This window comes from Streptomyces sp. NPDC086519 (genome assembly GCF_040686075.1).
Taxonomy (GTDB): domain Bacteria; phylum Actinomycetota; class Actinomycetes; order Streptomycetales; family Streptomycetaceae; genus Streptomyces; species Streptomyces shenzhenensis.
The window spans coordinates 1-46,841 of sequence record NZ_JBFBJL010000070.1; the positions used below are offsets into that span (position 1 = coordinate 1).

The window sequence follows — 46,841 nt, forward strand, 5'->3', positions numbered from 1 at the left end:
GCAACGCGGGCAACATCACCGCGTACTGGAAGGGGTACAAGGAGTACGCCGGTGACGGCATCTCCACCCGGACGCCCCGCATGTGGGGTTGCGCGAACGGCCCCCACGCGGCTGCACCCGCCGTACGACGGGACCCCCCCCCGCCCCTGGGGCGAAGCCCCTCGCGCGGCTGTCAGCCGAAGACGACCGTCCGCCGGCCGTTGAGCAGGATGCGGCGCTCCGCATGCCACTTCACCGCCCGCGCCAGCGCCTGGCACTCCACGTCGCGGCCGATCGCGACCAGCTGGTCGGGGGTGACGTCGTGGCCGACCCGTTCGACCTCCTGCTCGATGATCGGGCCCTCGTCCAGGTCGGCCGTGACGTAGTGCGCCGTCGCGCCGATCAGCTTCACGCCCCGCGCGTGCGCCTGGTGGTACGGCTTCGCGCCCTTGAAGCTCGGCAGGAACGAGTGGTGGATGTTGATGATCCGGCCGCTCAGCTGCTTGCACAGGTCGTCCGAGAGGACCTGCATGTAGCGGGCCAGCACCACCAGCTCGACGTTCTCCTCACGGACGAGGTCCAGCAGCCGTGCCTCGGCGTCGGCCTTCGTCTCCTTCGTCACCGGGATGTGGTGGAAGGGGATGTGGTACGAGTCCACCAGCTCCGCGAAGTCGGTGTGGTTGGAGACCACGGCCGCGATGTCCACCGGGAGCGCCCCGATGCGGGCGCGGAAGAGCAGGTCGTTCAGGCAGTGCCCGAACTTGCTGACCATGAGGACGATGCGCATCCTCTCGTCGGCCCGGTTGATCTGCCAGTCCATGTGGAAGGAGTCGCCGATCGCCGCGAAGCTCGCCCGCAGCTTGTCGACCGTCACCGGCGCGTCGGCCGAGAAGTGCACGCGCATGAAGAACAGACCCGTGTCGTGGTCCCCGAACTGCTGGCTGTCCTCGATGTTGCAGCCGGTCATGAACAGGTAGCTCGACACGGCGTGCACGATGCCCTTTTTGTCCGGGCAGGAGAGCGTGAGGACGTACTGGTCGGCCGGGGCGGCCTGGGCTCGGGTGGACTGATCGGTCATGCACCACAGAATCTCATGCCCCGCTCACCCCGGCCGCCGCCGTCCGCGACGCGGACCGGCCGGGCCGGGACCCGCCGGACCAGGACCGACCGGGCTCAGGCCGCCCGCGTCATGATCCGCAGCACCTCGAGGCTGCGCGGCGGGATGTCCGGCTCGTCGCCGTCGCTCACCGCCAGGCGTATGTGCGCGTCGCGGGCCGCCCGGACCGCGTCCGGCCACGCCTGGTGTTCGAGGTACGCGGAGACCGGCGCGTCCGGCCCCACCTGGTGCATGATCCGCAGCACCCGCAGCACGGCGGTGTCGACGAGCGCCGCCTCCTGCGAGTCGCGGAATATCGTCCCGACGTATTTCTCCGCGGACCAGTTGTCCAGCCAGGTGTCCTCGACCAGCCGGTAGACCGCGTCGGTCACGTCGCCGTACCCGTCCTGACCGGCCAGCCAGACGTTCCGCTGGAAGTCCGGGTCGGAGAGCATGTGCAGCGCGGAGCGCACATTGCTGCGCCAGCGCCACCACGGCATGTCATTGAGTGGCATGCCGCCCATGGTGGAGGAGCGACGGCCGCGACGGGAAGAGTTCTCCGAACCTTGCACGGTCATCGATCGTACGTTCCTCGTCACACCCCTTTCACCACACCCCTGTAATTCACCTGTGCGTCACCCGTCGTCGACCGTGGGTCACTTCCTGGTTTGTGGTGTGACGGAATCGTGCGTGTCCATGACCGGCAGGCGCCCCATCTTCAGCACCACCGTCAGCAGCGTCCTCCCCACCACCCACCGGCGTGTCAGAGCCACCGCCCTGTCCGCGGCGGCCATGACGGCCTGCGCGTCACTCGCAGCCGGCTGCGGTGTCGTCCCAGGGATGTCGACCTCGACGGACGACACGATCAAGGTGATGACCTGGGCGCCGCAGGAGACCAGCGCCACCAACAAGCCCGGCATGCCCGCCATGGCCTCCGCCTACGTCAAATGGATCAACTCCGAGGGCGGCGTCAACGGCCGCAAGCTCAAGCTCGTCACCTGCAACGACCACAACAGCAGCGTGGGCGCCGCGGCCTGCGCCCAGCGGGCGGTCGACGAGGACGTCGTCGCCGTGGTCGGCTCCTACAGCCAGTTCGGCGACTCCTACTTCCCCGCGCTGGAGGGCGCGGCCATCCCCTACATAGGCGGCTACGGAGCGTCGAACCAGGAGTTCACCAGCCCAGTCTCCTACCCGGTCAACGGCGGCTCGCTCACCCTGCTCGCCGGACTCGGGGAGGCGCTGGCCGACTCCTGCGGCCCGGTCACCCTGGTCCGCCCGGACAGCATCGCCGGCGACCAGCTGCCCCAGTTGCTCGACTCGGGTCTCACGGCGGGCGGCCACGCCAAGGCGATCGACCAGCTCGCGGCCGAGGACCTCAGCGAGTACGACCAGCAGTCGCAGAAGGCGCTGGAGAGCGCCACCTCGGACGCGCCGAAGACGGGCTGTGTGGTGCCCGAGCTCGGTGACCGCACGGCCACCTTCATGGACAACTTCCAGCGGGCCCGCAAGGGTTATCCGGCGGTGAAGACGGCCGCCGAGGTCGGCAGCGTCGACCAGACGGTGATCAACTCCACCGGCGGCGCGGGCGGCCCCTACGAGGGGTCGTACATCACCGGCTGGTACCCGGTGGCCTCGGACTCACGCTGGGACGAGATGAAGAAGGTCATCAGCGAGGAGGCCTTCGGCGACAACCGGATCGACCCGGCCGACGCCGGGGTGCAGACCACCTGGATCGCCTACAAGGTCCTCACCGCCGCGCTGGAGAAGATCGGCGACGGCGAGATCAGCGCCGACACTGTGCGCCGCACCCTCAACGACGGCCTGAAGGTCTCCACCGGCGGCCTCACCCCGTCCCTGTCCTGGCCCTACCAGGGCGAGCTGGCCGCGGCCGGCTTCGCCCGGCTGGTCAACGCCGACGTGAACGTCCAGACGGTCAGGGGCGGCCTGCTGCGGTCGGCGAACAAGCAGGCCCTGGACATGACCAAGATCCTGGAGAACGCCGACCTCAGCTGACCGGCCGATCGCACGCGACCGGCCGGTGCGTGACCCGCACGTGCGTGACCCGCCCGTGCGGGACCCGCCCGTGCGGGACCCGCCCGTGCGGGACCCGCCCGTGCGGGACCGGCCCGCACGTGACCGGCACGTGCGGGCCGGCTGTCGTCACAGCTGGGTCGGCTGCCGCTGGGTCAGTCCGTACTTGCTCGCGATCGTGTTCCACAGCGCGGCCGCCTTCACCTTCTGGCTGCTGGCGGTGCCGCTCTCGCGGTTGCCGGCGGCGGTCTGGCCGGTGGTGCGGGCCTGGCCCTTGTGGCAGCCGTGCTTGCTCTTGACCTGGTCGGCCCAGGCGGCGTAGTGGTTGTCGGCGTTCGCGGAGGCCTGCCAGGCCCGGGTGAGGGCGGTGCTCAGCTCGGCGTTGTTCGGCAGCTTGTCGACGGACAGCTGCGAGAGCCGGGTGACCAGCTGGGTGCGCTGCTGGGCGGCGTCGCGCAGGTCGGAGGCGGAGCCGTCCAGGTTCTCGCACTGCTTAACCTGGGCGACGGCGCTGATCACCGAGGCCCGGCTGCTGCCGCTGTCGGCGAGCAGCTTGTCCAGGGCGACGGCCTGCGCCTTCGCGGGGTCGGCCGCGGCCGACGAGGACCCGCCGGTGGCCGAGGCGGAGGCGGCGACCGTCTTGTTGCCGTCGTCCGACCCCCCGCCGCCGCTGAGCAGGGCACCGGCGCCGACGCCGAGCACGACGATGCCGATCCCGACGGCCGCGATCAGCGGCACCTTGGACCTGTTGCGGCCGCCCCGGCCGCCGCCGTCACCGTCGTCGGCGTGGCCGAACGACGCGGGGGGCGGGGTGTACGCCGGCGGCTGCTGGTAGCCGCTCTGGGGCTGGGGCTGGAAGCGCGGCATCTGGGCCGTGGACGCGGCCGGGGGCTCGCCGCCCGGCGCGCTGCGGAAGAGGTTGTCGAACTCGGCGGGCGGCTGCCGGTCGCCGCCGTCCTGCGGGCCACCGGAGACCGGGTACGGCGGGATGTACTGCGTGGCCTCGGCGTCGGAGTGCGCCGCGGGGGCGGCCTGGTGGCCGGGGAAGGCGGTCTGCCCGTGGGAGATCTCCGGCGGCAGCGCACCGGGTCCCACCGGCGGGATCAACTGGGTGGCGCCCTCGGAGGCCGCCGGCACCGGCGGTATGTACTGCGTGGCGCCCTCGTCCACCGGCGCGGCCGGCACCGGCGGTATGTACTGGGTGGCCCCCTCGTCGGCGGGCGGCAGCGCACCGCCGTAGCCGCCGTGTCCTCCCTGCGGGACGGCGGGCGGCAGCGCGGCGCCCTGGGCGCCGTAGGGGTCGTGGCCGCCTGCCGGGGGCAGCGGGGCGCCGTACGACTGCTGGGGCTGGGCGGCGCCGTAGCCGTACGACTGCTCGTAGCCGCCGCCGTACGACTGGGCCGGCGCCTCCTCCGGCGGAAGCGGGCCGGCGCCGGGGGACTGGGCCCGGGCCGCGTGGTTCTGGGCCGCGTGGTTCTGGGCCGCGTGCGACTGGGCGTTCCAGGCGGGCGGCAGTGGCTGCGGCGGCTCAGGGTCGGCCCACTCCTGGCCGGCCGCCTGCGGCCAGCCCTGCCCGGGCGGCTGGTCCTGCGGGCTCTGCTGCCGGCCGGGGCCCCACGGCTGGCCCCAGGACTGGCCCTCGGGCGGCGCGGCGGCCGGGGCGGGCGGCTGCGCGACGGGGACGGGGCTGCCCGTCATACCCGGCAGCAGAGGCTCGCCACCGTCCGAGGGCAGCACGATGCCTTCGCGCGCGGGCTCGCCCTGTCCACTCTGCGTCACCGGGACTCCTACTAATGGGGGACCTTGTGAATCAGGCTCACGCTACCGGGTCACCTCAGCAGGGTGCCACGTGGCCAGGGGCGCGATCTTGGTCCCTGTGACAGCAGTAACAAAACCGCCCCGCGGTGCGCTGTACATGCCGCCTTCCGACGGGAGAGCGGGGTTTCCCACCCGTTCACGCGACCGCGGGGCAGGAATTCACGCGGCCGCCCGCAGATCCAGGCGCGCGCCGAACTCCCTGACCACAGGTTCGTCCCGGAACGGCTCCAGCCGCTGCTGGAAGTCCTCCAGGTACTCCGCCCCCCGGTTGGAGCGGACCGTCTCCAGCAGTTCGACCGCCTTCGTCCCGGTGGCACAGGCCTGTTCGATCTCCCGCTGCTGCACCTGCGCTGTGGCGAGGAGCACATAGCCGATCGCCCGGCGCCGGGCCCGGGTCTCCGGGTGTCCGTCCAGCGACTGCTGCGCGCACCTGGCGGCCGCCTCGGCCTGGCCCAGGTCGCGATGGCAGTGCGCCAACTCGTCGGCCAGGTAGGCCTCGTCGAAGTGCCTGATCCACGCCGGGTCGTCCCCGGACGCCGGATCGGCGGCCTCCATCGCCGACACCGCCCGCCCCGACGCCAGCTGCGCCGCCCGCGCATCGCCGAGCAGGGCGTGGCCGCGGGCCTCGGCCGCCAAGAACATGGCCTCCGCGCGCGGCGTCACGCGACCACGTGCCCCTTCCTGCGCCGCCCGCGCCAACTGGGCGATCTCGCGCGGGTTTCCGAGCTGCGCGGCGAGGTGGCTCATGGAGGAGGCGAGCACATAGCCGCCGTAGCCACGGTCGCCGGCCGCCTGCGCGAGACGCAGCGACTGGATGTAGTACCGCTGGGCCAGCCCGGGTTGGCCGGTGTCGACGGCCATGTACCCGGCCAGTTCGGTGAGCCGGGCGACGGCGGCGAACAACTCCCGCCCCACGGACTCCCGGTAGGAGCCGGCCAGCAGTCCGGAGACGACGCTGTTGAGGTAGTGCACGACGACCGGGCGCACATGTCCGCTGCCGAACTGGTGGTCGAGGTCGGTGAGGGCCTGCGTCATCGCCTTCACGGCCGCGACGTCCGACTGCCCGACCCGCGGCCCCGCCTGCCGCGCCACCTGCGCGTCCGGCGCCGAGATCAGCCAGTCCCGGCTCGGCTCCACCAGCGCGGACGCGGCGACCGAGGAACCGGACAGGAAGTCCCGGCGCCCCACGTCACTGCGCCACAGCTCGCAGACCTGCTCGATGGCCCCGAGCACCGTCGGCGAGAACTGGAGACCGACACCGGAGGCGAGGTTCTTGCCGTTGGCCATGCCGATCTCGTCGATCGTGACCGTCCGGCCCAGCTTGCGCCCCAGCGCCTCGGCGATGATCGCGGGCGCCCGGCCCCGCGGCTGCTGGCCGCGCAGCCAGCGCGCCACGGACGTCTTGTCGTACCGCAGGTCGAGACCGTGCTCGGCGCCGCACATGTTGACCCGGCGGGCGAGCCCGGCGTTCGAGCACCCCGCCTCCTGGATGAGCGCCTGCAACCGTTCGTTCGGCTGCCGCGCGACAAGCGGCCTTGCGGCCATGGCGTACCCCCTGCGAACTCCCTGTAGGGAAAAGATCCGGCCTTTACGATCACTGCCCAGCGGACATACCGAAAATGCGGGACATGCGAGGATTGCCGGGTAAACGCGGCGGAACTGCGGCTGCGGCCGCCGCCAACCCCCCATGTCTGACTACCCGCTCACGCCCCGGCTCCTCCCGCGCGCCCCCACACATGCATCCATGCGCCCCAGTTACCGAGAGGATGCTCCTCCCCCGCGCGCGCTACGCCCGTAACTCCAGGTGGGCGCGGGAGTTGTGTTGAGCGTGGAAGAGACGATCGTCGGCACCGAAGCCGCTCAGATTCCGAAGCAGCGCGGGGAATCGCTGCTGGACACCGCCGTACGCTACGCCGAGGAGCGCCACTGGGACGTCTTCCCGGGCACCTGGCTGGAAGCGGTCGAGGGGGTGCAGCGCTGCTCCTGCGGGGAGGTCGCGTGCGCGGCGCCCGGCGCGCACGCGGCGCGCCCGGACTGGGCGACGCAGGCGACCGGTAGTGCGACGGTCGCGCGCCGGATGTGGCAGAAGCAGCCGACGGCGTCGATCCTGCTGCCGACGGGGCGGACCTTCGACGCGCTGTCCGTCCCGGAGACGGCGGGGTTTCTCGCGCTGGCGCGCATGGAGCGGATGGAGCTGACGCTGGGGCCGGTGACGCTGACCCCCGACCGCCGGATGCAGTTCTTCGTACTGCCGGGCGCGTCGGCGAAGGTGCCGGACCTGGTACGGAAGCTGGGCTGGTCACCGGCGTCACTGGACCTCACGGCGCTGGGAGAGGGCGCGTATCTGCCCGCCCCGCCCACCCGGTACGGCTCGCGAGGGGCGGTCCAGTGGGTCTGCCGGCCGACGCCGGCGAACCGGTGGCTGCCGGATGCGGAGGAGCTGATCTCGCCGTTGGCCTATGCGTGTGGCCGGGATCGGTAGCGCGCCTACTGGGCTGCCGGGTGCTGTGTCGTGCGCGGCCGCGGGCCCATCGTGGCTGATCGCGCAGTTCCCCGCGCCCCTTACGGGGCGCTGCACAACCGTCTCTCCTCAGCCGCGGGCAGTCGTGCCGCTGGGGCGGCACGGGTGGGCGCGGGCGGCACCCGGCAAGCGCCGGCAAGCGTCCCCACCCCCACCTCAGCCCCCCACTCGCACCCTCGGAACTCTCCGCCCCCATAGGGTTGGCCCATGACCGATGCCGTGCGTGTTCGTGGGCTGTGGAAGCGGTTTGGGCAACAGGTGGCCGTCGGCGGGATCGACCTGTCGCTGCCCGCCGGGAAGTTCGTCGGACTCGTCGGGCCGAACGGCGCCGGCAAGACCACCACCCTCTCCATGGTGACCGGGCTGCTGCGCCCCGATCAGGGCCTGGTCGAGGTCGTCGGCCACGACGTGTGGCGGGACCCGGTGGCCGTGAAGGCCCGCATCGGTGTCCTCCCCGAAGGCCTCCGTCTCTTCGAACGGCTCTCCGGACGCGAACTGCTCGGCTACTCCGGCCGGCTGCGCGGCCTGCCCGGCGCCGAGGTCGACAAGCGGGCCACCCAGCTCCTGGACGTCCTCGACCTCGCCGGAGCCCAGCACAAACTCGTCGTCGACTACTCGACCGGCATGCGCAAGAAGATCGGGCTCGCCGCCGCTCTCCTCCACAACCCCGAAGTCCTCTTCCTGGACGAGCCGTTCGAGGGCGTCGACCCGGTGTCCGCGCAGATCATCCGGGGTGTGCTGGAGCGGTACACCGCCTCCGGCGCGACCGTCGTCTTCTCCTCCCACGTGATGGAGCTCGTCGAGTCGCTGTGCGACTGGGTCGCGGTGCTGGCGGCCGGCCGGATCCGCGCGACGGGGACCCTGGACGAGGTGCGCGGGGCGCATCCCCACCTCCAGGCGGCGTTCCTCGAACTCGTCGGGGCGAGCGGCCGGGACACCGCCTCCGACCTTGACTGGCTGGGCGGCGGGGCGGCCCGATGACCGACGTGACCGCCACCGTCGTACGGCTGAAGCTGTCGCTGCTGCGCAACGGGCTGCGGCAGTCCGGCGGCCGGCGGGCCGCGTTCGTCGTGTCGGCGGTCCTCGCGCTGCTGTTCGCGGCCCTGCAACTGCTGGGCCTGATCGTGCTGCGCGGGCACGCGCACGTGGACGCGGTGGCGGTGCTGGGGGCCGCCGTGCTGGCGCTGGGCTGGGCGGTGATGCCGTTGTTCTTCCCGGGCGGCGACGAGACCCTGGACCCGACCCGGCTGGTGATGCTCCCGCTGCGGCCCCGGCCCCTGGTACGGGCCCTGCTGGCCGCCTCGCTGGTCGGCATCGGCCCCCTGTTCAGCCTGCTGGTGCTGGTGGGCTGCGCGGTGTCGGTGGCGCACGGCGCGGCCGGCTACGGCGCCGCGGTCGTCGCCGTGGCCCTCGCACTGCTGGTCTGTGTGGCCCTGGCGCGCGCGGTGGCCGCCGCGAACGTACGGCTGCTCAGCAGCCGCAAGGGCCGTGACCTGGCCGTCCTGAGCGGCCTGGTGATCGCGGTCGGCGCGCAGCTCGTCAACTTCGGTGCCCAGAGCCTCGGTTCGGCCGGGCTCGGGCAACTCGCGCCGGTGGCCGACGTGGTGCGGTGGCTGCCGCCCGCGTCGGCGATCGGCGCGGTGCGGTCGGCGAGCGAGGGGTCGTACGGCACGGCGGTCCTCCAGCTCGGCCTGGCCCTCGCCGCGCTGGCGCTGCTCGTCGGCGCGTGGGCGCGGACGCTGACCCGGCTGATGACCTCACCCGACGGGTCCACCCTCCAGGCGCCCGACACGGCCGCCCGGAGCCGTTACGCCGCGGACGGCGGCCTCGGACGGCTGCTGCCCGGCGGACGCACCGGTACGGTCATGGCCCGCAGCCTGCGCTACGTCTGGCGCGACCCCAAGACCAAGGCCGCCTGGGTGACCTCGCTGGCCATCGGCCTGATCGTGCCCGTCTTCAACGCCTTGCAGGGCACCGGTTCGATCTACTTCGCGTGCTTCGCCGCGGGGATGCTCGGCATCCAGATGTACAACCAGTTCGGGCAGGACTCCTCCGCCTTCTGGATGGTCGCGATGACCATTTCGTCCGCCGGGGACGCCTACGCCGAACTGCGCGGGCGGGCGCTGGCCCTGCTGCTGATCACCCTGCCGTACGCCACGCTGGTGACCGTCCTGACCACGGCCATGCTGGGCGACTGGCCCAGGCTGCCCGAGGTGCTCGGCCTCTCCTTCGCCCTGCTCGGCGCGATGCTGGCGACCGGCGCCTGGACCTCCGCCCGCTTCCCCTACTCCATCCCCCAGGAGGGCCACCGCAACGTCGCCCCCGGCCAGGCCGGACTCGCCTGGATCGCCATCTTCGGCGGCATGGTCGCGGCCGCCCTGCTGTGCTCCCCGGTCATCGCCCTGACGATCGCGCTGAACGTGAGCGCGGGGGGTGAGGAGTGGACCTGGCTGCTGCTGCCGGTGGGGGCGTTCTACGGCGCGGGGATCACCTGGGCGGGGCTGCGTCTGGCGGCGCCGCGGACAGCGGCCTGCTTGCCGGAGATACTGCTCGCCGTCAGCAAAGGCTAGGTGCGGCGCCCCGTGAGGGGCGCGGGGAAGTGCGCGCGAAACCACCGCGCGCCCGCGGCCGCCGAACTCGCCCAGAGGACGCCTGCCCGGTAGGCGCTGTTCACTCCCCCACCCGATCAAGAAACGGCTCCACCGCCGCCCGCCAGGCCTCCGGCCGGTCGTAGGGCAACAGATGGCCGGCGTCCGCCACCTCGGCGTACTCCCCCTTCGGCAGCACCCGAACCATCTCCTGCGCCTCCGCCCGCCCCAGCTCCCCGTCCACCCCGCGCACGACCAGCGTGGGGCACGACACCTGGGCCAGCTCCTCCCAGTGCGCGTCGTACACCCAGGTCTCCCGGGACTTCAGCATCCGGTCGGGGTCGAACACGGGCCGCCAGCCGTCCGCGCCCTCGTGCATCACCTCGGCGTAGAACTCCCCGCGCGCCGGGTTCGGCCGCTCCACCCAGGGATCGTCCTCGCCGAACCACTTGCGTACGTCGGCGAGCGTGGCGAAGGGAACGGGCCAGGACTTGAACCAGTCGGCCCACTCGCGCTGCGAGGCCGCGCCGAGCGCGGACGCCCGCATGTCGCAGATGATCAGACCCCGCACCAGCTCGGGGCGCTTCGCGGCGAGCTGCCAGGCGGTCAGCGCGCCCATGGCGTGGCCGATGAGCACGGCCGGCGCGAGGTCCAGCTGCTCGACGGCGGCCGCGGTGTCCTCGATGTACGCCTCGCGGGTGTAGCCGGCCTGCGGGGGCTTGTCGCTCTGGCCGTGGCCGCGCTGATCGAGGGCGACGGCCCGGTACCGCTCGGAGAGCCAGCGGGCGGTGGACGCCCAGTGCGAGGCGCGGCCCATCAGGCCGTGCAGTAACAGCACGCCGGGAACCGAGCGGTCCGCCTCCTCCGTCTTGGGCGGGTCCGCGAACTCCCAGGCGGCGAGGTGTACGCCGCCGGCTCCTGTCACGTCGATGCGCCGTGCCATGGGCCTGGCACCCCCCTAGCTCCGCGTGCCTAGTGTCGCCTCGTACTCACTTCGTGGTGCTTCGGTACCGTTGCAGGCTATCGAACCTCTATTCGAAAATCGGGTTCCGGCGGGCAACACCCCTCATTCGAGTGACCCCTCTTCAGGCATGATCGGCGCCGCCGGGGGGATTTCTTCTGCGGGGGGCGGGCCGCTCGGGGAAAACGGTCCGCGGGGATGACCCTGGGAGCTCGGGGCTCCGGGTCAGCACTGGGGAGGACAGGCCCCGGCACCGCAAGGTGCCGGGGCCAATCCCATGTCCACGTCCTCGGCACATCCTCCCCGCCCCCCTCAGGTCATATGCCTCTCGCGACAGCCTCGCACGCGAAGCGTTCCAGCGCTGCGATTCCGCGCACTGAATCTTGGATTCGACGCGTTCGACACCCACCGGCACGGCCTCGAACAGAGGCATCAACCCCGCCAGGAGCAACGGAAGTTGAACGATGCTCAGCTGCGCCGTCGCTCAGCGCTTGGCGACGAACACGTGGGAGGCGACGTCCGCCTCCAGCTCGGCCGCCTCGCCGCCGCTGCCCACCAGCACCCCGCCGGCCGCCTCCGTCACGCTCACCACCGAACCGGGCTGCACACCCGCCCGCCGCAGCGTGTACATCAGCTGCGCGTCGGTCTGGATGGGCTCGCCGATCCGGCGCACGACCACCGTCTTGCCGTCCGAGCCCGGATCCAGGTCGGCCAGCGACACCATGCTCTCGTCGAGGAACGGATCCGCGCCGTCCTTCTCGCCCAGCTCCTCCAGACCCGGGATCGGATTGCCGTACGGCGACTCGGTCGGGTGCCGCAGCAGCTCCAGGACGCGCCGCTCCACGGCCTCGCTCATCACGTGCTCCCAGCGGCACGCCTCGGCGTGCACCTGCTCCCACTCCAGACCGATCACGTCGACCAGCAGGCACTCCGCGAGCCGGTGCTTGCGCATCACGCGCGTCGCCAGCCGGCGGCCCTCGTCGGTCAGCTCCAGGTGGCGGTCGGCGGCGACGGACACCAGACCGTCCCGCTCCATCCGTGCCACCGTCTGGCTCACCGTCGGCCCGCTCTGGTCGAGCCGCTCCGCGATGCGGGCGCGCATGGGGACAACGCCTTCCTCTTCGAGTTCGAGGATGGTGCGGAGATACATCTCCGTGGTGTCGATCAGTCCGGACATACGTGCCCCTCGATTACCTCGCCGGAAGCCCCGGCCGCGTGCGCTGGCCCTGCCCCCAATTCTGCCGGATCCCACCGACAAGCGGGGGACACCGGAGGAACGGCGGCACGGGCCCCGCCTCCACCCGCGGGCCGGTGGAGGCCGGCCGCACGGCTCCCGCGCCGCTGAAGGGCCGCGCACTTCCCACCCGGATCCCACCCACCCGCACCGAACCCCCGGCCGTATTGACACCGCCCTGGTCCAGACCTGAGGGTGATCGGCGACACAGGCACCGACACCCACGCTGACGCTGCGAAGGGGCCCCGCATGAGCGACGGCACGCCCGCCGACCTGTTCTTCGACGCCGCCATCGGCCTCCTGCGACGGGTCCGCGACGAGGAGGCCGAGGCCATCACCACCGCCGGCACCCTCCTCGCCGACACCGTCACCTCCGGCGGCCGGCTGTTCGCCTTCGGCGCCGGCCACTCCTCCCTCGCCGCCCAGGACGTCGTCTACCGCGCCGGCGGCCTCGCCCTCATGAACCTCCTCGCCGCCCCCGGCCTCGTCGGCGTCGACGTCATGCCCGCCACCCTCGGCTCCCGCCTCGAACGCGTCGACGGACTCGCCACCGCCGTCCTCGACACCTCACCCCTGCGCACCGGCGACGCCCTCGTGATCATCTCCCTGTCCGGCCGCAACGCCCTGCCCGTCGAGATGGCCGTCGAGGCCCGCCGGCGCGGCGTCAAGGTCATCGGCGTGACGTCGGTGGCGTACGCCGCACAGACCACCTCCCGGCACAGCTCCGGCACCTACCTCAAGGACCACTGCGACGTCGTCCTCGACTCGAAGATCGCCGTCGGCGACGCCGAACTCACCCTCGACACCATCCCGGCGCCCTTCGCACCCGCCTCCACGGTCGTCACCAGCGCCCTGCTCCAGGCGGTCCTCGCCACCACCGCGGCCACCCTCGCCGACCGCGGCACCGAACCCCCGCTGCTGCGCTCCGGCAACGTCGACGGCGGCCACGAATGGAACGCCCGCGTGTTCGCGGAGTACCGCGACCGGATCTTCTACCAGCACTGAACGGACCGCTACTGCTGCCGGTCCTCCGCGAGGCGGGCGAGGTCCAGCGCGGTGGCGACGCGGACCGCCACGTCCTCGGCGTACGTCGCGTCCGCGCGCTCGAAGCGGCTACGAGCCGCCCCGCGCAGGAACGTCACCACGCCCAGCGTCCGCCCCCGGCTGCGCAGCACCGCGCACAACGCGTGCACCGCGTCCCCCGGCCACTGCCGGTCCAGCGCCCAGGCCCGCGCCCGGTCCGGCGGCACCGAACCGGCGTCCGCCCGGACACTCCCGGCCCGCGCCACGCACTGCAACGCCGGATGCCCCTCCTCGTAGCGCACCGGCAGCCCCGCCGAGCCCGTCAGCATGCTCGGCCCCGGCGTCCCGGACGGCGTGGCCGCGATCCGCACCAGCCGGACCGGCCCCACCTCCCCGTCGGCCCGGGAACCGCCCACCACCCGGTCGATCACCGCGTGGTCGGCGAACCCGGCCAGCGCGAAGTCCAGATGGACGGTGGCCGCCTCCGCCGGATCCTCGCACTCGGCGGCCGCACGGGCCGCGCGATGCAGCTGGTTCGCCCGGAAGCGCAGCGTCGCCGCCTCCTGCTCGACGTGCTTGGCCTCCGTGACGTCCTGGAACAGCCAGCCGACCCCGAGCGGCACCGGCTCCTCCGCGAGCGGCGACGCCAGCCGCAGGAACCCCGACCGCCAGCAGCGCCGCTGCTCGCCCTCCGCCGTCCGCACACTCACCCACATCTCGGCCGGCGCGGGCGGCGCCCCCTCGGCCAGCACATGCGTCAGCGCGCTCTCCAGGTCCTCCACACCCAGCGCGAGCAACTCCCCGAGCGGCCGCCCGAGCGCCGAAGTACGCCCGATACCGAGCGCCCGCGCGGCATACGCGTTGACCACGGCGGGCCGCAGATCGGCGTCCACGACCACGACACCCCAGGCCGCGTCCTCGAACAGCGCCTCGCTCAGCGCGATCGACCGCTCCAGGTCGATCTGCGCGTGCACCTCGCTGAACGCGCAGTACACGCCCGCCGGCTTCCCGTCCGGCCCGCGCACCGCCGCCGACTGCGTCCGTACGAGCACCCGCCCGCCGTCCTTCGTGAGCAGCGCGAACTCGTGCACCTGCCGCCCCGGGGCGTGCATGGCCGACAGCAACCGCCCCTCGACCTCGTCCGCGTCCGCCTCGCGCACCGCCCACCCGGCGAACCCGTGCCGGCCCACCGCTTCGGCCGCCGTCCACCCCAGGATCCGCTCGGCCTCACGGTTCCAGTGGGTGACGAAGCCGTCCGCGTCGAAGGCACACAGTGCCGCGTCCATGCCGTCGAGCAGCGCGGCGAGCAGGTCGGAGCCACCCGAGTCCTCCGGAGCATCCCGCCCCGGTTCCGGCTCGGGCTCGTCGGGCCCCAGCTCGTCCGTGGCCCCACTACGCCGGGAAGCACTCACCTGGACCCCCATCAGGCTGCGTCCGCACGCACGGCGCGTCGGTTCACTCACTGCCCTTCATTCAACTCGAACGTGACGCAGCCCACACCGTGTTCCCACAAGATTGAGGGAATCGTTGCAAGCCGCCGTCGGCCACCACCTCACAGCGCGAGCCGCAGATCCACCCACTCATCGCTCTCCCCGTCGAGCACATACCGTTCGACCTCGACGAACCCGTACGACTCGGCGAACCGCAGCCCGCCCTCGTTGACGGCCAGCACACACGTCTCGACAGCGTCGACCTCGACACCCGGCACGCGCGCGTGCCCGAGCGCGTGCTCGTACAGGGCCGTACCGAACCCCCGCCGCCGGAACTCCGGCAGCACCCGCGCGATCACCGTCACCACCCCGTCGGCCACCGGCCGCACCGTGGAACACCCCACCAGCACGTCCCCGTCGTACGCGTTCTCCAGCCGATACCCCCGCGCAAGCCGCTCCCGCGCCTCCTCCGCCGACATCGCGGCAGGCGGCACGACGACGTTGTGCACATACCGCCACTGCTCCAGCGCCTCGTCCCCGTCCACGGGAACCACCCTCAGACCGCTCACGCGCCGTCTCCCGCCGCGCGCCGCGCGTACACCTCGATCTCGATCCTCATCCGGGGATCGGACAGCCCGCACACCATCATCGTCGCGGCCGGCCGCACCTGCCCGAACACCCGCCGCAGCACCGGCCAGCACGGCTCGAAGTCCTCCCGCACCGGCAGCAGGTACCGCACCCGCACCACGTCCTCGAACCCGCACCCGGCCTCGGCCAGCGCCGCCCCGATGTTCCGCAGACACTGCTCGGCCTGTTCGACGACATCGTCCGAGATCGTCATCGCCGCATAGTCGAACCCGGTGGTCCCGGACACATGCACCCAGTCCCCGTCCACCACCGCCCGCGCATACCCGATCTCCTCCTCGAACACCGACCCACTGAGAATCACCCGCCGCTCTGTCATGGCTGGGACGGTAGGGGGTACCGCCGCAGCACGTCACCTTCAAAAAAATCCCTTGAGCACCTTCAGCCGGCTTCGTAGGCTGTGAGGCACACGAGAAGGGAGGTGGTTCGGCAGATGTATGACAACCGGACGCGTGAGGTGGCTGCGGGCTAGCGGCCCGTCACCACACCCAGTGCGGTGCCGGACCAGCATGTGACCGATACATGCAGCCGGCCCAATCCCAGGCAGTCACCCGACCCGCGAGCTCGCCGGTACGTCCGGCCGGCTCCTCCGCCCCGGCGGAGGGACCCGAGCTCGCGGGTCGTCTGCGTTCGCGGGGGCCGCGGGGAGGTCAGGGGCTGAGGCGCTCCACGTGCCAGGTGCCGTCGGGGTCGGCCACGTAGCGGAGGCGGTCGTGCAGGCGGTTCTGGCGGCCCTGCCAGAACTCGACGGTCCGGGGGGCGATGCGGAAGCCGCCCCAGTGCGGGGGGACCGGGACCTGTTCGCCCTCGGGGTAGCGGGCGCTGAGCTCCGCGTAGGAGGCGTCGAGTTCGGCGCGGGAGTAGATGACCGTGGACTGGGTGCTGGCCCAGGCGCCGAGCTGGGAGCCGTGCGGGCGGGTGCGGAAGTAGGCGGCGGTCTCGTCGCGGCCGGTGCGGCGGGCGGTGCCGGTGACGACGACCTGGCGGGCGATGGCGTGCCAGGGGAAGACCAGCGAGACGTACGGGTTCGCGGCGAGGTCCTGGGCCTTGCGGGAGTCGTAGTTGGTGTAGAAGACGAAGCCGCGGGTGTCGTACTGCTTCATGAGGACCGTGCGTGAGCTGGGGCGGCCCTCGGCGTCGGCGGTGGCGACGATCATCGCGTTGGGTTCGTAGATCATGCCGTCGGCGGCGGCCCGTGCGGCCTGTTCGAACCAGCGGGTGAACTGGTCCATGGGGTGGGCGGCCAGGTCGCGTTCTTCGAGTCCCTCGGCCCGGTAGTGCTTGCGCATCGCGGCGGGGTCGAGGATGGGTTCGTCAGAGGCGGCGGCGTCGCGATCGGTCACGCGGTCATCTTGCCGCATGCGCATACGGGTCCGGGGCACATGTGACGCATACCTACTGTGGCACTGAGTGCCGCTGGGCTCCCCAACTATGGCACTCGGGGTTATGGTGCAGTTGCCTCCGCCTACACCCATGAGGAGCCGCCCCATGTCCGACTTCGTACCCGGGCTCGAAGGAGTCGTCGCGTTCGAGACGGAGATCGCCGAACCGGACAAGGAGGGAGGCGCCCTGCGGTACCGGGGCGTCGACATCGAGGATCTGGTCGGGCACGTCTCGTTCGGGAACGTGTGGGGGTTGCTCGTCGACGGGGCCTTCAATCCGGGGCTGCCGCCGGCCGAGCCGTTCCCGATCCCGGTCCATTCGGGTGACATCCGGGTGGATGTGCAGTCGGCGCTGGCCATGCTCGCGCCGGTGTGGGGGCTGAAGCCGCTCCTCGACATCGACGCCGGGCAGGCCCGGGAGGACCTGGCGCGGGCCGCGGTGATGGCGCTGTCGTACGTCGCCCAGTCCGCGCGTGGGCAGGGGCTGGCGATGGTACCGCAGCGGGAGATCGACAAGGCGCACTCGGTGGTCGAGCGGTTCATGATCCGGTGGCGTGGGGAGCCGGATCCCAAGCATGTGGCGGCCGTGGACGCGTACTGGACGTCCGCCGCCGAGCACGGGATGAACGCGTCCACGTTCACGGCGCGGGTGATCGCGTCGACCGGTGCGGATGTCGCGGCCGCGCTGTCGGGTGCGGTGGGGGCCATGTCGGGGCCCTTGCACGGGGGTGCGCCGTCGCGGGTGCTCGGGATGATCGAGGAGATCGAGCGGACCGGGGACGCGGTGGGGTACGTCAAGCGGGCGCTGGACCGGGGTGAGCGGCTGATGGGGTTCGGGCACCGGGTGTACCGGGCGGAGGACCCGCGGGCGCGGGTGCTGCGGCGGACGGCGCGGGAGCTGGGGGCGCCGCGGTTCGAGATCGCGGAGGCGTTGGAGAAGGCGGCGCTGGAGGAGCTCCACAACCGGCGGCCGGATCGTGTGCTCGCCACCAATGTGGAGTTCTGGGCGGCGATCATGCTGGACTTCGCGGAGGTGCCGGCGCACATGTTCACGTCGATGTTCACGTGTGCGCGGACGGCGGGGTGGTCGGCGCACATTCTTGAGCAGAAGCGGACGGGGCGGTTGGTGCGGCCGTCGGCGCGGTATGTGGGGCCGGGCGTGCGGAGGCCTCAGGACATCGAGGGGTACGGGGACATCGCCCACTAGAGGGGGTGGGGCGGCGCGTGGGCGGGTGCGATGCGGCCGGTCGCGCCCACGCGGCGGTAGCCGCGCATCAAGCACTGCCCCGCGCCCCTGAAAACGGCGCTTCGCGCCTGTTTCAGGGTTCAGTCCAGCGTCTCGTCCAGCAGTGCCGCCCACTGGGTCACGACGCGCTCCCGCCGCGCCCTGTCGTCGGTCAGGAGATTGGCCAGGCCCAGGCCTCGCGCCATGTCCAGGAGGCCCTGGACCGTCTCCCGGGCGCCGGCGCGGGATTCGTCGGCGGCCAGGAGGTCGACGGCGATGCGGTGGGTCTCGCGGCCCACGCGGGCCTCCAGTTCCGTCACCCGGGGGCGGAGCTGGTCCTCGTTGGAGGCGGCGACCCACAGGTGGAGGGCGGCGCGGAAGAGGGGGCCGGTGTAGAGGTCGACGAGGGCCGACACGACTGCTCGGCGGTCGCCGGTCGTGCCCTCGGGGAACAGGGCGCGCAGGGCCGTGGAGCGTTCCTCGGCGACGTATTCGACGGCCGCTGTGAACAGGTCCTCGCGGGTCGGGAAGTGGTGCTGGGCGGCTCCTCGGGAGACGCCGGCGCGTTCGGCGACGACGGCGACCGTGGAGCCCGTCCAGCCGTGCTCGGCCAGGCAGGCCACGGCCGCCTCCAGGAGCCGCTGCCGGGTGGCCCGGCTGCGGTCCTGTTTGGGGGCGCGTTCCGCCGTGTTCACACCCGTGTTCACACCACCCACGCCGCGTCCCGTCGTTCGAGGAAGGCTGTCATCCCCTCGCGGGCCTGGTCGGAGGAGAACAGCCGGGCCGAGAGCGCGGTGAGGGTGGCCGCGTCCCGGTCGAATGTCTCCAGCACCCTAGCCGTGAGCAGCCGTTTCGTCTCGGCCAGGGCCTGGGGTGAGGAGCGGCGGAGGCCGTCGAGGACGGGGGCGAGGGCGGTGTCGACGTCGTCGGCGGTGGTGGTGATCAGGCCCAGGCGCACGGCCTCGGGCGGGTCGAAGCGTTCGCCGGTGAGGTAGTAGCGGGCGAGGGCGCGGGGGTCGGTGCGCGGGAGGAGGGGGAGGGAGATCACCGCGGGGGCGACACCGATCCGCACCTCGGTGAAGGCGAAGGTGGACTCGGTGGACGCGGCGGCGATGTCGCAGGCGGCGAGCAGGCCGAGGCCGCCCGCGCGGACGTGGCCGGTGACGCGGGCGACGACCGGTTTGGGCAGCTCGACGATCTGGCGCAGGAGCTGGACGAGGGCGTCGGGGTCGGGCGGGTCGCGCAGGTCGGCGCCGGCGCTGAACGTCCCACCGGTGTGGGTGAGGACGACCGCGCGGACGTCGGGGTCCTTGGCGCAGTCGGTGAGGGCCTCGGCGAGCTCGGTGACGAGGGCGGCGGACAGGGCGTTGCGGGTGGCGGTGGCGTCGAGGCTGAGGGAGGTGACGGCACGCGCGTGTGTCTGTCCGATCAACGTCATGGGCCCTCCTCGGGTTCCCCGGCCTTGGCGAGGGCGCGCAGTTCGCGGCGGAGTATCTTTCCGGAGGCCGCGCGGGGCACGCCGGTGATGAAGGTGACCTTGCGGACGCGTTTGTAGGGCGCGACGCGTTCGGCGACGTACAGCATGGTCTCGTTCTCGGTGAGGTCGGCGGCGGTGGGCTGGCGGACGACGAAGGCGTGCGGGATCTCGTTGCCGTCCTCGTTGTAGGCGCCGACGACGGCGGCGTCGGCGATGCCCGGGTGGGTGAGCAGGAGGGCCTCCAGTTCGGCGGGGGCGACCTGGAAGCCCTTGTACTTGATGAGTTCCTTGACCCGGTCGACGACGAACAGCCAGCCGTCCGCGTCGACGTGGCCGACGTCCCCGGTGTGCAGCCAGCCGTCGCTGTCGATCATGTCGGCGGTGGCGTCGGGGCGGCCGAGGTAGCCCTTCATGACCTGGGGGCCGCGGATGAGGATCTCGCCGGGTTCGCCGATGCCGATGTCCTTCCTGGGGTCGTCGAGGGAGACGATCCGCATCTCGGTGCCGGCGATGAGCTTGCCGACGGTGCCGGGCGGTGCCTGGCGCATGGCGTCGAGGGGGACGACGTGGGTGCCGGGCGAGAGTTCCGTCATGCCGTAGGCCTGCGCGACCGGCGGCAGGCCGAGCCGCTGCGAACAGGCGGCGGCGAGGCGGGCGTCCAGGGGGGCGGCGGCGCTCATGACGTACTTCAGGGAGGACAGGTCGTAGTCGGCGACGGCGGGGTGCTTGGCGAGGGCGAGGACGATCGGCGGGGCGACGTACAGGCCGGTGATGCGGTGGTTCTGGATTGCCGCGAGGAAGGTTTCCAGCTCGAAGCGGGGCAGTACGACGACGGTGGCGCCCTTGCGCAGCGGCGCGTTCATGAGCGCGGTGAGGCCGTAGATGTGGAAGAGCGGGAGGACGGCGAGGATGCGGTCGCCGGGGCCGGCCGGGACGGCGGGTTCCAGCTGGACGAGGTTGGTGGCGATCTGCCGGTGGGTGAGCATCACGCCCTTGGGGACGCCGGTGGTGCCGGAGGAGTACGGCAGGGCGGCGACGTCCTCGACGGGGTCGATGTCGACCTCGGGCTCGGGGGCGGTGGAGCCGAGCATGTCGATCAGGGAGCGGTGTCCGGGCGCGCTGTCGCAGACGAATATCTCCGCTATGCCGCCGGCGAGTTCGGCGGCCCGGCGGGCGGCCTCCAGCAGCGGTGAGACGGTGACGATCCAGCGGGCCGCGGAGTCCTTGAGTTGTTTGGCGAACTCCTCGGGCGTGGCGAGCGGGTGCACGGTGGTGACGGAGGCACCCGCGCGCGTGGCCGCGTAGAACGCCGTCGGGAAGGCGACCGTGTTCGGGCTGTGCAGGGCGAGCACGTCGCCCTTGCGGACGCCGGCGTCGGCGAACGCGGCCGCGATCCGCCGGTGGAACCGGTCCAGTTGTGCGTAGGTGATGGTGGTGCCGTCGGTGCCGTCGATCAGGGCGGGCGCGTCACCGAAGTCGGCGGCCCTGCCCAGTACGGCCTCGTGGATGGGGAGTTCTACGGGCGGAACGTCTGCGTACTCGCTGCGGAACACGGTTCCTCCAAGGCGGCCTTGGGCCTCGATACGACCTGAGTGCGACCTCAGTACGACTTGGGCAGGCCGAGGGTCTGGTGGGAGACGTAGTTGAGAATCATCTCCCTGCTCACCGGAGCAATACGAGCCACACGCGAGGCCGTTATCAACGAGGCGAGCCCGAATTCCCGCGTGAGTCCGTTGCCGCCGAGGGTGTGCACGGACTGGTCGACGGCCTTCACGCATGCCTCTGCCGCCGCGTACTTCGCCATGTTGGCGGCCTCACCTGCGCCGATGTCGTCGCCCGTGTCGTAGAGGTATGCCGCCTTCTGCATCATCAGGCGGGCGAGTTCGAGGTCGATGTGCGCCTGGGCGAGGGGGTGCGCGATGGCCTGGTGGGCGCCGATGGGGGCCTTCCAGACGGTGCGGTCGCGCGCGTACTCGATCGCTTTGGACAGTGCGTAACGGCCCATGCCGATCGCGAACGCGGCCGTCATGATCCGCTCCGGGTTGAGGCCGGCGAACAGTTGCAGCAGGCCGGCGTCCTCGTCGCCGACGAGCGCGTCCGCGGGCAGCCGTACGTCGTCCAGGGTCAGCTCGAACTGCTTCTCGGCGGCGCTGAGTTCCATGTCGATGGGGCTCTTGTGGAAGCCCTCGGCGTCGGTCGGGACGATGAACAGGCAGGGCTTGAGGCGGCCGGTGCGGGCGTCCTCGGTGCGGCCGACGATCAGGACAGCGTCGGCTGTGTCGACGCCGGAGATGAAGACCTTGCGGCCGGTGAGCAGCCAGTCGCCGGTGTCCGGGTCGCGGCGGCCGGTGGTGGTGATGCGGTGGGAGTTGGAGCCGGCGTCGGGTTCGGTGATGCCGAAGGCCATCCGGCGTGAGCCGTCGGAGAGTCCGGGCAGCCAGGCCCGCTTCTGCTCCTCGGTGCCGAAGCGGGCGATGACCGTGCCGCAGATCGCGGGTGAGACGACGAGCATGAGGAGCGGGGAGCCGGCGGCGCCCAGTTCCTCCAGGACGATGGAGAGTTCGGTGATGCCGCCGCCTCCGCCGCCGTGCTCCTCGGGGAGGTTGACGCCGAGGTAGCCGAGTTTTCCGGCTTCGTTCCAGAGCTCGGTGGGGTGGCGGCCCTCGGCGATGGTGCGGGTGATGTAGTCGCGGCCGTACTTCGCGCCCAAGGCGGCTACCGCTGCGCGGAGTGCCTTGTGTTCGTCGGTTTCGATTTGGGGGAGCAAAGGTGGCTCCTTCGGGTGCGGGTTGTGTGTGGTTGTTCGCGCTCACGCGGCGGTAGCCGCATATCGAATACAGCCCCGCGCCCCTAAAGGGGCGCCTGCACCACCGCCAGCAGAGAGCCGGGCTCCACCTGTTGGCCGACGACGACCCGCAGTTCGCTGAGGGTCCCCGTGACCGGTGCTGCGATCTGGTGCTGCATCTTCATCGCCTCCAGCCAGAGCAGAGGCTGGCCGGCTTCGACCGCCGCCCCCTCGGCCAGGCCCTCCGCCACCCGTACGACCGTCCCCGGCATCGGTGCCAGCAAGGACCCCGGCGCCAACTGGGCCTTCGGGTCGGGGAAGCGGGGCAGGGCGGTCAGGGTGGTGTTGTCGACGTGGATCCGGTCGCCGTACCTGGACACCTGGAACTTGCGGTGGACGCCGTCGATGTCGAGGACGACCAGGCGCGCGTCCGTGTGCACGACCCGTACGCCGTCCGCGGTGAGGCCCTCGCGGGTGTGCCGGTAGTGGACCTCGTGTTCCTCGCCGGCCATCAGGTAGCGCTTGGTCTGCGGCTGGGAGGGCAGGTTGCGCCAGGCGCCGAAGCGGGAGCGGCCGTGGGTGTCGGCCAGGGCGGCGGCGAGGGGGGCGTGGGGGTCGGGGGCGGGCGGTGTCAGCTCCGGGAGGTGGCGGTCGTAGAAGCCCGTGTCCATGCGGGCGGCGGCGAACTCCTCGTGGCGCAGGGAGCGGACGAGGAGGTCGCGGTTGGTGGTGGGGCCGTGCAGGGTGGCCTGTTCCAGGGCGTGGGCCAGTTTGCGCAGGGCCTCCGCGCGGGTGGGGGCGTGGGCGACCGCCTTCGCGAGCATCGCGTCGTAGTGGACGCCGATCTCGTCGCCGTCGGTGTAGCCGGTGTCCAGGCGGACGCTGTCCGGTACGGCGAGGCGGTGCAGGGTGCCGGTCTGGGGGGCCCAGTCGCGGGCGGGGTCCTCGGCGTAGAGGCGGGCCTCGATCGCGTGGCCGTGCGCGCGGGGCGGGTCGAGGGGCAGGGCGCGGCCCTCGGCGACGCGGATCTGTTCCGCGACCAGGTCGAGGCCGAACACGGCCTCGGTGACGGGGTGTTCCACCTGGAGGCGGGTGTTCATCTCCAGGAAGTGCGCCCTGCCGTCGGCGACGAGGAACTCGACGGTGCCGGCGCCGGCGTAGGCGACGGCCCGCGCGGCGCGCACGGCCAGCGCGTGCAGCTCCTTCACCAGCCCCTCGGGGAGGCCGGGCGCCGGTGCTTCCTCGATCACCTTCTGGTGTCTGCGCTGGAGTGAGCAGTCGCGTGTGCCGAGCGGCCAGACGGTGCCGTGCGTGTCGGCGAGGATCTGCACCTCCACATGGCGGCCGTGCTCGATGTAGGGCTCGACGAAGACCTCGCCGTCGCCGAAGGCGCTCGCGGCCTCGGCGCGCGCGCCCTCCAGCGCGGCGCCCAGTTCGTCGAGGCGGCGCACGATGCGCATGCCGCGCCCGCCGCCGCCGGCGGCCGCCTTGACCAGCACCGGGAGGTCGGACTCGGCCACCTCGCCCAGGGGTGCGATCCCCATCAGCTCCTTGGCGCGGGTCTTGGACGCCATCGCCTCGATCGCCTCCGGCGGCGGCCCGATCCAGACCAGCCCGGCGTCGATGACGGCGCGCGCGAAGTCGGCGTTCTCGGAGAGGAAGCCGTATCCGGGGTGCACGGCGTCCGCGCCGGCGCTGACGGCGGCCTTCACGACCAGGTCGGCGCGCAGGTAGGTGTCGGCGGGTGTCGCGCCCGGCAGCCGTACGGCGGTGTCGGCCACGCGCGCGTGCAGCGCGTTCGCGTCGGCGTCGGAGTGCACGGCGACGGTCTTGATGCCGAGTTCGGCACAGGTGCGGAAGATCCGGCAGGCGATCTCGCCGCGGTTGGCGACGAGCAGGGTCGAAATCACGTGGTCCCTCACATCCGGAAGACGCCGAAGCCGCCCCGCGCGCCTTCGTAGGGGGCGGTGTGGACGGCGGACAGGCACAGGCCGAGGACGGTGCGGGTGTCGCGCGGGTCGATGACGCCGTCGTCGTACAGCCGCCCGGACAGGAACTTCGGCAGCGACTCGGACTCGATCTGCTGCTCGACCATGGCGCGCAGGGCCGCGTCGCCGTCCTCGTCGTACGGCTGTCCCTTCGCGGCGGCCGACTGGCGGGCGACGATGGAGAGCACGCCGGCGAGCTGCTGCGGGCCCATGACGGCAGACTTGGCGCTGGGCCAGGCGAACAGGAAACGGGGGTCGTAGGCGCGGCCGCACATGCCGTAGTGCCCGGCGCCGTAGGAGGCGCCCATGAGGACGGAGAGGTGCGGGACGCGGCTGTTGCTGACCGCGTTGATCATCATCGCGCCGTGCTTGATGATGCCGCCCTGCTCGTACTCCTTGCCGACCATGTAGCCGGTGGTGTTGTGGAGGAAGAGGAGGGGGATGTCGCGCTGGTTGGCGAGCTGGATGAACTGGGCGGCCTTCTGGGACTCCGCGGAGAACAGCACGCCCTGCGCGTTCGCCAGGATGCCGACCGGGTAGCCGTGCAGGGCGGCCCAGCCGGTGGCCAGGCTCGTGCCGTACAGCGGCTTGAACTCGTCGAAGTCGGAGGCGTCGACGAGCCGGGCGATCACCTCGCGCGGGTCGAAGGGGATCTTGAGGTCGCCGGGGACCACGCCCAGCAGCTCCTCCGGGTCGTACTTGGGGGGCTCGGCCGGGCCGGGGTCGGGGTGGGCCTTGCGGTGGTTGAGGCGGGCCACCACCCGCCGGGCCTGGCGCAGCGCGTCCGGTTCGTCGACGGCGAAGTAGTCGGCGAGGCCCGACACGCGCGCGTGCATCTCCGCGCCGCCCAGCGACTCGTCGTCGCTCTCCTCACCGGTCGCCATCTTCACGAGGGGCGGTCCGCCGAGGAAGACCTTCGCGCGTTCCTTGACCATGATCACGTGGTCGGACATGCCGGGGACGTAGGCGCCACCGGCCGTCGAGTTGCCGAAGACGACGGCGATGGTGGGGATGCCCGCGGCCGAGAGCCGGGTCAGGTCGCGGAAGATGGCGCCGCCCGGGATGAAGATCTCCTTCTGGGAGGGCAGGTCGGCGCCGCCGGACTCGACCAGGCTGATGCAGGGCAGCCGGTTGGCGAGGGCGATGTCGTTGGCGCGCAGGGCCTTCTTCAGCGACCAGGGGTTGCTGGCGCCGCCGCGCACGGTCGGGTCGTTGGCGGTGATCAGGCACTCCACGCCCTCGACGACCCCGATGCCGGTGACCAGTGCGGCGCCGACGGCGTAGTCGCTGCCCCAGGCGGCCAGCGGGGACAGCTCCAGGAAGGGCGTGTCGGGGGCGAGGAGCAGTTCGATGCGCTCGCGGGCGAGGAGTTTGCCGCGCCCCCGGTGGCGGTCGACGTACTTCGCGCCGCCGCCCGCGAGGGCCTTGGCGTGCTCGGCCTCCAGGTCGGTGAGCTTGGCGAGCATGGCGTCGCGGTTCGCCCGGTAGTCCGGCGAGGCGGTGTCCAGCGCCGAGGAGAGGACGGTCACAGCAGAGCCTCCGGGATGTCCAGGTGGCGGGAGCGGAGCCATTCGCCGAGGGCCTTGGCCTGGGGGTCGAAACGGTGCTGGGCGGCCACCCCCTCGCCGAGCACGCCCTCGACGGTGAAGTTGAGGGCGCGGAGACGGGGGAGCGGGTGCCGGGTGACCGGCAACTCGCGGGTCTCGGGGAGGAGGCGGCGGAAGGTGTCGACGGTCAGGGTGTGCGCGAGCCAGCGCCAGGCCTCCTCCGAGCGCGCCCAGACGCCGACGTTGGCGTTCCCGCCCTTGTCCCCGCTGCGGGCCCCGGCGACGAGCCCGAGCGGGGCCCGCCGGGTGGGACCGCCGGCCGGGTACGGCTCGGGCAGCGGTGGTGCGGGCGGGTCCTGGAGTACGAGGGTGTCCTGGGCCGGCGGCACAGGGATCCGTCGCCCGTCGTGGAGGACGGCCACATGGGGCACGTCGCCCTGGGGGACGTACACATCCTCGAAGACCCCGTAGGGTGCGCCCTTCCCCGGTGGGGCGAGCACATGGAAGCCGGGGTAGCTGGCGAGCGCCAGTTCCACGGCGGCTCCGCTCAGCGTCCGGCCCACGGTCCGCTGGTCCTGGTCCCGTACGACGAGCCGGAGCAGCGCGCTGGCGGTCTCCTCGGTGTCCGCGTCGGGGCGGTCGGTGCGCACCAGCTCCCAGCGGACCTCTTCGGGGGGTGATGCGGCGAGCGCGTCAGTCATCTGTTCCCGTACCAGCGCGGCCTTCGCCTCGATGTCGAGCCCGGTGAGCACGAAGACGACCTCGTTGCGGAAGCCGCCCAGCCGGTTGCGGCCGACCTTGACGGTGGGGGGCGGTGCCTCGCCCCGTACGCCCTCGATCCGTACCCGGTCCGGGCCGTCCTGGCTGAGCCGCACGGTGTCGAGGCGGGCGGTGACGTCGGGTCCCGCGTACCGGGCGCCGCCGGTCTCGTAGAGGAGCTGGGCGGTCACCGTGCCGACGTCGACGAAGCCGCCGGTGCCGGGGTGCTTGGTGATGACGCAGCTGCCGTCCTCGTGGAGTTCGGCGAGCGGGAAGCCGGGCCGCCGCAGGTCGCGGCCGGCGGCTTCCGCCTCGGCGAAGAAGGCGTAGTTGCCGCCGGTGGCCTGGGTCCCGCACTCCAGGACGTGCCCGGCGACGACGGCACCCGCGAGCCGGTCGTAGTCCCCGGGCCGCCAGCCGAAGTGGGCGGCGGCGGGGCCGGTGACCAGGGCCGCGTCGGTCACCCGGCCGGTGACCACGATGTCGGCGCCGGCCCGCAGGCACTCGGCGATCCCGAAGCCGCCGAGGTAGGCGTGGGCGGCGAGGCTGCCGGGGTGGGCGGCGGTGAGGTCGTCGCCCTCCACATGTGCGACACGCGCCGGGATGCCGAGCCGGCCGGCGAGCTGCCGTACGGCGTCGGCGAGTCCGGCCGGGTTGAGGCCGCCGGCGTTGGTGACGATCCGCACGCCCCGCTCCTGGGCCAGGCCCAGGCAGTCCTCCAGCTGGCGCAGGAAGGTGCGGGCGTATCCGGCGCCGGGGTCCTTGAGCCGGTCGCGGCCCAGGATGAGCATGGTCAGCTCGGCGAGGTAGTCGCCGGTGAGGACGTCGAGTCCGCCGCCGGTGAGCATCTCGCGCAGCGCGTCGAAGCGGTCGCCGTAGAAGCCGGACGCGTTGCCTATGCGCAGGGTCACGGGGTGTCGCCCTTCGGGGTGCGGCCGGGGCCGGGCGGGCCGGCGAAGGCCTGGGCGATGTCCAGCCAGCGGTCGGCGTCGGGGCCGACGGCTTCGAGGGCGAGGTCGGCGCGGTTCGCGCGCTGGGTGACCAGGAGGCAGAAGTCGAGGGCAGGGCCGGTGACCCGGTCGTCGGCGTCCTCTGGGCCGTATGTCCACTGTGCGCCGGACGGGGCGGTGAGTTCGACGCGGAACTCCTCGAAGGGCACGGGCAGTCCGTGCACGCCGAAGGCGAAGTCGCGGGTGCGGACGCCGAGGCGGGCGATGTGCCGGAGCCGGTCGGTGGGGGTGCGGGTCACACTCAGCGCCTCGGCGATGTCCAGGCCGTGCGCCCAGGTCTCCATCAGCCGGGCGGTGGCCATGGAGGCGACCGACATAGGGGGGCCGTACCAGGGGAAACGCGCCCGTGGGGGCGCCGCGCGCAGTGCCTGGTCGAGGGCCTCGCGCCCGGCTCGCCAGTCCGCGAGCAACCGGGCGGGGGGCTTGGCGGCGCCGTCCTCGGCCCCGTTGTCCACGAAGTCCCCGGGTGCGGCCAGGGCTTTCTCGACCTCGCGGGCGAAGGCGTCCTGATCGGTCACGGCCAGCAGCGAGGAGTGGTCGGTCCAGGCGAGGTGGGCGATCTGGTGGGCGACGGTCCAGCGGGGCGCGGGAGTGGGGAGAGCCCACTGCTCGGTCCCCAACTCGGCTACCAGCCGGTCGAGTTCCGCACTTTCCTCACGCAGGTCGTCGATGACGGGCGTCGGATCGGACATGGGGAGGAGCATGGCAGCGACCCAGGAAACAATCAAGCACGCTTGCATGAATTTGGGTCCGCGGCGGGAAGCGGGGCAGGCGGCGGGGGCCGCCGACGTCCCGGGGTACTTCTTGGCGACCTCTGGAGTCACCCTGGGCCAATCCTTGGCACAGCCCGCCGTGGCACCGGGACCGTCATGCCCCATGTTCGATACGAACATCCGGCGATGGCTTGATGTGTGAGGCGTGCGGGGCGTGCGGGGCGTGCGGGACGTGCGGAGGACAGATGAACTCGCCGCCGGGGCGGAGACGGCCGCGGTCGTCGGACTCCCGGCGGACGGCTAACCGGCAGACGGCTACCCGGCAGACGGCTACCCGGCAGACGGCTACCCGGCGGACGGCTACCCGGCGGACGCGGGCACCGAGGACCCGCCACCGCCCGAGCCCCCACGCTTCTGGCCCCTTCTCCCAGTGGCCGCCACCGTCCTGCCCGGCACGGCGCGCTCTTCCTCGTCGGCCAGGGCGTCAGCAAGGCCGCGCTGCAGGCCCGGCAGACGGCGTGCCTCGGTGATCGTGCAGGCGACACCGTTTCTGCTGCTCGGTACGGCACTGTCGGGGGCGATCAACGCGTTCGTGCCGGAGCGGGTGTTCACACGGCTGCTACCCAAGCGGCCCGCGCTCGCCGTGCCGGTCACCGGAGTCGCCGGGGTCGTGCTGCCGGGGTGCGAGTGCGCGTCGGTGCCGGTGGCGGTGGCGGTGGCGGTGGCGGTGGCGGTGGCGGTGGCGGTGGCGGTGGCGGTGGCGGTGGCGAACAGCCTGATCGGACGCGGGGTCACCCCGGCCGCCGCGTTCGCGTTCCTGCTCTCCGCGCCCGCCATCAACCCGGTCGTGCTCACCGCCACCGCCACCGCCTTCCCCGGCACCCCCCTCATGGTGCTGGCCCGGCTGCTCGCCTCGCTGGTCACCGCCGCCGTGATGGGCCGGCTGTGGCTCTGGCTGGGCCGGGAGGAGTGGCTGCGGCCCGCCGTACGGCACACCGGGCACCAGCCGGGGCACCACCGCTGGACGGAGTTCCGGCGCGCCTTCCAGCACGACTTCCTCCAGGCCGGCGGTCGCAGTCGCAGTCGCAGTCGCAGTCGGTGAAGGCGCGCATCTACAGCAGCAGCATCCCGCCCGCCAACACCTGGGTCTCCGTCACCGGGAACTGGCATCCGGGCGGGAAGCCGGGCACGAAGTCCGCGCCGGTCGCGCTGGACGCGCAGACCGTGAAGAAGATCCAGCGGCCCTCGAACGGGTATCAGGACGCGCTGCCCTTCCCCTCCCGCTGAGGACCGGCCACCGGCTCCGGCTGAGGACCGCCCGCCGGTCTCCGGCCGCGTCCCACCTGGGAGCGGACCGCGCCGATGCTCGCCGCGATGACGAGGGCGACGGCGGCCGCCTGGGTGGCCGACAGGGCCTGGCCGAGGACGAGGAAACCGGCGATGGCGGCGATGGCCGGTTCCAGGCTCATCAGGACGGCGAAGGTGGGGGCGGGCAGGCGCCGCAGCGCGAGGAGTTCGAGGGTGTAGGGCAGGACCGAGGAGAGGATCGCCACCGACGAGCCCAGGGCGACGGTGGTCGGGTCCAGAAGTCTGCCGCCGGCCTCGGCGATGCCCAGCGGGAGGAACAGCAGGGCCGCGACCGCCATGGCCAGCGCGAGGCCGTCGGCCTGCGGGAAGCGGCGGCCGGTGCGGGCGCTGAAGATGATGTAGGTGGCCCACATGGCACCGGCCCCCAGGGCCAGGCCGACACCCACGGGGTCGAGGCCGCTGAAGTTCCCGCCGCCGAGCAGAAAGACACCGCCCAGCGCCAGTCCCGCCCAGAGGGCCTTGATCAGGCGCCGGGAGGCCAGCACGGACAGGGCGAGCGGTCCGAGCACCTCCAGGGTGACGGCGAGGCCCAGCGGGATGCGGTCGACGGACTCGTAGAACAGGCCGTTCATCGCGCCCATGGTGGTGCCGAAGACGATCACCGTGCCCCAGTCGGTGCGGGAGTGGCCTCGCAGCCGTGGCCGGCAGACGACGAGCAGGATCACCGCGGCCGCGAGCAGCCGCAGGGTCACCACACCGAGCGCACCCGCCCGGGGCATCAGGGTCACCGCGAGGGCCCCGCCGAACTGCACGGAGATCCCTCCGGCCAGCACCAGCCCGACGGGCCCGAGCGAGCCGAGCCGGCCCGCGACGCCGGTGGCGGCGGGCACGGACACCGGGGCGGGCGTGGGCGTCGACGTCGGCTGTGAGGTGCTGGGGGTGGTCACGGGCGGTCCAGGAGATTCGCTGTTCATTACGGTGCACTTCTCAGTCCAGGGTAATGGACTCCGACAGGCGCGTGAACCTCTTATGGGGCTGTCCTGGATGGTGAGATGCCGAGGCGTCGAGGCGTCGGCGGGCGGCGCCCAGGGCGCCGGGTTGGACGGCCCTGAGCACCGGGGCCCCGATACGGCTGGTTTGCCGTACCGGGGCCCCGGTACACACGGTGGCTCGCTCGCCACCCGCCTTGCCGCTAGCGGTGCCTACGGCTCGGCCGGGACAACGTGGAGATAGCCTTCCGCGACCAGGTCCGGGTAGCCGAACCTTTCACCGACCGCGAGGAACGCCTGGTGATCACGCGGGCCGATGGGCAGGGCCGAGGCCTTCAGCATTCGCAGAAAGAGCCGGAACCCCAGGTCCACGTCGACGCTCTCGACCACCTCGATCACCGCGGACACCAGACCGGGGAGCGCGGGAAGCCAGACGCGAGCCTCCCGCGCGGCCGCCAGCCGGGGCGCCACTCCGTCCATGGTTTCCAGGACTGCCGCACGCAGACCCGGATCAGCCGTCGGCATCGGCGGAGGCGGGACGAAGCCCGGGTGCGTCAGCCGTTCGGCGGCCAGCCACGCCCCCTCGATCCCGGCCAGCCAGTCCCGCATGCTCCCCTCGTCCCATCCGGGATCGAAGGCGCTGTCCGTGCCCCCGGCCCACACCGTGCGCAGCACGGCGTCGTCGAGAGGCGACTCCAGCAGCAGCCGTACGTCCCGGCCGAGCAGGGTGTGGCCCGGCGCGGGAACGTCGGTCACCGAACGGGCAGCGATCATCAGCAGGGCAGGTTGGGGGCCGCTCTCGACGAGGCAGTCCAGTTCCGCCACGGTCATGGTCTGGTCCAGGCCGTCGCACTGCATGGACAGCCAGGAAAGCCCGAACTCCGCCGTCATGGTCACCCCTCCGGATACGCGGTACGGACGGCCCACACCGTCGAGCGGCCCGGGGATTTACCTATGTGGCGGGCGGCGGTCTGTGCTCGGGACGTGGTTCGGCCTCATCCCCAAGCTCGGGGCGAGACCGAACGGCGCTGGAGCGGATCTCCAGGATTACCTCACGTCGACGTAGTCGCCGGTCGCCGTCGAGGCGCCGGTGGTGGCGTTGGTGGTGAACGAGAAGCGGTAGTACCCGTCGGCCGTGGCCTTGACCGTGGTCTTGAGGGCGCCGCCGGTCCCGGCGGTGATGGTCTTGAGGGTGGTGTAGGTGGTGCTGCTCTTCTTGCGGTACTGCAACTGCACCTTCTGCGACGCGTACCCGGAGTACGTGCCGGTGTTCCAGTTGGCACGCGTCAGCTTGCCGGTGACGGTGATGGTCTTGCCTTTCTTGACCGGCTCCGGCGTGGCGTCGGCGGTCAGCTTGGAAGCCTTCTTGATCTTGCCGGTGCCGATGTTGTCGTCGAAGCTGGCGCTCGCGGAGAGGTCGTAGCCGCCGATGGCGAGCTTCCAGGTGCCGGCGGCGCCATTGTTCTTCATGTCGGTGGCCGCGTGGATGTTGAAGACGGCCTTGCAGCTGTAGACGCCGGTCTGGGTGGTGGACTCGGTGCAGACCGGGTCGTCGTCGGTGCCCAGGGCGCCGGTGATGGTGTCCGTGCTGGAGGGGTCGGTGCCCTGCCAGAGGAATGCCTCGGTGAGCGCGACGCCGCTGGAGCTGGTGGCGGTGTAGGTCGCGGTGACTGATTTGTTCGTGGTGGTGCCGAGGACGATGTCCTTGCCGCCGTTGACGACGCCCTTCGAGAAGGTGATGGTCCCTATCCCGTCCTTCGGCCGGACGGTCTGTGCGGAGTTCGCGGCGTGTGCGGCGGAGACGGAGTGCGCGGAGAAGGAGCTGAGCTGCGCCTTCACGCTCGGGCGTGACGCCGCCTGGGCGGCCACCGGAACAGCGAGCGCGGACAGCACGACCGCACCGGACAGAACGGTGGCCGCGACACGTATACGCATGTGAGTCCCCCTGAGATCGAGAGAGGCTCGGCGGGTCGCCCCGGCGGAGCCCATTGGCGTACGCAGCCTACGAACCGGGTGGAGAATTCTTGAAGATCCCTTGTGCAATAGGTGTGTAACAACACTCATGTGACGAGCACTCAGTGGCGTGGAGACCCGTCCGGGGCGGCCCTCAGATGCCGGGCCACGGCTCCTCGTCGCGGAACAGGGGCCGGCCGTCGGGGAGCGTGGTGGGCACGTTGGCCCCGTAGTCGGCCTCCGTGTGAGCTGGCTCCATATGGGCCGCCTCCATGTGCGCCGAGCCCATGTGGGCCTCGTATATGGGCTGGGGCCATAGCCCCGCGGCCGCGTACACGTTGTAGTCGTAGTCGTGCATGTTCCCGTACGGCTGCTGAGGGGCGTACCCACCATCCCCGCCGCCGTGCGCCCCCGCGTAGGAGGCCTGGGGCGCCCCCACCCCCACGGCCCCTGCCGCCGGTGCCGCGCCGCCCTGTTCCGCGAACAGTGGCAGGCGCAGTTCGCCGGTGTCCATCGCCGCGTTGTTCTGGGAGCGGTGGAGCCGGGAGTAGGCGCCGCCGCGGGCGAGGAGTTCGTCGTGGCGGCCGGTCTCGACGATGCGGCCGCGGTCGACGACGAGGATGCGGTCGGCGTCGGGGGCGAGGTTGAGGTCGTGGGTGATCATGATGGTCGTCCGGCCGGCCATCAGGCGGCGCAGCGGTTTGACGACCCGGCGGGCGGCCATCGCGTCCAGGCCGGTGGTCGGCTCGTCGAGGACGAGGACGGGGGCGTCGCGCAGGATCGCGCGGGCGATGGCCAGGCGCTGGAGCTGACCGCCGGAGAGCCGGGCGGAGTTGGGGTCGACCTTGGTGTCGTAGCCGTCGGGGAGCCGGACGATGAAGTCGTGGGCGTCGGCGGCCCTGGCCGCGTCCTCGATGGCCTGGTCGCTGGCGCCGGGGCGGCCGCAGGCGATGTTGGCGCGGACGGTGTCGTGCAGGACGAGGGTCTCCTGCGGGAGCAGGGTGATGTACTCGCGCAGCCGGGCCAGCGGGAAGTCGCGGATCGGGACGCCGTCGAGGAGGACCTCGCCGCTGTCGGGATCGTAGAAGCGGAGCAGCATCTTGGAGACGGTGGACTTGCCGGCGCCGCTGGGGCCGGTGATGATCACGAGTTCGCCGGGGCTGACGGTGAAGGAGAGGCCCTCCAGGGCGGTCCGGTCGGCGCCGGGGTAGCGGAAGCCGACGGCGCGGACCTCGATGGCGCCGTCCGGGCGGCCGGTGTCGGTAGCGGTGCCGCGCCGGGGGTCGGCGACCGACGGCCGCACGTCCAGGATCTCGATCAGCCGCTCCGCCCCCGCCGTGGCGGCGGTGACGGTGAGCCCGAGCTGGGCGAGGCCGCGCACGGGCGGGTAGAGGTAGCCGAGGAAGGCGGAGAAGGCGAGGAGCTGGCCGAGGGTCATGCGGCCGGTGGAGATCTCCCAGGCGCCGATGCCGATGACGGCGAGGACGCAGATCGTCTCGATGACCTGGACGAGCTGTTCGTAGGCCTCGTTGAGGCGGGTGGCGCGGACCGAGGCGCGGAACCAGGCGCTCGCCTCCTCGTGCAGCCGGCGGCGCTCGGCGTCGCGGCGGTCGTACGCCTGCGTGAGCACGATGTTGCCGAGGGACTCCTCGACCACGGAGGTGATGGCGCCGTCGGCGACCCGGCCCTGCCGGGAGACGTCCTTGATGGAGCCGGAGAAGCGGCGGGCGGCCAGCCAGAACAGGGGCGCGAGGACGAAGGTGGCGGCGGCCAGGTCCCAGCGCAGCCAGAACGCGGCGGCCGCGTAGAAGAGGGCACTGAACAGGGCCGATGCGGCGCCGACCAGGCCGGACACGACCAGGGTCTCGATGGCCTCGACGTCGCCGGTCAGGCGGGAGAGCAGGTCGCCCTGGCGGTGCCGTTGGAAGAAGTGCGGGGGCAGCTGCTGGACGTGGTCGAAGACGTGTTCGCGCAGCCGCATGACGAAGCGTTCGGTCGTCCAGGCGGCCAGGGAGTTGCCGGCGTACGCGACGATCGCGCCGACGACCGCGATGCCCAGCCATTTGCCGGCCGGGCTCCAGAAGGCGCTGAGCGAGCCCTTCTGCAACGCGTGGTCGGTGAGGTCGCCGAAGAGCAGGATGGCCTCGGTCTCGGCGAGCGCGGCGATCACCGTGCACACCCAGACGAGCACCAGCCAGCCGCGCAGCCCCCGGGTCAGCGGCCAGAAGCGGCGGAAGGCGGCACGGGCCGGGATGGTGGGCGTGTACTCGTCCTCGTATTCGTCGTCGTACTCCTCGTCGTCCTCCTCGTGTTTCGAGCCGTCGACTTCGTACTCGTATTCCGCGCCCTCACTCTCCTTCACGCGCATTTCGCACTACCTCCATTCTCCGACGCCAGAACCACGGAAATTCGCGAGCGAAAAAGGACCGACGGCGAACCGTCGGTCCTTTTTACGGCTGACTCAGTTGTCCTGGCCGCCCGGGATCGGCTTGGGGGCCGGCTTCGGCGCGCGCTTCTTGGGCTTCGGCGGCGGCGGGGGCAGCTGCTTCTTGGGCTTGGGGGGCAGCGGGGCGAGCTTCTTGAGGCTCATTCCGACTCCTTGAGAGTTCGAAGTGCAAGTGGTGCGGGATGGTACGAGAATTCTCTTGGGGCAACGTCCGGGGATTTCGGATCGTCATCCTCGGCAATCCCCGCCGCCCGACACCGAGAAACTTACACGGCCCAGATCCCAAGCAACGGCAAAGTCAGCTCGCAAACGGCAAGCAGGTGCTGTGAATACATAGGTAACAGCTGTATAACGACCCCGAAGCTGAGAGTTCTCTTATGTACCTGAGAGCCGGCTTATGAAGCTGGGCCGGGCGAGCCGGCGGACGTGGCGCAGTGCGCCTCCTTCCCTTCCGGCCCTTCCTTCCCTTCCAGTCCCTCCGCCAGCACCTCCGCAAGGTGTCTCCCCCGCACCCCCGCCAGTTGTTCCAGCTGGGTGCGGCAGGAGTAGCCGTCGGCCAGGACGAGTGTGCCGGGCTCGGCCTCCCGTACCGCGGGCAGGAGCTGTTCCTCCGCGCAGGTCTTCGACACCTCGAAGTGGCCCTTCTCGAAGCCGAAGTTGCCCGCCAGGCCGCAGCAGCCGCCGACGAGGTCGCCAGTGAGGGCGGCGGCCTCGCGGAGGCGGCGGTCGGGGGCGTCGCCCAGTACCGCGTGCTGGTGGCAGTGGGTCTGGCCGGTGACCGGACGGTCCAGGCGGGGCGGGGTCCAGTCGGGGGCCAGGCGCTCCAGTGCCTCCGCGAAGGTGAGCACCCGGGCGGCGAGGCGGGCGGCCCGGGGGTCGTCCGGGAGCAGCTCCGGCAGGTCGGCACGGAGGGCGGCGGCGCAGCTGGGTTCCAGGACGACGAACGGCGGCAACTCGCCGTCGGGGGCCGGATCCGACTGCCACTCCGGCTCGGCGTCCGCGGACCGCAGCAGCAACGGCTCCAGCAGGTCCAGCGTCTGGCGCAGCACCTCGCGGGCGCGGTCCAGCTGGCCCGTCGAGAGGTACGTGAGGCCGCAGCAGGCGCGGGTCCGGCGCGGACTCAGCGCGGATCTGCCGTAGCCCTCCCGGTCGCCGTCGTCCGGCCGCCGTGCCTTCCACGGCCGGGTCGGCAGGGCCGTGACCGCCACGCCCGCCGCCTCCAGCACCCGTACGGCGGCACGGCCCACGGACGGCGACAGGTACTCCGTGAAGGTGTCCGGCCACAGGAAGGCCGGCCGCTTCGGGAGGTCCGCCCGCCGGTCCGCCCGCGCGTCCGCCCGCCGGTCCGCCCGCGCGTCCGCCCGCCGGTCCGCCCGCGCGTCCGCCCGCCGGTCGCGCCGGCGCCCGCGCTCCCGGCGGCGCTCCCACCGGCCGAAGGGCTCCGTCGCGAGGCGCGGGATCCGCCGCTCCGGTGCGATGCCGCCGAGGCGCTTGGCGAGGGATGCCAGGGGGCGTACCCGGGCGAGTGCGTTGAGGAGCGCCGCCGTGCGGGTGCGGGCCACCAGGCGGAGCCATCTCGGCAGCCAGCCCATGCTGTAGTGGGCCGCCGGGCGGCGCCGGCCCGCGTAGTGCTGGTGCAGGAACTCCGCCTTGTAGGTCGCCATGTCCACCTCGACCGGGCAGTCCGACCGGCAGCCCTTGCAGGACAGGCAGAGGTCCAGGGCGTCCCGGACCTCCGTCGAGCGCCAGCCGTCCGTCACCAGGTCGCCCGCCAGCATCTCGTGCAGCAGCCGGGCCCGGCCGCGGGTCGAGTGCTGCTCCTCGCCGGTCGCCCGGAAGGACGGGCACATGACCGAGGCGCCGTCCGTCCCGGTCGTACGGCACTTCGCCACGCCCACGCAGCGGCGGACCGCCGCCGAGAAGTCGCCGCCGTCGGCGGGGTAGCCGAAGGCCACGGGCACCGGCTCGCGGGGCAGGACGGCGAAGCGGAGGTTCGCGTCCAGGGGCGCGGGCCGGACCAGCATGCCGGGGTTCAGGAGGTCGTCGGGGTCCCAGATCCCCTTCGCCCGTTCGAAGAGCGTCACCATCTCGTCGCCGTACATCTTCGGGAGGAGTTCCGCCCTCGCCTGGCCGTCCCCGTGCTCTCCGGACAGGGAGCCGCCGTGCGCCACCACCACGTCCGCCAGTTCCTCGGAGAAACGGCGGAACCGGGCCACGCCCGCCTCGCTCAGCAGGTCGAAGTCGATACGGACGTGGATGCAGCCGTCGCCGAAGTGGCCGTAGGGCGTGCCGCGCAGGTCGTGGGCCCTCAGCAGGGCACGGAAGTCCCTCAGGTACGCGCCGAGCCGGGCCGGCGGTACCGCGCAGTCCTCCCAGCCCGGCCACGCCTCTCCCCCGCTCCCGGCTCCCCCGCTCCCGGCTCCGCCCGAGCGGGAGGTGCCCCCGCCGTCCGGCATCCGCGTCGCCGTACCGGCGGCGTCCTCGCGCACGCGCCAGAGCGCGCGTTGCGCCGTGGCGTCGGTGACGACCATCGCGTCGAGGACGTCCGCCGCCCCGACGATCGTCTCCGCACGCGCGCGTGCCTCGGCCGCCGTCTCGCCGCCCGTCTCGACGAACAGCCAGGCACCGCCCCGGGGCAGTCCGGCCGCGGACGGCACCAGGTCGGCCGCCATGCCCTCCACCGTCAGTGGCGCGAACTCCAGCAGCCCCGCCGCCGCCTGGGCCGCCGCGCTCTCGTCGGCGTATCCGAGCACCGCGAGCGCACGCGCGCGTGGGGCCGCCACGAGTCGTACGGTCGCCTCCGTGAGGATCCCGAGCGTGCCCTCGCTGCCGCAGAAGGAGCGGGCGACGTCCGCGCCCCGCTCGGGGAGGAGGGCGTCCAGGGCGTAGCCGGAGATCCGGCGGGGCAGGTCCGGGAAGCCGGTGCGCAGCCGGGCCAGGTCCCCGGCCACCAGTTCCCGCAGGCCCTGCGGCGCCCCGGCCCAGTCCCGCCCGAGCCGCAGCCGCCGTCCCCGCGCGGTGATCACGTCCAGCTCCCGGACGCTGTCCGCCGTCGTGCCCCAGGCCACGCTGTGCGAGCCGCAGGCGTTGTTGCCGATCATCCCGCCGAGCGTGCAGCGGCCGTGCGTGGAGGGGTCCGGGCCGAAACGCAGGCCGTGCGGGGCCGCGGCCTCCTGGAGGCGGTCCAGGACCAGCCCCGGCTGGACCACCGCGGTACGCCCGTCCGGGTTGATTTCGAGCAGGCGGTTCATGTGGCGGGTGAAGTCCAGCACCACCCCCGTGCCCGTCGCCTGCCCCGCGATCGACGTGCCGCCGCCCCGGGCGACCACCGGCACGCCGTGGGTCCGGCACACCTCCAGTACGGCCGCCACGTCGTCCGCGTCCCGGGGGGCCACCACCCCGGCCGGAACCCGCCGGTAGTTGGACGCGTCCATGGTGACCAGGGCCCGGGACGTGACGTCGAAGCCGACCTCACCCCGGACGGCGCTCCGCAGTTCCGCCTCGAGTTCCGCGAATTCCGACATACGTCCACTCAACCAGCCCCCGCGGCGTTTGAGGACGAGGCCGCCCGCCGTGGCCGGAGCGGGAGGCGGGCCCGTCTCACGCACGCGTCTGACACGCACGCGTCTCATACGCACCCGTCTCACCCGACGGACGAGGTTTCGCCCAGGTTTCCTCCAGCGGCTAACCTCACCCCGTGGCTGACATCCAGATCCCCGCTGACATCAAGCCCGCCGACGGACGCTTCGGCGCGGGCCCCTCCAAGGTGCGGACGGAAGCGCTGGACGCGCTGGCCGCCACCGGTACCTCCCTGATGGGCACCTCCCACCGCCAGGCCCCGGTGAAGAACCTGGTGGGCCAGGTCCGCGAGGGCATCAGCGCCCTGTTCTCCCTCCCGGACGGCTACGAGGTAGTCCTCGGCAACGGCGGCTCCACCGCCTTCTGGGACATCGCCACCCACGGCCTGATCGACACCAAGTCGCAGCACCTCAACTTCGGCGAGTTCTCGTCCAAGTTCGCCAAGGCGGCCAAGCTCGCCCCCTGGCTGGCCGAGCCCACCGTCATCGCCTCCGACCCGGGCACCCACCCGGAGCCGCGGGCCGAGGCCGGCGTCGACGTCTACGCCCTCACCCACAACGAGACCTCGACCGGCGTCGCCATGCCGATCAAGCGGGTCGCGGGCGCCGACGAGGGCGCGCTCGTCCTCGTCGACGCCACCTCCGGCGCCGGCGGCCTGCCGGTCGACGTCGCCGAGACCGACGTCTACTACTTCGCCCCGCAGAAGTCCTTCGCCTCCGACGGCGGCCTGTGGATCGGGGTCTTCTCCCCGGCCGCGATCGAGCGCGCCGAGCGCGTCCACGCGTCCGGCCGTCACGTCCCGGAGTTCTTCTCGCTCCCCACGGCGATCGACAACTCCCGCAAGAACCAGACGTACAACACCCCGGCCCTCGCCACCCTCTTCCTGCTCAACCAGCAGCTGGAGTGGCTGAACGGCCAGGGCGGCCTCGCCTTCTCCACGGCCCGTACGAAGGACTCCTCGACCCGCCTGTACACCTGGGCGCAGGAGAGCAAGTACGCCACGCCGTTCGTCTCGGACCCGGCCAAGCGCTCGCAGGTCATCGGCACGATCGACTTCGCCGACGAGATCGACGCGGCCGCCGTCGCCAAGGTGCTGCGCGCCAACGGCATCGTCGACACCGAGCCCTACCGCAAGCTCGGCCGCAACCAGCTGCGCATCGCGATGTTCCCGGCGATCGACCCGGCGGACGTCGAGGCGCTCACGAAGTGCGTCGACTACGTGATCGAAAGGCTCTGACCGCCCGCGGTCCACGACGAGGGGCGCCCGGTGCGGGTACACCGGGCGCCCCTCGGGCTTTCACCCCCCGTTGACGAGCTTCTTGTACGCCGTGGCGTCGAGCAGCCCGTCGGACGACGCCCCGCCCTTGGTCCTGATCTTGACGAACCAGGCGTCGTACGGCTCGCTGTTGACCAGCTCCGGTTCGTCGGAGACCTCCGCGTTCACCTCGACGACCTCGCCGGTGAGCGGGCTGTAGATGTCGGACGCGGCCTTGACCGACTCCACGACCCCGATCGCGTCGCCCGCCGCCACCTGCTTCCCGACGGTGGGCAGCTCCACGAAGACGATGTCGCCGAGGCTGTTCTGCGCGTGGTCGGTGATGCCGACGGCCGCGACGCCGTCGGCCTCGGTGCGGATCCACTCGTGTTCCTCGGTGTAGCGGAGGTCGGCGGGCACGTGGGACATGTCAGCTCCATCAGCCGTCGGGATGCGGTGTCCTGCCGCCCGCGTCGACGGCCGGCAGGACCAGCCTGCGGCACCGGCCCGCGAAGCCGTGTATTTCGGGCATCCCGGTCCGCCACTCGGGTGACGGGCACCCAGCGGATCAGCTCGCCGCGCAGCTCACGCTCGGCACTCCCCCGCCGCCCGGCGCACCCCCGAACCCGAAGCTCGCCGAACCGCCCGCCGGGATCGCCCCGTTGTGCGCGGCGTTCACCGCGGTGACCGTCCCGCCGCTCTGGGTGTACGACGCGTTCCACATGTTGGTCACCTGCTGCGACCCGCTCCACGTCCAGGTCACCGTCCACGAACCGATCGCGCCGGACCCGGTGTTGGTGACCGTCACGTCCGCGTTGAACCCGCTCCCCCAGTCGCTGCTGACGGCGTAGGAGGCCGAGCAGGAGGCGGCCGTACCACCGCCGCCTCCGCCCCCGCCCGTGCCCCCGCCGCTGCTCGGGAACAACGGCGCCTTGACACTCGCCAGATACCCGTCCTTCACCGTGTCCACGGTCACCCAGTCGTCCTTCAGGATCCCGCCGGTGTCACCGGAGTTGGGGTTCCAGGACCAGAAGGTCCACTGGAAGGAGTCGGCGCCGTACGTCGACGTCGGCCGCAGGTAACTCACCAGCGCGGCCAGCCACTTCTGGTCCACGGTCGAGGCGAGCGTGGTACCGAACTCGCCGACCCACACCGGGGCGATGTTCTGCTTGAAGATGTAGCCCCAGTACGAGTCCCACACCCCCGGCATGTTGGCGGGGAAGGCGGGATCACTGAACCAGCTCTGCTGGGCCACGCTGGTGGCGTAGTCGTGGGCGGAGTACACGACCCGGTTCGGCACGGACAACTGCACCGGATACTGGGCGACGCCCATCAGGTTGCCGCCCCACCAGCCCGAGACGCCGTTGTACGTCTGCACGCCCTCGACGAAGATCAGCAGGTCGGGGTTGACGGACAGCACGGCGTTCCCGGCGCGCTGGGCGGCCAGCCGCCAGTCGACGGAGGTGTCTCCGCAGCCCCAGCAGGCGGGATCGTGCGGCTCGTTGTGGAGGTCGATGCCGATGACGGTCGGGTCGGCCGCGTACCGCGTCGCGAGCGCCTTCAGGTCGGTGATCCAGGTCGACTCGGGGACGGACGCGGTGTACCAGAGCGCCGACTGGCCGCCGGCGTCCGGCCGGTGCCGGTCGAGGATGACCTTGAGTCCGTCCTGCCCGGCGTAGGCCACGATCTTGTCCATCACCTGGAGCGAGTTCAGGCCCTGTAGGTCGGTGTTCTTGCCGTTGCTGAAGTCGATGCTGTTGGGGACGGTCGTGCTCTTGAAGATGTCGTCGCTGTAGGGGAGTCGGATGGTGTTGTAGCCCAGCGACCTCATCTGGTCGATCATGCTCTTGTAGTCGCGCGACCAGAGGCCGTGCACCACGTAGTTGGCGGTCTCGAAGCCGAACCAGTTGATCCCGGCGATCCGGACCGGCTGCCCGGCCGCGTCCAGGATCTGCCGGCCGCTGGTGTGCCAGTAGCCGGCGCCGGGGGCGTCCGCCGCGTGCGCGGAGTCCGTCGCGCCGGCGAGACCGGCGAAGAGGGGCAGGAGGAGCGCGGCGGCGACAGCACACAGCGCCCTTCGCGGGCTGCGTAAGCGGAACATGGGCCTGTTCCTCTCGGAGTTCCACAAGGGAGGCGCGGCCCCGGAACATGATGGGAGCGCTCCCATGCACCGCGCACCTCCCAGGAAACTGAGACACCGTCATCCCGTCAAGACATACGGCGGCCCCGTCCGCCCCGCGTCGGGGCGGGAGGGGGTCAGCCGACCGCCGCGGTGACGGTGTCGATCACGCCGGTGGAGGTGATGGTGACCGAGACCGTGAGGGGCTGGACCCGGCCGGGCGCTCCGGAGGGCGGGACCAGCAGGAAGGCCGGCTTGATGTGGAGCGTCGTGGTCGCCGCCGCCGAGAAGGGGGCGGTGTCCCGGTGCGCGCCGACGAGGTAGTACGTCTTGCCGCTGGGGACGCCGACGCCGGTGGTGTCGTCGAGGCTGCTGACGACCTGCGCGGTGCCGCCGCCGGCCGCGCCGGGCAGGGTGACGACGGTGACGTCGAGGGTGCCCTTGACGTGGACCGTCTCGTTCGGGCCGGTGAAGCTGCCGTCGACCGGCAGACTGACCGAGCGGAACTGCGGGAGCGCGGCGGCCGCGGCCCGGACCGCCCCGGTGGGCGCGGCGGCGGTGGCGGGGACGGCCCCGGTGGGCGCGGCGGCGGTGGCAGGGACTGCGATGGCCGGGACAGCGATGGCCGGGACTGCGCTGGCCGGGAGAGCGATGGCGGGGACGGCGATGGCGGGGACGGCGATGGCGGGGACGGCGGTGGCGGGGACGGCGATGGCGGGGACAGCCGGACTCAGGGCGGCCGTGAGCAGGCAGACGTTCCCGGCCAGGCGCAGGCGGTTGCGGGGCATGGGTGCTCCAGTTCCGTGCGGCGGGACCCGTCGCCTCGTTCCCGCCCCGTCCCGCGGGACGGTTCCCAGCCTGCCCGGACCCGCGTACGGCCGCCCCGCCGGTGACCCGGACGGGTGACGTCCGGCGTCCGGCGCCTGATCAGTGACGGCGCTGGGACGGGCGCCGCAGCCGCCGCAGCCCGAAGAGGACGAGCGCGACGACCCCGACGGCCACGGCACCGGCCCTGACCCCGCCCGAAGAACTCCCGCTGTCGCTCCCGGCCGCTGAACTGCCGCTGCCCGACGGCGACGCCTTGCCCGACCCGCCCGGCACGTCCTCGGCCTGCACCGGGCTGTCGGCCCCCTCGCTCCCGTACATCAGCTTCGTCCCGTCGGCGGAGTAGCTGACCGACTCGCCCTGCTTCTGGAGGGGCACGTCGAGCCGCCCCCCGCGCTTGATCCGGCCGCCGTTCCAGTCGTAGTAGACGCCGCCGAAGTAGCCACGTACGACGAGCTGCGTGCCGTCGGGCGAGAACGCGGCGTCGGTGGCCCACAGGTCGACGGCGGCGACGGGCTTGAAGATGTTCGTACCCGTCGGGGAGAGGGTCGCCGGGCCCTCGTACAGATGCCCGCCGTTTTCCTTCTTGTCGATGATGTACACCCGCCCGGTCTTGGGGTGGACGATCAGCGACTCGGCGTTCCGGGCGCCGTTCGAGTACTTGACGACGTACTGCGTGGCCCGGACGGTCTGGTCGACCAGTTTCCTCGGCTCGGGCAGCCGGTAGATCCAGACGTAGGGCCAGCTGCCGTCGAGGTTGTCGCCGATGTCGCCGACGTAGATCTGGTTGTCGGGGCCGATGGAGATGGCCTCGACGTCCCGCGGCGTGCCGACTCCGCTGAGCGTGATCCGCGCGACGGTCTTGCCGGTCGCGCTGTCGACGGCGTAGATGTACGGGCCGTCGCCGCTGTCGTTGTGCGTCCAGTAGATGCCGGGGTGCAGGTGGGAGGCGGCGAGACCGCTGGACTCGGCGATCCGCGGGTCCGTGATCGTGAACCCTTTGTCGCCGGCGGGGTCGGCGGCGGAGGCGGGCGCGGCGGCGAGGGCACCCGTGAGCAGGATCCCGGCGAGGAGGGTGAGCGATCGTGGACGCATGGGCTCAAGCCTGCCATCCCGCGCTGTGTTCGCTCGCCGGGGACGTGGCGGTCCTCACACCCCACCCCTCGCGTTGATCGTCCATCATGAGCGGATGCTCAGGTTCATGCCCGTCGGGGACTCGATGACGATCGGCAGCGCGGGCGAGCACACCTGGCGGTACCGCATGTGGCAGCACCTGTGCAGGACGTACGACGGCCCGTGCACGCTGGTCGGCCCCCGCGAGACGCTGTACGACAAGCAGGCCGAGGCGCCCACCTCGTACGCCTACGCCGAGCCCGGCTTCCCGCGCGCCCACCTGGCCGGCTGGGGCGAGGGCTGGCTGCACATGGCCCCGCTGATCGGGGAGGCGGTGCGCTCGTGCCGCGCCGACGTCCTGCTCGTCTCCCTCGGCCTGATCGACCTGGGCTTCTACACGAACGCGGAGCAGACGGCGGCGAACGTACGGACCTTCGTCGCGAACGCGCGGGAGGCCGACGCGGGCATCCACATGGTGCTGCTGCCGGTGATCCGGAACATCCGGGCGGCGTCGGACGAGCCGTTCGCGGAACAGGTGACCCGCTTCAACGAACTGCTGGCGAAGACGGCGGCCGACCTGGACGAGCCCCGCTCCCCGATCCTCATGGTCTCACCCCCGGCGTCGTACGACATCGACACCGACACCTACGACGGCACCCACCCGAACGCGAGCGGCGAGCACCGGATCGCGGGGGCGTTCGCGGAGGCGATGCGGCAGGGGTGGGGACTGGGCGGGGCGTACGCGGCCGGATCGGGCTGACCGAATCCGGCCGCTTCCCCGTCACCGTGCGTATCGTTGAACCGCGCGGCCGCACTCGTGCGGAGGGCGGCCGGGGAGGAGCGCCAGGATGACCGTCCTCGAAGACAGGATCGCGATGGCCAAGAGCGACGACGAGATCACGCTCGACGAGCTGTTCGAGCAGATCGAGAAGATGCCCGCCCCCGAGGGATACAAGGTCGAGATCGTCGAGGGGACCGTCTTCATGTCGCCGCAGCGGGACACCCACTGGGAGATCATCCTGGACATCGTCGAGCAACTGCGGACCAAGTACCCCCGAAAGCGGGTCAAGTCCGACGTCCGTATCGACTACCCGGGGCATCTCAATGGGTTCGCGTCGGACGTGACGGTGCTGGCCGAGGACGCCGCCAGGACGGAGAGCGGGCTCTGGCGGCATCAGGACGTGGAGTTCGTCGCCGAGGTCATCTCCAAGAGCACCGCGGCCAACGACTACGGCCCCAAGAAGGCCGCGTACGCCACGGCCGAGGTCCCGGTCTACCTGATTGTCGACCCCTACCAGCGCCGCGTCCACGTCTACACCCACCCCAAGGGCGACACCTACACGACCGAGACGAGGGTCGATTTCGGCACGGCCGTCGACCTCACCACGACCGCCGTCGGCCTCACCCTGAAGACGGACGAGTTCCCCGTCGACTAGGGGGTCGGCCTCAGTCGATACAGAACTCGTTGCCCTCGATGTCCTGCATCACGATGCACGAGTCGTCGCCGCCGTCGTACAGGAGCCGCACGCGTACCGCGCCGAGCGGGAGCAGGCGGGCGCACTCGGCCTCCAGCGCGGCCAGGCGCTCCTCGCCCACGAGCCCGGTGCCGACCCGCACGTCGAGATGCACCCGGTTCTTGAGGACCTTCCCTTCGGGAACGCGCTGGAAGTACAGCCGCGGGCCGACCCCCGACGGATCGACGCAGGCGGACCACGACCCCCGCTCCTCCGGGGACTGGGCGCTGTTGTAGTCGTCCCACGTGGTGAACCCCTTGGGCGGCGGCGGCACTTCGTACCCCAGCACCTCGCACCAGAAGCGGGCGACGCGCTCGGGTTCCGCACAGTCGAAGGTGACCTGGAACTGCTTGACCGATGACATCGGCGCACCGTAGCAGGGACCTTCGCCGCCGATCGACACCTTTTCAGCGCTCCCTGCTCCCTGCTCTCTTGCCTAGAGCGCACTCCACGTCGTTGGCTTGGTGACCATGAAGTACACGCAGCTCGGACGTACCGGACTCAAGGTCAGCCGACTCGTTCTCGGCACCATGAACTTCGGCCCGCAGACCGACGAGGCCGACAGTCACACGATCATGGACGCGGCGCTCGGCGCCGGCATCAACTTCTTCGACACCGCCAACGTGTACGGGTGGGGTGAGAACAAGGGGCGGACCGAGGAGATCATCGGCAACTGGTTCGCCAAGAGCCCCGCCCACCGCGACAAGGTGGTGCTCGCCACCAAGGTGTACGGCAACATGGCCGCCGACGGCGACGCCTGGCCCAACCACGACAAGCTCTCCGCCCTCAACATCCGGCGGGCCGTGGACGCCAGCCTCAAGCGGCTGCGGACCGACTACATCGACGTCTACCAGTTCCACCACGTCGACCGCCGGACCCCCTTCGAGGAGATCTGGCAGGCGATCGACACCCTCGTCACGCAGGGGAAGATCCTCTACGTCGGCTCCTCCAACTTCCCCGGGTACAAGATCGCCCAGGCCAACGAGATCGCCGCCCGGCGCGGCGGGACCATCGGTCTGGTCAGCGAGCAGTGCCTCTACAACCTCGCCGAACGGCGGGCCGAGATGGAGGTCATCCCGGCCGCGCAGGAGTACGGCCTCGGGGTCATCCCCTGGTCGCCGCTGCACGGCGGGCTGCTCGGCGGCGTGATCAAGAAGGAGGTCGAGGGCGGGCGCCGGGCCAGTGGCCGGGCCGCCGACTCCCTCGCCAACACCACCATCCGCGCCCAGATCCAGGCCTACGAGGACCTGCTGGCCAAGCACGGCGTGGAGCCCGGCGAGGCCGCCCTGGCCTGGCTGCTCACCCGCCCCGGCGTCACCGGCCCGATCGTCGGCCCGCGCACCGGCGAACAGCTCGACTCGGCTCTGCGGGCCGTGGAGCTGGAGCTGAGCGAGGAGCTGCTGGAGGGCCTCGACGAGATCTTCCCGGGTCCAGGCCCCTCCCCGGAGGCCTTCGCCTGGTAGGCGCTCCCGGATCTGCGCGTAGGCCATGAGGCCGAGCAGGACGGCCAGCAGGACGGCCGAGGAAC

At 72.0% G+C, this 46,841-nt stretch carries 40 protein-coding genes and 1 pseudogene; 12 read left to right on the top strand and 29 right to left on the bottom strand.

Annotation, left to right across the window (positions count from 1 at the left end; translation table 11 throughout):
* Positions 1–172 precede the first annotated feature (172 nt).
* Both purU and AB0P24_RS39930 read right to left on the bottom strand, forming a co-directional pair.
* On the bottom strand, positions 173–1,057 hold the full coding sequence (gene purU, locus AB0P24_RS39925; protein ID WP_365802922.1) for a formyltetrahydrofolate deformylase: 885 nt from the start codon (positions 1,055–1,057) through the stop codon (positions 173–175).
* 95 nt (positions 1,058–1,152) lie between these two features.
* Positions 1,153–1,653, bottom strand: a complete 501-nt coding sequence (locus AB0P24_RS39930; RefSeq protein WP_365802924.1) for a hypothetical protein — start codon at positions 1,651–1,653, stop codon at positions 1,153–1,155.
* Positions 1,654–1,771: 118 nt separating this feature from the next.
* Between AB0P24_RS39930 and AB0P24_RS39935 the strand changes: the two genes are divergently transcribed.
* Positions 1,772–3,088: an ABC transporter substrate-binding protein gene (locus AB0P24_RS39935; protein ID WP_365802926.1), complete on the top strand. Its 1,317-nt coding sequence runs from the start codon at positions 1,772–1,774 to the stop codon at positions 3,086–3,088.
* A 147-nt stretch (positions 3,089–3,235) separates the two neighbouring features.
* Here AB0P24_RS39935 and AB0P24_RS39940 read toward each other — a convergent pair whose 3' ends face one another.
* The gene (locus AB0P24_RS39940) at positions 3,236–4,885 is read right to left on the bottom strand and encodes a hypothetical protein (RefSeq protein WP_365802928.1); all 1,650 of its coding nucleotides are present in this window, start codon (positions 4,883–4,885) and stop codon (positions 3,236–3,238) included.
* Between the two features lie 198 nt (positions 4,886–5,083).
* Positions 5,084–6,469, bottom strand: coding sequence for a transcriptional regulator (locus tag AB0P24_RS39945; RefSeq protein ID WP_365802930.1), 1,386 nt, complete (start codon positions 6,467–6,469; stop codon positions 5,084–5,086).
* Positions 6,470–6,743: 274 nt separating this feature from the next.
* On the opposite strand from AB0P24_RS39945, the gene AB0P24_RS39950 reads away from it, so the two are divergent.
* The 3 genes from AB0P24_RS39950 (at position 6,744) to AB0P24_RS39960 (ending at position 10,015) form a co-directional block, all read left to right on the top strand.
* Entirely contained in the window at positions 6,744–7,406 is a 663-nt protein-coding gene (locus AB0P24_RS39950) for a bifunctional DNA primase/polymerase (protein WP_365802932.1), read from the top strand.
* A 246-nt stretch (positions 7,407–7,652) separates the two neighbouring features.
* On the top strand, positions 7,653–8,426 hold the full coding sequence (locus AB0P24_RS39955; protein ID WP_365802934.1) for an ABC transporter ATP-binding protein: 774 nt from the start codon (positions 7,653–7,655) through the stop codon (positions 8,424–8,426).
* Complete coding sequence (locus AB0P24_RS39960) at positions 8,423–10,015, top strand: transporter (protein ID WP_365802936.1); 1,593 nt, start codon at positions 8,423–8,425, stop codon at positions 10,013–10,015. The genes AB0P24_RS39955 and AB0P24_RS39960 overlap by 4 nt, the downstream gene beginning before the upstream one ends.
* A gap of 100 nt (positions 10,016–10,115) precedes the next feature.
* Here AB0P24_RS39960 and AB0P24_RS39965 read toward each other — a convergent pair whose 3' ends face one another.
* Both AB0P24_RS39965 and AB0P24_RS39970 read right to left on the bottom strand, forming a co-directional pair.
* Entirely contained in the window at positions 10,116–10,976 is an 861-nt protein-coding gene (locus AB0P24_RS39965) for an alpha/beta hydrolase (RefSeq protein WP_365802938.1), read from the bottom strand.
* 502 nt (positions 10,977–11,478) lie between these two features.
* The gene (locus AB0P24_RS39970) at positions 11,479–12,171 is read right to left on the bottom strand and encodes a metal-dependent transcriptional regulator (protein WP_181808690.1); all 693 of its coding nucleotides are present in this window, start codon (positions 12,169–12,171) and stop codon (positions 11,479–11,481) included.
* A 306-nt stretch (positions 12,172–12,477) separates the two neighbouring features.
* Here AB0P24_RS39970 and AB0P24_RS39975 point away from each other — a divergent pair, with 306 nt between their 5' ends.
* Positions 12,478–13,233 (top strand): SIS domain-containing protein, encoded by a 756-nt coding sequence (locus AB0P24_RS39975; protein ID WP_365802940.1) that lies wholly within the window; start codon positions 12,478–12,480, stop codon positions 13,231–13,233.
* Positions 13,234–13,241: 8 nt separating this feature from the next.
* Here AB0P24_RS39975 and AB0P24_RS39980 read toward each other — a convergent pair whose 3' ends face one another.
* The 4 genes from AB0P24_RS39980 to pdxH all read right to left on the bottom strand — a co-directional run bounded on the left by AB0P24_RS39980 (position 13,242) and on the right by pdxH (position 16,687).
* Entirely contained in the window at positions 13,242–14,663 is a 1,422-nt protein-coding gene (locus AB0P24_RS39980; RefSeq protein WP_365802942.1) for a PAS domain-containing protein, read from the bottom strand.
* A gap of 140 nt (positions 14,664–14,803) precedes the next feature.
* Positions 14,804–15,250 (bottom strand): GNAT family N-acetyltransferase, encoded by a 447-nt coding sequence (locus AB0P24_RS39985; protein WP_365802944.1) that lies wholly within the window; start codon positions 15,248–15,250, stop codon positions 14,804–14,806.
* On the bottom strand, positions 15,247–15,645 hold the full coding sequence (locus AB0P24_RS39990; RefSeq protein ID WP_365802946.1) for a RidA family protein: 399 nt from the start codon (positions 15,643–15,645) through the stop codon (positions 15,247–15,249). Before AB0P24_RS39990 ends, AB0P24_RS39985 begins: the two co-directional genes overlap by 4 nt.
* 331 nt (positions 15,646–15,976) lie before the next feature.
* Positions 15,977–16,687: a pyridoxamine 5'-phosphate oxidase gene (gene pdxH / locus AB0P24_RS39995; RefSeq protein WP_365802948.1), complete on the bottom strand. Its 711-nt coding sequence runs from the start codon at positions 16,685–16,687 to the stop codon at positions 15,977–15,979.
* Positions 16,688–16,814: 127 nt separating this feature from the next.
* On the opposite strand from pdxH, the gene AB0P24_RS40000 reads away from it, so the two are divergent.
* Positions 16,815–17,915: a citrate synthase 2 gene (locus AB0P24_RS40000; RefSeq protein WP_234541509.1), complete on the top strand. Its 1,101-nt coding sequence runs from the start codon at positions 16,815–16,817 to the stop codon at positions 17,913–17,915.
* 119 nt (positions 17,916–18,034) lie between these two features.
* On the opposite strand, the gene AB0P24_RS40005 is transcribed toward AB0P24_RS40000, so the two are convergent.
* The 8 genes from AB0P24_RS40005 to AB0P24_RS40040 form a co-directional block, all read right to left on the bottom strand.
* On the bottom strand, positions 18,035–18,649 hold the full coding sequence (locus AB0P24_RS40005) for a TetR/AcrR family transcriptional regulator (RefSeq protein ID WP_365802950.1): 615 nt from the start codon (positions 18,647–18,649) through the stop codon (positions 18,035–18,037).
* The gene (locus AB0P24_RS40010) at positions 18,637–19,371 is read right to left on the bottom strand and encodes an enoyl-CoA hydratase family protein (protein ID WP_365802952.1); all 735 of its coding nucleotides are present in this window, start codon (positions 19,369–19,371) and stop codon (positions 18,637–18,639) included. Before AB0P24_RS40010 ends, AB0P24_RS40005 begins: the two co-directional genes overlap by 13 nt.
* Positions 19,368–20,963 carry a 4-coumarate--CoA ligase family protein gene (locus AB0P24_RS40015; protein WP_365802954.1) on the bottom strand — a complete coding sequence of 532 codons (1,596 nt, stop codon included), beginning with the start codon at positions 20,961–20,963 and terminating at the stop codon, positions 19,368–19,370. Before AB0P24_RS40015 ends, AB0P24_RS40010 begins: the two co-directional genes overlap by 4 nt.
* Before the next feature lie 47 nt (positions 20,964–21,010).
* Positions 21,011–22,177 carry an acyl-CoA dehydrogenase family protein gene (locus AB0P24_RS40020; protein WP_365802956.1) on the bottom strand — a complete coding sequence of 389 codons (1,167 nt, stop codon included), beginning with the start codon at positions 22,175–22,177 and terminating at the stop codon, positions 21,011–21,013.
* Between the two features lie 83 nt (positions 22,178–22,260).
* Complete coding sequence (locus tag AB0P24_RS40025; protein ID WP_365802958.1) at positions 22,261–24,105, bottom strand: biotin carboxylase N-terminal domain-containing protein; 1,845 nt, start codon at positions 24,103–24,105, stop codon at positions 22,261–22,263.
* Between the two features lie 8 nt (positions 24,106–24,113).
* A complete protein-coding gene (locus AB0P24_RS40030; RefSeq protein ID WP_365802960.1) occupies positions 24,114–25,712 on the bottom strand; it encodes a carboxyl transferase domain-containing protein in 1,599 nt (532 codons plus the stop codon).
* Positions 25,709–27,400 (bottom strand): acyclic terpene utilization AtuA family protein, encoded by a 1,692-nt coding sequence (locus AB0P24_RS40035; protein WP_365802962.1) that lies wholly within the window; start codon positions 27,398–27,400, stop codon positions 25,709–25,711. The genes AB0P24_RS40030 and AB0P24_RS40035 overlap by 4 nt, the downstream gene beginning before the upstream one ends.
* A complete protein-coding gene (locus tag AB0P24_RS40040) occupies positions 27,397–28,191 on the bottom strand; it encodes a TIGR03084 family metal-binding protein (RefSeq protein ID WP_365802964.1) in 795 nt (264 codons plus the stop codon). Before AB0P24_RS40040 ends, AB0P24_RS40035 begins: the two co-directional genes overlap by 4 nt.
* Positions 28,192–28,618: 427 nt before the next feature.
* On the opposite strand from AB0P24_RS40040, the pseudogene AB0P24_RS40045 reads away from it, so the two are divergent.
* Positions 28,619–29,284 (top strand): annotated as a pseudogene (locus tag AB0P24_RS40045) (permease); the annotation flags it as partial.
* Positions 29,285–29,310: 26 nt separating this feature from the next.
* Complete coding sequence (locus tag AB0P24_RS40050) at positions 29,311–29,499, top strand: hypothetical protein (RefSeq protein WP_365802966.1); 189 nt, start codon at positions 29,311–29,313, stop codon at positions 29,497–29,499.
* Here AB0P24_RS40050 and AB0P24_RS40055 read toward each other — a convergent pair.
* The 6 genes from AB0P24_RS40055 to AB0P24_RS40080 all read right to left on the bottom strand — a co-directional run bounded on the left by AB0P24_RS40055 (position 29,469) and on the right by AB0P24_RS40080 (position 38,432).
* The gene (locus tag AB0P24_RS40055; RefSeq protein WP_365802968.1) at positions 29,469–30,467 is read right to left on the bottom strand and encodes an EamA family transporter; all 999 of its coding nucleotides are present in this window, start codon (positions 30,465–30,467) and stop codon (positions 29,469–29,471) included. The two genes, AB0P24_RS40050 and AB0P24_RS40055, sit on opposite strands and share 31 nt — an antisense overlap.
* A 255-nt stretch (positions 30,468–30,722) precedes the next feature.
* A complete protein-coding gene (locus AB0P24_RS40060; protein ID WP_365802970.1) occupies positions 30,723–31,400 on the bottom strand; it encodes a hypothetical protein in 678 nt (225 codons plus the stop codon).
* Between the two features lie 156 nt (positions 31,401–31,556).
* Entirely contained in the window at positions 31,557–32,444 is an 888-nt protein-coding gene (locus AB0P24_RS40065; RefSeq protein WP_365802972.1) for a hypothetical protein, read from the bottom strand.
* 172 nt (positions 32,445–32,616) lie between these two features.
* Positions 32,617–34,830, bottom strand: a complete 2,214-nt coding sequence (locus tag AB0P24_RS40070) for an ABC transporter ATP-binding protein (RefSeq protein WP_365802974.1) — start codon at positions 34,828–34,830, stop codon at positions 32,617–32,619.
* A 93-nt stretch (positions 34,831–34,923) separates the two neighbouring features.
* Positions 34,924–35,052, bottom strand: a complete 129-nt coding sequence (locus AB0P24_RS40075) for a hypothetical protein (protein WP_258575023.1) — start codon at positions 35,050–35,052, stop codon at positions 34,924–34,926.
* A 251-nt stretch (positions 35,053–35,303) separates the two neighbouring features.
* Complete coding sequence (locus AB0P24_RS40080; RefSeq protein WP_365802976.1) at positions 35,304–38,432, bottom strand: FAD-binding and (Fe-S)-binding domain-containing protein; 3,129 nt, start codon at positions 38,430–38,432, stop codon at positions 35,304–35,306.
* 173 nt (positions 38,433–38,605) lie between these two features.
* Between AB0P24_RS40080 and serC the strand changes: the two genes are divergently transcribed.
* Positions 38,606–39,724 carry a phosphoserine transaminase gene (gene serC, locus AB0P24_RS40085; protein ID WP_365802978.1) on the top strand — a complete coding sequence of 373 codons (1,119 nt, stop codon included), beginning with the start codon at positions 38,606–38,608 and terminating at the stop codon, positions 39,722–39,724.
* Between the two features lie 60 nt (positions 39,725–39,784).
* Here the strand turns inward: serC and gcvH are convergent, their stop codons facing one another.
* The 4 genes from gcvH to AB0P24_RS40105 form a co-directional block, all read right to left on the bottom strand.
* Positions 39,785–40,171 carry a glycine cleavage system protein GcvH gene (gene gcvH, locus AB0P24_RS40090; protein WP_365802980.1) on the bottom strand — a complete coding sequence of 129 codons (387 nt, stop codon included), beginning with the start codon at positions 40,169–40,171 and terminating at the stop codon, positions 39,785–39,787.
* A gap of 139 nt (positions 40,172–40,310) precedes the next feature.
* Entirely contained in the window at positions 40,311–41,843 is a 1,533-nt protein-coding gene (locus AB0P24_RS40095) for a cellulase family glycosylhydrolase (RefSeq protein ID WP_365802982.1), read from the bottom strand.
* A gap of 155 nt (positions 41,844–41,998) precedes the next feature.
* Positions 41,999–42,649 (bottom strand): hypothetical protein, encoded by a 651-nt coding sequence (locus AB0P24_RS40100; RefSeq protein ID WP_365802984.1) that lies wholly within the window; start codon positions 42,647–42,649, stop codon positions 41,999–42,001.
* Between the two features lie 139 nt (positions 42,650–42,788).
* Positions 42,789–43,781, bottom strand: a complete 993-nt coding sequence (locus AB0P24_RS40105; protein ID WP_365802986.1) for a WD40 repeat domain-containing protein — start codon at positions 43,779–43,781, stop codon at positions 42,789–42,791.
* Between the two features lie 94 nt (positions 43,782–43,875).
* Between AB0P24_RS40105 and AB0P24_RS40110 the strand changes: the two genes are divergently transcribed.
* The gene (locus tag AB0P24_RS40110) at positions 43,876–44,559 is read left to right on the top strand and encodes a GDSL-type esterase/lipase family protein (protein ID WP_365802988.1); all 684 of its coding nucleotides are present in this window, start codon (positions 43,876–43,878) and stop codon (positions 44,557–44,559) included.
* An 88-nt stretch (positions 44,560–44,647) separates the two neighbouring features.
* Positions 44,648–45,235, top strand: coding sequence for a Uma2 family endonuclease (locus AB0P24_RS40115; RefSeq protein ID WP_365802990.1), 588 nt, complete (start codon positions 44,648–44,650; stop codon positions 45,233–45,235).
* A gap of 10 nt (positions 45,236–45,245) precedes the next feature.
* On the opposite strand, the gene AB0P24_RS40120 is transcribed toward AB0P24_RS40115, so the two are convergent.
* On the bottom strand, positions 45,246–45,677 hold the full coding sequence (locus tag AB0P24_RS40120) for a VOC family protein (RefSeq protein ID WP_365802992.1): 432 nt from the start codon (positions 45,675–45,677) through the stop codon (positions 45,246–45,248).
* A gap of 106 nt (positions 45,678–45,783) precedes the next feature.
* Here AB0P24_RS40120 and AB0P24_RS40125 point away from each other — a divergent pair, with 106 nt between their 5' ends.
* Positions 45,784–46,776 carry an aldo/keto reductase gene (locus AB0P24_RS40125; RefSeq protein WP_365802994.1) on the top strand — a complete coding sequence of 331 codons (993 nt, stop codon included), beginning with the start codon at positions 45,784–45,786 and terminating at the stop codon, positions 46,774–46,776.
* Positions 46,777–46,841: the final 65 nt, after the last annotated feature.

What these genes read in the sequence shown, in the direction of transcription:
- AB0P24_RS39970 (WP_181808690.1), bottom strand. Translation starts at nt 12,171, where the DNA reads ATGTCCGGACTGATCGACACCACGGAGATGTATCTCCGCACCATCCTC.
- pdxH (WP_365802948.1), bottom strand. Translation starts at nt 16,687, where the DNA reads ATGCGGCAAGATGACCGCGTGACCGATCGCGACGCCGCCGCCTCTGAC.
- AB0P24_RS40000 (WP_234541509.1), top strand. Translation starts at nt 16,815, where the DNA reads ATGTCCGACTTCGTACCCGGGCTCGAAGGAGTCGTCGCGTTCGAGACG.
- AB0P24_RS40075 (WP_258575023.1), bottom strand. Translation starts at nt 35,052, where the DNA reads ATGAGCCTCAAGAAGCTCGCCCCGCTGCCCCCCAAGCCCAAGAAGCAG.
- AB0P24_RS39955 (WP_365802934.1), top strand. Translation starts at nt 7,653, where the DNA reads ATGACCGATGCCGTGCGTGTTCGTGGGCTGTGGAAGCGGTTTGGGCAA.
- AB0P24_RS40115 (WP_365802990.1), top strand. Translation starts at nt 44,648, where the DNA reads ATGACCGTCCTCGAAGACAGGATCGCGATGGCCAAGAGCGACGACGAG.
- AB0P24_RS40125 (WP_365802994.1), top strand. Translation starts at nt 45,784, where the DNA reads ATGAAGTACACGCAGCTCGGACGTACCGGACTCAAGGTCAGCCGACTC.
- AB0P24_RS40010 (WP_365802952.1), bottom strand. Translation starts at nt 19,371, where the DNA reads ATGACGTTGATCGGACAGACACACGCGCGTGCCGTCACCTCCCTCAGC.
- AB0P24_RS39990 (WP_365802946.1), bottom strand. Translation starts at nt 15,645, where the DNA reads ATGACAGAGCGGCGGGTGATTCTCAGTGGGTCGGTGTTCGAGGAGGAG.
- AB0P24_RS40095 (WP_365802982.1), bottom strand. Translation starts at nt 41,843, where the DNA reads ATGTTCCGCTTACGCAGCCCGCGAAGGGCGCTGTGTGCTGTCGCCGCC.
- AB0P24_RS39930 (WP_365802924.1), bottom strand. Translation starts at nt 1,653, where the DNA reads ATGACCGTGCAAGGTTCGGAGAACTCTTCCCGTCGCGGCCGTCGCTCC.
- AB0P24_RS40120 (WP_365802992.1), bottom strand. Translation starts at nt 45,677, where the DNA reads ATGTCATCGGTCAAGCAGTTCCAGGTCACCTTCGACTGTGCGGAACCC.
- AB0P24_RS40040 (WP_365802964.1), bottom strand. Translation starts at nt 28,191, where the DNA reads ATGTCCGATCCGACGCCCGTCATCGACGACCTGCGTGAGGAAAGTGCG.
- AB0P24_RS40060 (WP_365802970.1), bottom strand. Translation starts at nt 31,400, where the DNA reads ATGACGGCGGAGTTCGGGCTTTCCTGGCTGTCCATGCAGTGCGACGGC.
- purU (WP_365802922.1), bottom strand. Translation starts at nt 1,057, where the DNA reads ATGACCGATCAGTCCACCCGAGCCCAGGCCGCCCCGGCCGACCAGTAC.
- AB0P24_RS40065 (WP_365802972.1), bottom strand. Translation starts at nt 32,444, where the DNA reads ATGCGTATACGTGTCGCGGCCACCGTTCTGTCCGGTGCGGTCGTGCTG.
- AB0P24_RS39935 (WP_365802926.1), top strand. Translation starts at nt 1,772, where the DNA reads ATGACCGGCAGGCGCCCCATCTTCAGCACCACCGTCAGCAGCGTCCTC.
- AB0P24_RS39960 (WP_365802936.1), top strand. Translation starts at nt 8,423, where the DNA reads ATGACCGACGTGACCGCCACCGTCGTACGGCTGAAGCTGTCGCTGCTG.
- AB0P24_RS39945 (WP_365802930.1), bottom strand. Translation starts at nt 6,469, where the DNA reads ATGGCCGCAAGGCCGCTTGTCGCGCGGCAGCCGAACGAACGGTTGCAG.
- AB0P24_RS40105 (WP_365802986.1), bottom strand. Translation starts at nt 43,781, where the DNA reads ATGCGTCCACGATCGCTCACCCTCCTCGCCGGGATCCTGCTCACGGGT.
- AB0P24_RS40080 (WP_365802976.1), bottom strand. Translation starts at nt 38,432, where the DNA reads ATGTCGGAATTCGCGGAACTCGAGGCGGAACTGCGGAGCGCCGTCCGG.
- AB0P24_RS39975 (WP_365802940.1), top strand. Translation starts at nt 12,478, where the DNA reads ATGAGCGACGGCACGCCCGCCGACCTGTTCTTCGACGCCGCCATCGGC.
- AB0P24_RS39965 (WP_365802938.1), bottom strand. Translation starts at nt 10,976, where the DNA reads ATGGCACGGCGCATCGACGTGACAGGAGCCGGCGGCGTACACCTCGCC.
- gcvH (WP_365802980.1), bottom strand. Translation starts at nt 40,171, where the DNA reads ATGTCCCACGTGCCCGCCGACCTCCGCTACACCGAGGAACACGAGTGG.
- AB0P24_RS40110 (WP_365802988.1), top strand. Translation starts at nt 43,876, where the DNA reads ATGCTCAGGTTCATGCCCGTCGGGGACTCGATGACGATCGGCAGCGCG.
- AB0P24_RS40070 (WP_365802974.1), bottom strand. Translation starts at nt 34,830, where the DNA reads ATGCGCGTGAAGGAGAGTGAGGGCGCGGAATACGAGTACGAAGTCGAC.
- AB0P24_RS40100 (WP_365802984.1), bottom strand. Translation starts at nt 42,649, where the DNA reads ATGCCCCGCAACCGCCTGCGCCTGGCCGGGAACGTCTGCCTGCTCACG.